Below are 55,062 nucleotides of genomic sequence, written 5' to 3'. Positions count from 1 at the left end.
TAACTCTTTGTTTATCAAGGAGTTTTCCGTTTCGACTGCGCCGGAAGTGGGGCGAATTATAGACACCTGAGATCTGCCGTCAAGCACTGATTTTGGTTTTCTATCAATAACCTGCAGAATGCAGCAAAACGCCCCAAAGGACGCCTATATAGAAGAGCCCAAACGCCCTTCTATATAGAAGGACCTCCTCATAGGCAGCAACAGCCCATGACAGAGCCAAAAAACGAGACCACCGCGTACAGACGATTAGCCTGCCGCCAAAAAACAAAAAAGCACCCAAGGTGCTTTTTTGTTATCTCTATCAGCTGTACAACGCCGCCACTCTGGCTCGCGCCGTGTGCAGCTTCTTGTAGCTGTCGATCAGCCGAAGGTGCCTGTCGAGCCCTTCCAGTTTCATGCTCGTCGGCGTAAGACCATAGAAACGTACACTGCCATCCACCGACCCTATTGCCGCGTCCATCCGTTCGTCGCCGAACATCCGGCGGAAGTTGACCTCGTAGTCGCTCAGTTCCAGATCATCGTCCAGTTGCATTTCCAGCACGACGTTCACGGCTTGATAAAACAACCCGCGCTCCACGGTGTTGTCGTTGTATTGCAAGAAGGCTTCCACCAGATCTTTCGCCTGATCAAACTTCTGCAAGGCGAGATAAATCAGCAGCCGCAGCTCCAGGATCGTCAATTTGCCCCAAGGTGTGTTGTCGTCGAACTCGATGCCGATCAAGGTGGTGATGTCGGTGTAATCATCCAGCTCACTGCTTTCCAAACCCTTGGCCAGCGTTCTCAGGCCGACTTTGCTCAAGCTGTGCAGGTTGAGGATGTCGGCGCGGAACTGCAGCGCTTTGTTGGTGTTATCCCAGATCAAATCTTCTACCGGATAGATCTCTGAGTAATCCGGCACCAGAATGCGACAGGCCTTGGCGCCGATGTGCTCATAGACCGCCATGTACACTTCTTTGCCCATGTCTTCGAGAATGCCGAACAAAGTCGCGGCCTCTTCGACATTCGAGTTTTCTCCTTGACCGGAGAAATCCCACTCAACGAATTCGAAATCCGGCTTGGCGCTGAAGAAGCGCCACGAGACCACACCGCTGGAGTCGATAAAGTGCTCCACGAAGTTGTTCGGCTCAGTCACCGCCTGACCTTCGAACGTCGGCTGAGGCAAATCATTCAAACCTTCGAAACTGCGACCTTGCAGCAGTTCCGTCAGGCTGCGCTCCAGCGCCACTTCCAGGCTTGGGTGCGCGCCGAACGAGGCAAATACGCCACCGGTACGCGGGTTCATCAAGGTGACACACATCACCGGGAATTCCCCGCCCAGCGACGCGTCCTTGACCAGCACCGGGAAGCCCTGCTCTTCCAGGCCTTGGATACCGGCCAGAATCCCCGGGTACTTCGCCAACACTTCCTGCGGCACATCCGGCAGGGCCATTTCGCCTTCGAGGATTTCGCGCTTGACCGCGCGCTCGAAGATTTCCGACAGACACTGCACCTGCGCTTCGGCCAGCGTATTGCCTGCGCTCATGCCATTACTCAGGAACAGGTTTTCGATCAGGTTGGACGGGAAGTACACCACCTCATTGTCCGACTGACGCACAAACGGTAGCGAACAAATGCCGCGCTGGGTGTTGCCGGAGTTGGTGTCGTACAGATGCGAACCACGCAACTCGCCATCCCGGTCGTAAATCTTCAGGCAGTACTCGTCGAGGATTTCAGATGGCAGTTCGTCCTTCGGGCCCGGCTTGAACCAGCGCTCGTCCGGGTAATGCACAAACGCCGCGTTGGCGATGTCCTCCCCCCAGAACTGATCGTTATAGAAGAAGTTGCAGTTGAGCCGCTCGATAAACTCGCCCAACGCCGATGCCAGCGCGCCTTCTTTGGTCGCGCCCTTGCCATTGGTAAAACACATCGGCGAGTGCGCATCGCGAATATGCAGCGACCACACATTGGGAACGATATTGCGCCACGAAGCGATTTCAATCTTCATGCCCAGGTCGGCCAGGATGCCCGACATGTTGGCGATGGTTTGCTCCAGCGGCAGGTCCTTGCCCACAATGTAGGTGCCCGCTTCGCTGGTCGAGTGCGGCATCAGCAACGCCTGGGCATCGGCGTCGAGGTTTTCGACCTCTTCAATCACAAACTCAGGCCCGGTTTGCACCACCTTCTTTACCGTACAACGGTCGATGGAGCGCAAGATCCCCTGACGGTCCTTGGCGGAAATGTCGGCCGGCAATTCAACCTGAATCTTGAAAATCTGGTTGTAGCGGTTTTCCGGGTCAACAATATTGTTCTGCGACAGGCGAATATTTTCGGTGGGGATATTGCGAGTTTCGCAATATAACTTCACGAAGTACGCCGCACACAACGCCGACGAAGCCAGGAAGTAATCGAACGGCCCCGGCGCCGAACCATCGCCCTTGTAGCGAATGGGTTGATCGGCAATCACCGTGAAGTCGTCGAACTTGGCCTCAAGTCGAAGGTTGTCGAGAAAGTTGACCTTGATTTCCATGTGCGATTACCAGAATAACGAGCTAAACGATTTGGCCGCCATTATCCGGTTTTTCAGCGCAGACCGTTAACTTTCCACTATTTTTCGATCAACACGACCCCACGCTCCTCCAGCAAACGCACAAACATCGTGAGGCTCTGCGACACCGTCCCCCTGCGCCATACCAGCCAGGTGCGTAAATAGCGGAAAGACTCCGACAGCGGCCAGACGCTGACCGTCGAACATCCAGGCATGCTTTCGAGCATGCTGCGGGGCATCAGCGCCAGGCCGGCACCAGCGCTGACGCAGGCCAGCATGCCGTGATAGGACTCCATTTCGAAAATCTTGCCGGGTACCGCCGCGCCATTGGCGAACCAGCTTTCGAAGTGATGGCGATAGGAGCAGTTGGAGCGGAAGGCATAGATGTTTTCGCCATTCACATCCTTCGCCCGATGAATCGGTTCATGGTTGAGCGGTGCGATCAAGACCATTTCCTCCTCGAATGCCGGTACGCCCTCCAGCGCCGGATGCAACACCGGACCATCGACAAATGCAGCGGCCAGCCGCCCCGACAGCACCCCATCGATCATGGTCCCGGAGGGGCCGGTGGACAGGTCCAGTTCGACCTTGGCGTGTTTCTGGTTATAGGCTGCCAATAGCTCGGGAATACGTACCGCGGCGGTGCTCTCCAGCGAACCCAACGCGAATGCACCTTGCGGTTCTTCACCCGCCACTGTGGCGCGCGCCTCCTGAACCAGATCGAGAATACGTCGCGCGTAATCCAGAAAACTCCAGCCGGCTGGTGACAAGCGCAGACGACTCTTCTCGCGGATAAACAGGTCCACACCCAAGTCCATCTCAAGCTGCTTGATTCTGGTCGTCAGATTTGATGGCACCCGGTGAATATGCTGGGCGGCAACGCTAATGCTGCCGTGCTCGGCGACAGCCTTGAAAATTTCGAGCTGAACCAGATCCAAGTCATTCTCCAAACGTGAACGTTACGCTCAGTATTATTCAGTTTCCAGAAAACATATACCCCCATAACCTGAGCACATTCCTACCTCGCAGGACGGTGCCATGACCAATGTTTCCAGCCTTACCCATGCCATTTCGATCAACCCGACTACTGGCGAACAGATCGGCCATTACCCTTTCGAGTCCGATTCAGCATTACAGGCCGCGCTGACGCGGGCCTCTACCGGGTTTCGTGCCTGGCGCAGCAAACCGCTTGAACAACGCACGCAGCTTTTGATCAACCTCGGCCAGGCCTTGCGCAACAATTCAGGGGCCATGGCGAACATGATCACCCTGGAAATGGGTAAGCCGATTGCCCAGGCTCGCGGTGAAATTGAAAAATGTGCACAGCTCTGCGAGTGGTACGCCGAACACGGCCCCGCCATGCTTAGCTCGGAACCAACCCTGGTTGAAGGCGGCAAAGCACGCATTGAGTATCGCCCGCTCGGCCCGATTCTCGCCGTCATGCCGTGGAACTTCCCCATCTGGCAAGTCCTGCGCGGCGCGGTCCCCACGTTGCTCGCAGGCAATACCTACGTGCTCAAGCACGCGCCAAACGTTATGGGCAGCGCCTATCTGCTACTGGAAGCCTTCAGGCAAGCGGGATTTCCTGAAGGTGTGTTCGAGATCATCAATGTCACGCCAGAGGGCGTATCCAAGGCGATCGCCGATCCACGCATTGCGGCGGTCACCCTCACCGGTAGCGTGCGTGCCGGCATGGCCATCGGCGCTCAGGCTGGAGCCGCGCTGAAGAAGTGCGTATTGGAATTGGGCGGCTCCGACCCATTTATTGTGCTCGACGACGCCGACCTTGATGAGGCGGTGAAAGCCGCCGTGATCGGGCGCTATCAAAACTCCGGACAAGTTTGCGCCGCAGCCAAACGCCTGATTGTCGAGCAAGGCATTGCCCGGGAATTTACCCGCAAGTTCGTCGAGGCCACCCAACAACTGGTCGTCGGTGATCCACTAGCCACCACCACCTACATCGGCCCGATGGCTCGCTTCGATCTACGCGATGAACTGGATCAACAGGTGCGCGACACATTGGAAGAAGGCGCGACGTTGCTAATGGGTGGCAAGAAGGCTGAAGGCCCCGGCAATTACTATGAGCCCACTGTGCTCGGCAACGTGACCGATCAGATGACCTCATTCAAACAGGAATTGTTTGGTCCTGTGGCTTCAATCATCACGGCCCGAGACGCAGCCCATGCGCTGGAGTTGGCCAACGACAGTGAGTTCGGACTCACCGCCACCCTCTACACGCGCAATGTCGAACTCGCCCGCCAGATGGCCGGCGAACTTGAAACCGGCGGCGTGTTCATCAACGGCTATAGCGCCAGCGATCCGCGCGTCACATTTGGTGGCGTGAAGAAGAGTGGCTTTGGCCGGGAGCTCTCGCATTTCGGGGTGCGCGAGTTCTGTAATGCACAAACGGTTTGGCTGGATCGACGCTAAGGTTAGCGTAGCGTTCCGAACTGGCTCAGCTTGCCAACGCCTCGAACGTTACAAACTCAATGGCCGTGAAATCCACTTGTTGTGCCAGCAAATCGAAGGCTTCGGGTGCCGCGACAAAACGACAAATCCAGTTGGCCAACCGGTCTGCCGGCAATAAACCTATGTGCCCGTAACCCGCGGGCACCTGTCGCCTGCACCCTGTCTGAATTGGTGCCCACCCTGACCAGTTGCTGGCCATTCAGTAATCCATCTGAAACACACCAGGCCGGGCAAGCGCTTAGGACTTTACCCAGTGCAGTGTCGGGTGTCCCGAACACAACCCTGAACAAAATTAACATTGAACCTGTCAGTGAACGTCGAATAGTCACCGGCACCACTGCGTCTCACAAGGTATCCCGTCGTGGTCTCCGTCCATCTCCATTCCTGGACAATTTTGCAGAAAACTCTTGGCCTCTGCGCACGAGGTCATCTGCGAACAACGTTTGCGCCCATCACATTTGACAGGAGCCGAAACAGGTTTCAGCACAGTCACGACCGAAGCAGTTCCTTTGGGATTCGACAGCTGAGCCTCAGCCCAAGACTGCAACTCAGGGGAAAGCTTCCACACCAACAGACCAACAACAAGCACAACCAAAATCAGCTTCATTTTGATTCATCCATGATGAGAGACCGTTTGCACGCTTACGTTGCCTGCTTTCCAGCTTAACCCACTAATCCACAGACAGCCCGCCGGTGAATGGTGGGCGAGGGATCACTGGACGAAGGTTGAAGAGCGGTATTTGACGCGAGCATTCAAGGATGCCAGATGGAAGGAAGAAGAGATGCCGGGCTTCCACGAAGTGCGAGCGCTGACCGCTAATGATGCCGGCCGAATCCTCAGGGAGGATGGCAATCTGGTCGGTCTAATCTCAGTCCGCAAGGACGGCGTATCGGTCAGCTTTTTCTATCGCTATCGGTGGGGCGACCAGAACAAAGAGCACTCCTGCGGTTCCTGGCCGCGCAAATCCCTGATGGACATCCGCAAGGCCCGCAACCAGGCTCGCACGCTCATTGATGAGCAGATCAATCCCAACGAGCACAAGAAAATCGCCAAGGCACATTTGGGGGGTTAGCCTGGACGTTATCGATCGCTGTCAAAATCATATACTGGCCGGCTCCCGGGTCAGGCGCCATTACCTGCATCACGATGATGTCGAGGAAAAGAAGCGTGCGTGGCATCTGCTGGGCGATCGACTCAGTGCCGTGTTGTCCTCAACCTACGAGCATTCACCAACCGAGTCGTTGATGTCTTTTCCAGCGTATACCACGGATCGTCGCAAGTTCACCCTGCCCCTCCGGGATTAGCTATCAGGTGGGCAACGACGCCCTGGGAGAGCGCTCGTTCACCACCAGCGGTGCGAAGGTGTTCGTCATGGAATATGCCAGGGCAATAGCGATGCAATCAGTGCGATCCGAATCGGATTGCCCTCTTTGGCTGTGAATTCTCAATACTGGTATCCAGCTTTTCTTCATACGCTGGATCGGGATGGGATAAGGACGACTAAATCTGTATCACCTATGTCGACACCAACCTGTGAAAGCAGCGTAGTAACCTGGCCACGGTGATGGGTCTGATGGTTGAAGAAATGCATCACCAGGCCGTAAAAATCCTTGTCGGACACTACACCCTTCAAGCTGGCGTAATTGAGGGTGTGGTCTAGATCGGACTCTGTAATAGAGTTAGCCCATTCGACGATTATCTGATCAAGCCTCTCTCGATATGCTAAGAGTTCTCCAATAGTAGAGAACAACGCCTGGCCAAGGTTTTTCGGATCAGAAAGTCGCCTCACCGGCTCCAATGCCGAGTGGTTCGCTGGATGTTTGGCGAATCGCTTTAGCCACACAGTGTCTCCGGCTGCCACGTGGTTTAGCGTCCCGAGAATCGACCTGAAGAACGCTTTTCTATCAGCTGAGAGCTCATCATCGGACAAGCACCTGGCCGCTCCATAGATCTTTATATTCATCCATTTGTTATAGGTCGCCATCAGGCAGATATGGCCGGTGCGGCTCATGTGCTCATCCTTTGAGTGGGTATTTGATAAGCGCTCCACGCTCATCGCAAAACCAAGTCTAGCGCAGGGCATATTAATTGGTGCCATCCAGGTTTTGATGCTGCTCATCCACGAAACAAGTTGGATAAAATGCGTCCTCCTTCGAATTGCCATAGATGCCCGAGCACGGTGACCCGTACGCAGTAGAGATCGTTATTGTTCCGATACTCTCGGGGCGCGCCCTAAGAGGTAACCTTCGACATTTTCTATGGATAGGGCTTCGAGCAGCACCTGCTCCAGGATGGTAAAAAAACATTTGATGTGGGCCTGCTTTAATGCCTGGGGCCGGGTCACCAGATAGACCTCCATATCTGGAAGGTGGAGATCCGGGAACAACCCGATCAGATCCTTCGCCAATATACGGGGCAGTACGGCCACCCCCATACCTCGCCTCACCGATTCGAGCTGTACGGCGAACGAATTCACGCTGATCTGCGCGCGGTCCAGACCACCGGCCTTTGCCGCACGCATTTGCGGCAACATGTCCAGCGGGGGAAGCAAGGCAACATTGACCGCAGTGGCCGGGGTCACCCCTGGAAACCGCTTCAGATAACCTGCATCAGCGAAGACACCGTAGGAGAGCCGGCCTATTGGTCGATAAATCAGTGACGGCTCACCCAGATGAGTTGTACGTACAGCAATGTCTGCCACGCCGCGGACGATCTTGTGAAAGTCGGCTGTTACCATCAGCTCCACCGAGCAACGCGGGTGCAGAGAGGTGAAGCGACTCGCGGCCTCCAGCACACAAGACGAGAACCCCTCTCCTGCGCTGACCAGGACACTGCCAGATAGCTCTGTGTGTAGCCCGGATGTGCCAGCAGCGGTTTGACGCCTCAAGCCAGCTTCCGCAGCCAGTGCAACTTCCACGAGGGATTGGCCCCGCGAGGTCAACCAGCATCCTTCAACGCCCCGCTCGACGAGTGGCTCGCCCAGTGCGACCTCAAGTTGGGTCAGGCGACGGGACACGGTAGACGCCGCGATACCCAGCAACTGGCCAGCTTGAAGGAAGCTGCCACGCCGCGAGACTGCCAACAGCAGACGAAGATCGTCCCAATTTTCTTGCAACGCCATGCGTCCTGTCCTCCCTGGTCTGCATATGTGCAAATCCATTATGCAGTAGTCGCTGTTTTTCGGGAGAGGCCTCAAAGGTATATCTACAGGCCCTCGAAATGAATGGAATGGATTGTATGACTACTGGCCCCAACGACTATGCGGAACGCGCCGCAAGAGCCTTCAATCGCCGTGATGTGGAGGCGATGCTTGCGTTGGTTTGCGAAGACTTCATCTACCTCGACGGTATGGGGATTCAAACCGGTCGCGAATCCATGCGCAAACGAGAGACTGCGCTGTTCGAAGCGTTCCCTGACGCCCAGGTGACCTTCACCCCATTCATGGTCGCTGACGATCTTTTAGCGCTGACTGCCTTATTGACCGGCACCTTCGCCGCACCCTTGGTGTTGCCAGGCCGGGTAATTGCACCCCATGGACGCCATATTACCGTGCACTACGCCGCACACTTCACCTTCAGAAACGGGCTGGCCATCCGTGAAGAGGCCTTCTTCGACAGTGCGGTGTTGATGCCGTTAGCCGAACAGGGTGAGGGTTGAGCCATGCGCAGCGCATTTGTTACTGGCGCAACTGGCTTGCTGGGCAACAACCTGGTGCGTGAATTGGTCGCTCGTGGCTACGCGGTCAAAGGCCTGGTCCGCTCAAGAACCAAAGGTGAACAGCAGTTCAACAATCTGCCGGGGGTGGAGCTGGTCGTTGGTGACATGGCCGATGTCGACGCATTCGCAGCATCGCTGCAAGGTTGCGATACGGTGTTTCACACCGCGGCGTTCTTTCGCGATAACTACAAGGGTGGCAAGCACTGGGAGGAACTCGAAAAGATCAATGTCGCCGGTACGCGGGACCTGATTCACCAGGCCTACCGCGCCGGTATACGACGGTTCATCCATACGTCTTCCATTGCCGTGCTCGACGGCGCACCAGGCTCGTCCATCGATGAGACATGTCTGCGGGCCGACGCCGACGCGGATGACTACTACCGCAGCAAGATCCTAGCCGACCGTGTCGTCTTGTCGTTCCTGGAAGCACATCCCGAGATGCATGCCTGCATGGTCCTGCCCGGTTGGATGTGGGGTCCTGCCGACATTGGCCCGACCTCCTCGGGACAGTTGGTTAACGATGTCGTGCACGGCAAATTACCCGGACTGATCCCCGGTAGCTTCTCCGTTGTTGATGCCCGCGATGTGGCATTAGCGCAGATTGCCGCTGCCAAACATGGGCGTCGAGGTGAGCGCTATCTCTCGGCGGGCCGGCATATGACGATGCGTCAGCTGGTCCCTGTTCTAGGACGTATAGCGGGCGTCAAGACACCCGTTCGACAACTACCGCTGCCCTTTCTATACACCTTGGCGGTTGTGCAGGAGATCTATGCGCGCCTCACTGGCAAGCCCATTCTGCTGAGCATGGCCACGTTGCGCCTGTTGATACGAGAAAAGGACCGCACCTGTTTCAACCACAGCAAGAGTGAACAAGAGCTTGACCTGAATTTCCGGGCACTGGAGCAAACAATTACCGACACCGTGGCGTGGTACCGCGATCACGGCTGGTTTGAAACACACCAGAACAAGGACGTAAAATTGTGAACAGGGAAATAATCCTGATGCGTCACGGCCAGCCAAAACTGGCCGCAACCGAAAAAATCTCAGCGCTCGAGATGAAAGACTGGATCGAGCAATACAACCGATCCGAAATTACCCACCACCCGGTCCCGCATGCCAGTATGCGACTCGCCGCAACCGCCACGGTGATTGTTTCAAGCAGCGCACCTCGTGCGCTGACCTCCGTCCAAGCGCTCGGCCTGAAGCCTGCACTGGTCGACGCACTTTTCGGCGAAGCACAACTACCTTGTGGTCATTGGAAACTGCTACGGCTATCGCCGTTTACCTGGGCATTTATCCTTCGAGTCTTATGGTTGTGCGGTTACTCACGCAGCGTCGAATCCGCCGGAGCTGCGAAGATGCGCGCCAGCACGGCAGCTCGACGACTTCAGTCCCTTTCCAACGAAGGACCGGTTCTGCTGCTCGGTCATGGCTTTATGAATCGAATGATCGCCAAACAACTGGTGGCCGATGGATGGGTTCGCCAAAAACGTAACGGCAGCCAGTATTGGAGTGCGACGGTGTATCAATATAGCGGTGTTTAAAAGTGCCATCTGGCGCGGAGATTAAACGAAGGGAACGTTCAGGTTGGTCGTTCATTTGTAGAGACCTCTTTGGGACGCGAAAACCACGTTTTTCTACTCGCTCGGCCCCGTACAAAGGCGGGGGCTTGGAGTATAGGTTGGCGATTTGTCTCGCTGGACAGATACCTATTGCTGTTGGTGGCGACAGGCAGAAAACGGCTGTGGATTCAACCGGTCGATGCAGATAACGAAAACTATGCATGTCAGTCGGAGTATCGGCTTTAATGTCGATGCGGATTCACCTGCACACGGCGCTGGATTTCTATAATTTGCGAGATGTGATGCACGCTATCGGTGGGTTTCAGGATCTGAACCCCTATCTAAATCAAGGAAGACAACCCCATTGAAACCAGCTCTCGGCGCCCTGCTTTTAACCTGTCTGACGACCAGCGCTCTCGCTGACGTCAACTCTGTCGGCTTCCAATCCTCCACCCTGCCGGACCCACACAATGAGCGTCCGCTGGAGATGGTCGTCTGGTATCCCAGTACAACGACCATCACCCCACAGTTGATCGGCGACGATGTGGTGTTTGTCGGTGTTTCTGCGGTTCGCAACGCGCCACCCTCTGCTGGCGAGCACCCATTGGTGGTGCTCTCCCATGGATTCAGAGGCAATTGGAACAATCAGAACTGGTTGGCGAGTGCATTGGCCCAAAAGGGTTACATTGTCGCTGCGGTCAACCACCCCGGCACCACGACCCATGATCGCAGCCCGCAAGCGGCGGCGCAGTTATGGCAGCGGCCCATTGACCTGCATCGGGCCATTGAGGCGGTCACCACTCAACCTGAAAAATTTGGCGTAGTCGCAAAGCGTCAAATTGCTGTAGTGGGCCATTCACTCGGCGGCTGGACTGCAATGGAGATCGCCGGTGCTCGTTTCGACCCGGCCCTGTTTGCCCGTGACTGCAAACTCCATCCGCAGTTATCCAGTTGCACCAATTATCAAAAGATCAACCCTGAGAGTACTCCGGCATTAAGGGCTGGTCTGGCCGGCGATTTGCGCGATCAACGCGTCACCGCTGTGGTTTCTTTGGACCTGGGACTCTCGCGCGGGATGACCGATGAGAGCCTTGCCGCACTGCCGGTGCCGGTGCTAGTTATCGCTGCCGGCACACCGTCGGTGGAACTGCCTGCTCAGTTGGAGTCCGCCAACCTGGCCACACGCCTGCCCCAAGCGTCCAGCCGCTATGTCGAGATCAGTGACGCCAGCCATTTCAGCTTCTTGCCGATTTGCAAACCAGGTGCAGTGGCATTGCTCGAAGAGGACATTCCTGGCGATGGCATCATTTGCGGGGATGGCGACAATGCTCGTCCGCGCGAGGTAATCCAACAGCAGGTTACGTCACTGATCAGCGAGTTTTTGACGCAGTCCGCGAACAACAAAGTGGACCTCTAGGATTGCTGGCACTCGGCAACTCAGCAGACCTGAAATTTGCGTAGGAGCGCTATTTTTGTGTCGAATCCAGCCACCTATTACGATCAAAAACGTTTTTACACAGCCTCGGCCGATATCTGCCCATCACGAAAGGCAGATGTCGGCCAGAAGCGGTCACCTCTACGCCTCACAAGCGTGACTCTCAGGCGCGTTTGGGGAGCTTCCAGTTCGGGCGGATGAAGTGGCATGTGTAGCCATTCGGTATACGTTCGAGGTAGTCCTGGTGCTCCGGTTCAGCTTCCCAAAAGGGCCCCGCCGGTTCGATTTCGGTGACTACCCGGCCTGGCCACAGGTGTGAAGCATCGACATCGGCAGCGGTGTCCTCGGCGATGTCGCGTTGCTGTTCGCTGAGGTAGTAGATCGCCGAACGATAGCTGGGGCCTAGGTCATTACCCTGACGGTTGGGCGTGCAGGGGTCGTGTATCTGGAAGAAGAACTCAAGGATCTGCCGGTAGCTGATCACGGTAGGGTCGAAGACGATCTCGATGGCTTCGGCGTGGTTGCCATGGTTGCGGTAGGTGGCATTCGGCACATCGCCGCCGGTGTAACCGACCCGCGTGCGCAGCACACCGGGATAGCGCCGCAGCAGATCCTGCATGCCCCAGAAGCAGCCGCCAGCGAGAATGGCAGTTTCAGTTTGTCTGGTCATGGTCTGTCCTTCCTCTCGGGGACGTTGGGTATAGCCATTGTTATGAGGGCGTGTTGGCCAATTCCAAGGTTTCGCGCAAACAGAACTGGAATGACCGTATTTGTCCGATTTTTGCCTGTCGTCACCGTCAGCTTTGGGTTGATTGCTACCCTTCGCAACAGGCAGCAACCTACCCATAGCCGTCATTCGCCCACCGCCTCAGTGCTTCGTTATTCTTCATCCGTATTGCTCGAATTGAACCCTTGGGTGCCTTCGATTACTTCGTAATCGTGAAACGAAACGCCTGTTCTTGCAGGCTCGTTTTGATCAATTCGGCCAATTGTTGGGTGGCTGGTGTTGGGTCGTCGCCACCGCTTTGAAGCACATAGCCAAGGTTTGGTACGGGGGGTAAGCCAGAAACAATGGTGAGATGGCTTGGCAGCCCGATGCGGGTTCGCAGCGTCAGACCCAATCCGGCGGCGACGGCCGCCCAGATACCACCGACGCTGGGACTGGTCAGGGCGATCCGCCAAGGTATTTGCGCGGCATCCAGCGCTTGGGTGGCGGCGCTGCGCAATACGCAAGGCGCGTCGAACATGATCAATGGCAACGGTGAGTCATCAAGGGCAGTCAGCAGTGGCGTATCGCGGGCTCCGATCCAGTGCATCTGTGTTGCGCCCAGACGCGTGGCATAGGGCGACATGTGCCCGGTGTCCCAGGTCAGGGCCAGGTCCAGATCTGCGCTTTCGACCATAGCAAGCAGTTCGGCATTACGGGCGATCCTGACTTCGAGATTCACCCTCGGGTAAGTCTGGACGAAGCGTCGCAGGATATCGCTCAGGAAATGTTCCCCAAAGTCCTCTTGAAGCCCGAGGCGTATGGACCCGGCAGTCTGGCTTTCATGCAGGGTCTGGAAAATGCCATCGTTCAGCTCCAGCAACCGGCGGGCATGGCTGAGCAGTGTTTCTCCTGTTGGGGTCAAGACCAGTCCGCGACCGGATTTAGCCAGCACCGGCGTACCGATCTGCTCCTCGAGTTTCTTCAATTGAGCGCTTACGGCAGATGTCGACCGACCGAGACGATCCGCCGCTTTGGCAAAGCTGTTGAACTCCACGCCGGTGACGAAGGTGCGCAATACTTCAAGATCGAAGGTTGGGCGGCGCATTCAATAGTCCACTAATTCAGGATTATTGGTGCAATTAAATCTGATATTCGGAATTGTTGCGACTTGATAGTTTTCCTCCATCAAATTGGGACATCAGAGGAAAAAACATCATGAATGTATCGATGGTCACGGGGCGAGAACACCAAAGCAACTACCCGCAGAAGTTTGCCGAGCTGACCGACAAAGTATTGTTTGGCGACATGTGGACGCGTACGCAATTGAAGCCCCGTGAACGCAGTCTGGCGACGGTGGCCGCGCTGGTGGCGATGTACCGTCTGGAGCAACTGCCATTTCATTTGAAACGTGCACTGGATAACGGCTTGTGTGTCGACGAACTGGCCGAAGTCATAACCCATCTGGCGTTTTATTCAGGTTGGCCGACAGCCACATCGGCGCTGAATTTGCTCAGTGAGCTGCAGGCTTGCCTTCCAAAATATCAGGAGTAATCGTTGATGCCGTTTGCACGGATTTCACTGCACCGCGGGAAGTCGGCCGAGTATTTACAGGCATTATCTGAGGGTTTGCATGACGCCTTGGTCGAGAGCTTCGAGGTGCCGAAGACTGATCGCTTCCAGGCCATTCACCAACATGAGATCGGCGAGCTGATATTTGATCCCCACTATCTGGGCGGGCCGCGTAGCCATGACTTTGTGCTAATCGCGATTACCGCAGGCCGTCCTCGAAGCGTTGAGACCAAACAGCGTTTTTACCGCGATCTGGTCGATAAATTGGGGCGGGCGACGGGACTGAACGCGGAGGATGTCATGGTGGTGATCACCACTACGGCCAGCGATGAGTGGTCGTTTGGTGGAGGGCGGGGCAACTAGCCTTCGGGTTGTGCAGCGCCTGTATCCCATAAATGCGGGCCGTCTGTGTCTATCGGCACCATCGCCAGATTGATACGGTCTGCATTTGTTGTATTTCGATGAGGCAACCATGGATCTTACTGCAATCCCATTCGGTACCACCGATTGGTCAACGATAGAGCCGGTGGCGCATGCCGGTCAGACAGGCACAGCCTATTGGCGTACCTGCCAGTTTGGTTCAGCGCGTGTGCGGATGGTCGAGTACAGCCCTGGATATTTGGCCGATCATTGGTGTTGGAGGGGGCACATCCTTTTGTGCCTGGAGGGTCAGTTGCATACTGAACTGGAAGATGGTCGTCAGTTCACACTGACGCCGGGAATGAGTTATCAGGTGGGTAATAATGCTGAGGGACATCGGTCATTCACCACCACCGGGGCGAAGTTGTTCATTGTGGATTAGTCGTGGGGGCGGACCTGCATAACGCGCCCATACAATCCGTTTGCGGCCAATGCAGCCGCAATCATGGGGTCTGAAATATTTTGCTGCCTGTCGCAAAGGGCTGCAATCCACAATCCAAAGCGGACAGATCGACCCAATCTTGAGCCGATCTATCAACGCTGGTTAGAAATGCCAGTCCTCAGCGCGAACGACACGACAGAATGGGCCCGCCAGGGTTGCATTGTGATGAGCGACGATACTTTCGGCCTTCAACGCAGGGGTGTCGGTGCAGGTATGACCATCGGCGATCAGCACTGCATCGAATCCAAGATCTCGTGCGGCGCGGCAGGTGCTGTCGACACAATACTGGGTCTTCATTCCGGCAATAACCACGCCTTGAGATCCACAAGCTTTTAGCCGATCGGCCAGGTCAGTCATGGCGAAAGCGTTAGGTCGGCTTTTTTTGAAAATCACTTCGTCGCCTTGTAGCAACAGTTCCTGCACCAGTTGCGTCAACGGGCTTCCAGGTTCGATAGGCGAGCCAGGCGGCCCCACGTGGCGAGCAAGAAAAATTGGCGCGCCGGCCCTGCGGGCTTTATTCAACAGGCTATTCAACGTGTTCAGCAGCGCCTCGCCAGCCCATGGTTTTTCCGGGCCATGAAACAATCCAACCTGCATATCGAGAATCAACAGTGCATACATAGTGCTTTTCCTTGCGTTTTGACCAGCGACACAAGGGCAAAAGAAAAGGCCCTATCCATCGCTGGCGGGCCTTTGAAGTTCGTGCGTTATTGGCTCACGACACCTCTCACGACCCGCTTCGGGCGATCGTGGTAGTGGTGGTCGAGGCAATGCGTAGCTGATTCATAAGCTGACAGTATCTGCACGGTGCCTGGTTGGCAAGGGGACAAAATCTGCGCGACGGCTACTTCTTGTATTGCTCGTTGAGGTCCGCTTTTGGCCGAACTCTACCGTTGCTGACGGGCAGCTATGTGGTTGAAATCAGTCGCCTTAAAACAGTCCTCCAAGTGCTGCTGGTTCCCAGTTCATGATCACCCTGCCCTTACAGCGCCTCATGGCCAAAATTACCATCAAAGAACTCGAGTCGCTGACTACAGGCCCAACTCGCTACGAGGCCGGGTCAGGGTGTCGATCAGTGCGTACATGATTTTCCTGGCGCACGGTAGCAGATCCGGGATGTAGGTCGCGCCCATGCCCCAAGCCCCTCGGCGACCGGCAGCGGTGCACCTTCGGCCGGCCATGGCCAGCCGATGCGCGCAGTGGGGATGCCGAGGCGACGCAGCGCGGCACCGTCGGTTTGCCCACCGAGCAGGTCGACCTCGCCATGGGGACGCCGCTCGATATGCTCCCAGCCACGCTTTGGACGAAAAAAATGGACCTCTTTTCAGAGATCCATTTTTTAATGGCCCGCGCTTGCGTCAGGCGAAGTCGATAAGCGGATCAGTGCTTCATGCAGTTATCGAGGCTCCAGCCGTACAGCCACTGTATGGCGTCGTAGAACTGCTCCTGCGTACGTCCTTCCCATAGCTGGTTGCGCACCTGACGCTCGACGCCTTTGGCGTGGTAGAGGCGTCCCATCTCCCGGGCTGACCAGAGTATGCGAGCGGTGCGTGGGATACGGATGGTTTCGTACAGACGGAAAGCAGCTTGCAGGTCGAAGTTGCATTGCTTGACGGCCTGCCCCAGTACCACGGCGTCCTCCAGTGCACTGCAGGCGCCTTGGGCCAGGTATTGGGTCATGGGATGCGCGGCGTCGCCGAGGATGGTCACACGACCTTTGCCCCAGTTTTCCACCGGGTCGCGGTCAGCCGTGGCCCAGCGCCGCCAGGAGGTCGGACGGTCAAGCATTTGCCGTGGACGCGGGTGAATACCCTCGAAGTAGCTCAGTACTTCCTCTTTGCTGCCTTCGGTAACGCCCCACTCTTCCTGTTCCTTGCTGTGGAAGGTGACGACCAGGTTGTATTGCTTGCCACCACGCAGCGGGTAATGCACCAGGTGGCAACGCGGGCCTGCCCAGAGCATCGGCGCGTTGACGCGCAAGTCCTCAGGCATATCTTTTTCCTCGACCACCGCGCGGTACACCACGTGCCCGGTCACACGCGGCGGCTCGCCATGCAGCGCATCGCGAACCACCGAGCGCACTCCGTCGCAGCCGATAACGGCATCGGCGCGGTAGGTATTGCCGTGACTGTCGGTCAGCGTTACGCCATCGACGTCCTGCTCAAGGTTTTTAATGCAGACCGAGGTTTTGAACTGAATCAGCGGGTTGTTTTGCACCACTTCAAGAATCGACAGATGAATGTCGACACGGTGGATCACTCCATAGGGGTTGCCAAAGCGCTTGCGGAACGCTTCACCGACATCGATGCGAGCGACTTCGTGGGCATCGATTGCATCCATCATGATCAGATGATCAGTGAACACCGAGCGACTCCGTGCGGCCTCGCCCGCTCCCAGAGCGTCGAGCGCCGCATAGGCATTCGGGCCAAGCTGGATGCCGGCACCGATCTCGCCAATATGGTCAGCCTGCTCCAGTAGCAGTACCGCAATACCCTGCTGGGTCAATGCCTGGGCAGCGGCGAGGCCACCGATGCCTCCACCGACGACGATAACCGACTGTTTTTTATCTTGTGCAGTCATGATTCCGGTCTCCAAATATGTTGCTGAGCAGGCTGCTTGAATGGGCAGCGAAGCCTGCCGATTAGTTATGCAATGAAGTCGGGCTGCCGAGCAGGTGCAGCAGCCAGAAATGCAGGCAGCTCCAGGCAATGGCGATACACCGCCATCACCCGCGGGTAAGAGGAAAGGTCGCAGCCCATACGCTCGGCATTGGCCACTTGCGGTATCAGGCAGCAGTCGGCCAGGCCAGGCTCGTCACCCATGCAGTAGTTGCCGCTGCCATGGCGTTGCAGCAGTGCTTCGACGGCGGCCAGGCCTTCGGCCACCCAATGTTTGTACCAGGCAGCCTTTTGTTCAGCGGTGACGGCCAATACGTTCTGCAGGTAATTGAGCACCCGTACGTTGTTGATCGGATGGATATCGCAGCCGATCAGGTTGGCGATTTCCAGCACGAGGGCACGCTGCAGAGCATCGGCCGGGATCAGCCGTGGGCCGGGGTACTGGCTGTCGAGGTAGTCGATGATGGCCAGGGATTGGGTCAACAGAGCGCCATCGGCATCGAGCACCGGCACACCGCCAATCGGACTGCGCTCGCGATGTTCGCAACTGTACTGTTGACCGACCCGCAGGTTGATGCCCTGGTAGTCGTAGGGCAGCTCCTTCAACGCAAGCGCGATACGCACCCGGTAAGAGGTGGAGCTATTGAAGAAACTGTAGAGCTTCATAGTGACTGTACCTATGGCAGATCAATGAACGACGATTGAGGTCTGCTGCAGCGAGCGGCTGTAGCGTAGGCCCATCAGAAATATCGCCGCGCTGGCCAGCACGGCGGGCACCATCAGGAGGGTGAAGACGCCGCTAAAACCCATGCCCATGCCTAGCATCCAGCCACCGCCGAGGGTGCCGAGAACCGCGCCGATGCGGCCGACACCGTGGGCCCAGCTGACCCCGGTGGCACGCATAGTGGTCGGGTAGAAGCCGGCAGCCAGCGCATTGGCCCCAACTTGCGATCCACTGATGCAAAAGCCCATGCCGAACACTCCGAGAACCAACAGGATGTACTGATCATGGAAGAGACCGATCGACATCAGGCAGAAGGCGCCTGCGATGTAGGCGCAGACCAACACCCAGAATGGGTTGCAGCGATCCATGGCCCCACCCAGGACAATAGCGCCCACGGTGCCGCCAACCTGAAACATGGCGCTGATCAGCGCCGCCTGGCTGAGCTGCAGGCCGGTATCCTTGATCAGGATCGGCAGCCAACTGGTCATCATGTAAATGATCAGCAAGCTCATGGAGAATGAACTCCACAGCAGCAGGGTTCCCATGCGATGGCTACCGCTGAGAATCTGGTGGATCGGCGACTGGCGAGTGTTGGATTCACCGATACCATCGTGAATCTCATAGCTGAGGTTGCTTGCCAGCGGTTGTGCCGAGATGCGTTGCAAAATGGCGCTGATCCGCGCCGCAGGCGCCGAGCGCTGCACCAGGAATCGCACCGACTCAGGCAACAGTACAAACAGAAATGGCAGACACAACAGCGGTAACAGTCCGCCAAGAAACAGCACGCTGCGCCAACCGAACACTGGGACCATCTGAGCGGCTACTACTCCCCCGAGCGCTGACCCCAGGGTGAAGCCGCAGAACATGGTGGTGACCATCAACGAGCGACGGCGTTGCGGGCAGTATTCGGAGGTCAGGGTGATCGCATTGGGCATGGCGCCACCCAAGCCAAGTCCGGTAAAAAAACGCATGGCGGTCAGGCTCAGGACATCTTGTGATGCACAAGCGGCCAGGCTCCACCCACCGAAGAATAAAACGGAAACCAACAATATGGTTTTGCGACCGAAACGGTCAGCCAAGGGGCCTGCGATGAAAGCCCCCAGCATCAGGCCGAGCAAAGAAGCGCCCAGTACCGGGTTGAGTTGCGCAGGCGTCAAACCCCATTCGTCGCGCAAGGCCGGGGCGATGAAACCGACGGCGGCAGTGTCCAGACCATCAATGGCCGTCACCAGAAAGCACAAGCCCAGAACCAACCACTGAAAGGGGCTGACCGGCCTGGTGTCGATGAAGTCTTGTACATCCACACTATTATTTTTATCCGTGGAAGACATAAGCGAATCCTCCGGGCCCGCGCAATGCGGGCCACGTATTGGCCTTCAATCCGGGGCCGGCGGCGTGGAGCCGGCCCCGGAGCGGGTTAAACGACGTCGACCTGGATCTCGCCCAAGCCTTCTACGCCACCGGTCATGCGTTCGCCGACCACTACCGGGCCCACACCTTCGGGTGTACCCGTCATGATCAAGTCGCCAGGTTGCAGTTCGAAGAAGCGCGAGAGATAGCTAATGGTTTCCGGGACAGACCAGATCAGCTTGTCGATATCGCTGCGTTGCTTGTCAGTTCCATTGACCTGCAGCCACAGACCGGCCTTGCTCGGGTGGCCAATCTGGCTGGCCGGGTGCAATGGACCGATCGGAGCCGAGGCATCGAACGCCTTGCCGATTTCCCAAGGGCGGCCCATTTCGCGCATTTTCATCTGCAGGTCACGGCGGGTCATGTCCAGGCCAACGGCGTAGCCATAGACATAGTCGTTGGCCTGCTCCAGCGGAATATCGCGACCTGCCTTGCCAATGGCCACGACGAGCTCGATTTCGTAGTGATAGTTGCTGGTTTCAGCCGGATAAGGCAGTTCCAAGGGCTGGTAATAAGCCACCGGCACCACGGAGTCGGCCGGTTTGCAGAAAAAGAACGGCGGCTCGCGGTCGGGATCAAAACCCATTTCCCGCGCATGAGCGGCGTAGTTACGGCCGACGCAATACACCCGGCGCACCGGAAAAGTGTCAGTGCTGCCATTGATCGACAGTGCAGTAACCGTTTGAGGCTCGACAACGTAAGTCATGCTCGACTCCTGATAGAAACGAATTAGGGATTAACGGGATTCACGGGATTCGCGAAGAATGCCCAGCGCTTCCTGGACCGGTCGGTCAGAGAAGCTGAACAGCACGCAGTCTTCATCGGTCTGAAAATTCACCGCCGCCCAACTCGGCACAACGAAGATGTCGCGGGCTTCGAACTCATGGCGCTGTCCGGCGATATTGACGCTGCCCCGGCCTTCCACGACCGAAAAAACCGTGGCATCGGTATTGCGGTAAGTCTGACCGCGGAAACCTCGCGGCAGAATTTGCATGAAGGTCGCGATGGTCGGCATCGGCCAGCCGCCGGTAAGCGGATTCACGTAGCGCAGCTTCACCCCATCCCACGGATCGACCTGATCCTGACGCAGCAGGATGTCGAGCGCCTCGCGAGTACGGGCATAGGGGTAGTTGAATACAGGCGAAGTTCGCGAGCTGGGTTCATGGCGCATCGGCAGTAAATTCATGCCATAGCGCGCGTAGCTGTTACCTTCGGGGCGGGTCAGTGGCTGAACCGGCTCCTCGTAGTTTTCAGCGAATCCAGCGCCAAAAAAACGCACCATGGGAATGTCCAGACCGTCGAGCCAGATCACCGGCTCGCCGCCTTCGGCTTCAGTCGGGTTGCCATGGTCATGCCAGGTCCAGGAGGGTGTGATGATGAAGTCGCCGGGCTCCATGGTCGTGCGTTCGCCGTCGACTGCCGTAAACGCCCCGCGACCTTCGACGACAAAGCGCAGCGCTGATTGACTGTGGCGGTGACTTGGGGCGATCTCACCCGGCAGGATCAATTGCAGTCCGGCGTACAGGCTCGAGGTAATCGAAGCCGAGCCACGGATGGCAGGATTCTCCAGGACCAGAACGCGACGAACCGCTTCTTCTGCCGAGATCAAACGACCCGCTTCAGTCAGATATGGACGCAATTCCCGATAACGCCATAACGCACCGACACAGGCATCGGCAGGCTCTTTGGGAACCAGATTGTGCAGTTGCTCCCAAAGCGGGAAGAGATGATGCTTGTCGATGCGCTGGTAAAAATCGGCACGCACATCGTTGATTTTGTTATTCATCAGGACACCCTGGCGAGTTAGCCGAAGGTCAAACCCTTTAGTCGGGTAAACGCTTCGAAGAGCGGTTTCCATGCGAGGTAGAAACCGTTGCCCGATGAATTATCCTGCAGCATCACATATCCTAATAATGCTATTTCACGATCAATCCATGCCAATAAATGTATAGGTAAAAAGATGGACTGGACCCGCCGACTACGACTCAGTCACCTGCAATTGCTGATCAGCCTGGCTGAGACCGGAAGTATCAGTGAGGCTGCACGGGTGACTTTCACGACTCAGCCGGCCCTTTCGAAATGGCTGAAGGAACTGGAGGATAGTGTTGGCGCGCCCTTATTCGAACGCCATGCCCGCGGGCTCAAACCGACCTCTCAAGGGCACATGTTGTTGGGTCATGCACGGCGGGTCTTGAGTGAAATGGACCGGGCCCAGCAGAATCTGGCCGCCATGCAGGAAGGCAGTTCGTATCGTGTTGCCATCGGCACATCGCCCGCTTCTGCGCCTAACCTGGTGCCAGCGGCGATCATCCAGTTTCTGCGTTTACATCCCAATGCACAGGTGGAGCTTCAGGAAAACACCATGAATGTGCTGCTCGAGCGACTGGAGCAAGGGCAACTGGACCTGGTGGTTGGCCGCTTCGACAATTTCGCCCCTCGTCACAGTCTGTGCAGCGAACTGCTGTATGAAGAGACCATGCGGGTGATCAGCAGGCCGGGGCACCCGTTGACCAGCCAACCTTCACTGGACTGGGAGGCATTGCATGCCTTCGACTGGATTATGTGGCCAGTGGGCACGCCGATTCGCAGCAAGCTGGACATCACCCTGACCAACGCCGGTCAACGGCCTTTGCCCTATCGGGTGGAGTCATCCTCGCTGATTGCAAACCTGTGGCTGCTGCAATTGAGCGACATGCTCTCGATCGCCTCGGACCGCGTGGCCGACCACTTCACCCAGCGCGGCCTGATCGTCCCGCTGGAATTTGAACTCGATGCACTGGGCACATTAGGAATGTGCTGGCGCAAAGGTACAGAGAGCGACCAGGGGATCGCCGACCTGCTCGATAGCCTGCGCTACGCGTCAGCCAATCAGATCGAGTTTCCGGATGCTCGCTGAATAAGGCGCTGTAGTGTCCTGTTAGCCACCACGTCATAGCTCGAGTTGCAGACACAAGCGTCGCGCTTGCGTGCGTACTGAGCAAAAAGTCCTTGAACCGCTGCGCCAGGCTTTCCAGGATTCCGGGGCTGTAATGCTGACGATCCCACGCACCGTGCAGGGTAACCTCATGTTCAACTCCGGAGCGGGTGGCGAGGCCTGGATCAACACGCCGTACAGACTGTAGCGCGGCAAATCGGTGACGACGCCCACTCCCCGACTGTTGGCCGCGAGAGCCTGGATGATCTGCGATTTCGCGCAAGGATCCCCATGAACCACCATGCCCTACTAGTACAATGTTGACTCTCAGTATCTGCCTGATCACCTTGTTCGGTGCGCTCGGCTAGTCGCTATAAGCTAACCCCCAGTAGACAATAGTTGGAGAAGACTGCCTGACGAGCCGTCAACCAGGTCCATCCCTGCCCTCCATCGGCAAACTTCCTGCGGGGGACATTGGCACCCAGAAATCTTGCGTCCATCTCCTCCGGAATCTGTGGATTCAGCTCGCAGTATCGGTTGAAGATCTGCCGGGCCTGAACAGTTTCATATCATTAGCCGTTAAAAAAACTAAACCAACTCACCCGCCAACCGTTCCAAAAACGGCTCAAATTCCGAAAGCGTAACCATCAGTTCCTGATACTGGGTCAGACCCAGTCGCTGACGGCTCGATTCACGCAAGTTCACATCCGAAGGGTCAGTAAACAAGACCCTCTTCGAAGTGTCGGCCGCCAGGATGCCAGCAATCAGCATCGATTCGCAGTCCGCACGCTCCGATATCTGCGCGACAAAGTCACAGTGATCGACGACGCTGACCGACATGCCTAAGCGATTGGCGCAATGGGTCACCAACGCCTCGAACGTTACAAACTCAATGGCCGTGACATCCACTTGTTGTGCCAGCAAATCGAAGGCTTCGGGCGCCGCGACAAAATGACAAATCCAGTTGGCCAAACGGTCTGCCGGCAATAAACCAATGTACCCGTAACCTGCGGGCACCTGTCCGAGTCGCAGGCATAATTTCAGCAACAGGTAAACCAGGGATTTTTTATTGCTGAAGCCCATGCTAACCGACGGCAAGACATCATCGATCTGATAGATTTTCGCTCGCATCCCTTGCGCCTGGGCGTCCCGAATCAATCGGTCCGCCAGGTATTTCGTATAGCCGTAGCCATTGATCCCGTTCGACCGGGCATGCTCATCCAACTCGGCTCCCGTCACCCCGACCTGACCATCGAGCGAGCATCTGGCCGCCAACGAGGAAACATGGTGCAGGCGCTTGAAGGTCGACTCGTTGCAAAACCGGATCAACTCGGCAGTCCCCTGCACGTTAGCGGCATACAGATGGGAAGGCTCGGACAAGAAATTCACTTCAGCGGCACTATGAATGACCTCGTCCACGCTCTCGGTCAGTTGTATCCACTCTTGCGGATCGAGGCCGATGCAGGGTGATCTCAGATCCCCGAGGACAACCTTGAGTCTGGTGGTATCCAATACTCTTCCGGTGAAGGCATTGGCGTAGATGGACATCAACCGCGCCTGGGCTGACTCAAGGGTGTCACCGCGCAAAAGTACCGTCACCCTCAACGCGGTAGAGGTCAGCAGACGCTCCAGAATATGGATACCGACAAAACCGGTCGCTCCAGTGAGCAGAATTTCCTGGATGCGCCTCTGCGACTGCCCCCAAGGTCGCAAGGTGTGGCTGTACAAAGGCGCCATTTCAATGGCTTTGATGCTGGCGTTACCATCGAACAATGCCGCTCCAAGGCTCAGCGGTGTCGGGTGACGGTAGAGGGTCTGTAAGGCCAAAGTCCGGTTGAAGCGCGCGCCTATCAAGACCTTGAGTGAAACAGCAGCCAATGAATCTCCGCCCCACTCAAAAAAATTCGAGTCCTGACAAAAACAATCGCTCAACAGCACCTGACGAAAGCACTCAAGCAACTGATCCTGCGCCGAGACGGCCGGGGTGGGCGCCTGGAAAAACTGCCAGCTCCCGATGAATGCGGCTGCAATGGCGGTGTAATCCAGTTTGCCATTCGGACTGACCGGCAACGTTTGCAGGTGCAGAAAGTATTGTGGGATGTGCGTCAGGGGCATAAGCCGACCGAGTTCTTTTCGCAGTTCACAGACATCGATCGCACGCTCTGCGGTGTAGGCCAATGCCAGCGTGGCGTCGCCCTGTGCAGCGTTGACGACGACTGCCGCGGCATCGCGCACTTGGACAAAAGCTTCGCGAAAACGCGCGTTCACCTCATCGAGTTCGATTCTGACGCCCCGCACTTTCACTTGATGATCGTGGCGTCCATGAAACTCCAGCAACCCGTCTTCACGCACCCGCGCCCGGTCGCCTGTTCGATAAACGAAAGCCCCCGGCACATCGGGAAACAGGTTTGGCACAAAGGATTTTTCCGTCAGCTCGGGCTCGTTAAGATAACCGTTGCCCACACAGATTCCCCCCACCACCACCTCGCCGACGATGCCGTCTGGCAGCACCTCCAGTTGCGGCCCGACGATTCGCACGTAGGTATTGTCGATCGGGCGTCCCAGGGGAATAGCTCCGGCATCAGTATCACGCACCTGGTGAAACACCATGCCGATAGAGGCTTCCGTATGCCCATAGGTGTTGATGATGTGCACACCGGGCAGGATCCGGCGAAAGGAATGGACGGAAACCGGGTCAATGGCCTCACCTCCGATCAGCAGATACTGCAGGCTCCGCAAGTGAGATGGGCAGATTGCCCCTTGCTCCAACGCCCGCACAAGAACCTTGAAAAGCGATGGTACAAAATCCGTCATCGTGACCTGGTGACGACGAATATGCTCGACAACGCAGTCCAGATCCCACAGCTCACGCCGGTACGGAATAATCGTTGTGCCGCCACTGGTCAGAGGCCATAGCAGTTGCCAGATCGAGGAATCGAACAGCGGCGCACTATTTTGGTAAACCACATGCCCATCGCCAAAGTAGCGACTCATGTAGCGGAATCGATTGGCCACCCCGGCGTGATGATTCAAGGCACATTTGGGCATCCCGGTCGTGCCTGATGTAAAGAAACCATAGAGGTTAGTGTTGGCACTGCTGCGCGATGTCCGTGGTGACAGCGTCGCACCGTCACAGTCAGTGCTGACCTCCAGACAAGTGAGGCCGCAAAGCTCGGGTCTGGGCGCTTCACCTCCGGGCACATAAACAAACCGGGCACGGGTACTGGCCAATACGGCGGCCATGCGATTGGCTGGCCAGGACAAGTCGATCGGTATGAGCACGGCATCGACCATCATCGCGCTTAACCAGACCACCGGTAACTCGACACCTGCATCGACTCCGCACAACAAGCACTCCCCCGCCTGCAATCCAGCCTCCTCCAGAGACGCTGCGTTATGGCTGGCCATAAGCATCAGGTGACGGTAGCTGACACGCTCGGTGCCGCTCACAACGGCAATGTGATCCGGCGTTGTCGAGTGACTCTGCAAAACCATTTCCAGGACGTCGCAAGACAACTCGACATCAAAACCAAAGGCAGTACTCAGGGGAGCGCCAGACATAAATAAATCCCTTTATTTGCAAACTATCCCAGGCTTGCTGATACACGGATCACAAGCTGACGGTGGTGGCCAAACGTATGCTCAGTCCAATCAAAACTGCGCCCATGACTCGATCCAGCCACTGTCCAGCATTGGGGTGGGTGCGAAGCCTTTCGGTGGCTTTGGCTGCCACCAGGACGAACGAAACTTCAACGACGATGGCAACCAGGATTACCAGGCTGCCTAATAAAAAGATCTGTAGCGCGGGAGCCCCCATGGACGGCTGAACGAACTGAGGCAGGAACGCCAGAAAGAACAAAGCGACTTTCGGGTTAAACACGTCGATAAGAATGCCCTGCTTGTAGGCTTGCCATACACCGTATTGCTTGACCTGCGCGTTGTCCTGATCATGAACGGACCCCGTGGAGGGCATGAAACTTTTCACGCCCAAGTAGAGCAAATAAGCCGCGCCGGCATACTTGAGTGCATCGAAGGCATTTTCCGAAGCGGCAATTAGAGCGCTGACACCGCAGGCCGCCAGAACCACATGGACAAAGGCACCGCTACAGACCCCCAGCGCCGAGGCGATACCGACTTTTTTTCCTGAGGATATCGTCCTCGACAAGATGTAAAGCAGGTCGGGCCCTGGGGAAATATTCAACAAGAGTGCCGAAAATAAAAAAACAAGCCAAAACGTTTCATTGTCCACAGTCACTTCCAGCCGCCTTAATCAAACAACAGAGGATTACTTAACCAGCTTCAAACTTTTAGGATCAGACTTGACTGTTTCAATGCCGTCCATTTCCCTGGCAACGAGATCCTCGTAGCGCTCTCTCTGGCGCACGACTTGATAGTGCTCGCCCATGACCACCACTTCAGCCGGACGAACTTTCGAGTTGTACTGGCTGGCCATGCTCATCGCGTAGGCACCCGCCGAAAAAATGGCCAGGGTGTCATGTTCCGAAAGCGTCGGCAGCGGACGCGACAACGCGAGAAAATCCCCTGTTTCACAAATCGGCCCAACCACATCCACCGGCGACAATGCCCCGTCTGGCCGGGGTTGCGAAGGATTGGTCGCGTGCGTCCAGTGCCCGTTGAAATCGCCATATCGGATCGGCCACATGGCATGGTGGGCACCGTAAAGCGTGGGTCTGAGCAAGATGTTCATGCCGGCATCGACAATGACGATCTGACGGTCCCAGCCATCCTTGATGTATTCGACGCCGGTCAACAGCACGCCGGCATTGGCGCTGATAGAGCGACCGGGTTCGATCACGAACCGCAGGCCGCGCGCCTTGAGCCCCAGCAATCGGTGAGAAATGACGCTGCCCATTTCCTGCAACGAAATGCTATTGGAATGGGAGGCTTCGTATATGGCTGGAAAACCACCACCGATATTGATCGTATCGACGGTGCCGCCCGCCTGTTCCACCTCATCCAACAGCGTCTCGATGACGTCAATGCAAGCCAGATAGGAAGCGCTGTCATGGATAGGCGAGCCAATGTGCGCATGGATTCCGACAACATCGACGTTGCTGTACAAACCCTCTGCGTAAAGCCGCGCCGAACGCGTCACCGGAATGCCGAATTTGGTCTGACGTCCTCCCGTAGATGTTTTTTGCGGGGTATCACGGTCAGCAACGTCGGGATTGATCCGAATAGAAACCCTGGCCCTGCAGCCGCACTGACCCGCAATAGCATCAATCCTTGCCAGTTCCCCCTCAGACTCAACATTGAACTGGTAGACGCCTGACTCCAGTGCATATTTGATTTCTTCCGCAGACTTGCCCACCCCGGCAAACACAATGGTTTCGGGGCGAGCACCGGCCAGCAGGGCTCGATAGATTTCGCCACCACTGACGACGTCCAGACCCGCGCCGCGCTCCACCAGAAACTTCAGGATGCTCAAGTTGCTGCAGCTTTTGACTGAGAAACAAATCAGCGGGTCAATCAGAAAAAAAGCATCGCGCATGTTTTGCAAGTGCGACGCCAAGGTACTCAATGAGTAAACAAACAAGGGTGTACCCAACTTTTCAGCCAGGCTGTCCAGGTTCACCCCTTCGGCATGCAGAACACCTTGTTTGTAGCTGAAACCGTCCATTCGAACCTCTCTGAAAACCCGGCAGTTAAAAAGTCATTGCATGTTTTTTAATGTCAGTCGTACGGCGACGCGTCGACAAATCAATTCAACCTGCCGCTCTCGTGCAAATAAGCAATAACGCTGTCGGCACTGCTCTCAGGGCTCTGCGATGTCCCTCCGATCAGGATATCGGGGGCCACGGGGCGTTCGTATGGCGAGTCTATGCCGGTGAAATTCGTGATTTCACCCTTCCTGGCCTTGCTATACAGCCCTTTGGGATCACGCCGTTCACACACCGCCAACGGGGTGTCGACGAAGACTTCGATGAAGTCCGTTCCCAGCAACGTCCGAACCGTACTGCGGTCCTGTTCGAAGGGCGATATCAGCGCCGCGAGGACAATGATTCCACTGTCCAGAAACAGCTTGGTGACTTCCCCCACGCGCCGGATATTTTCAATACGGTCATCGGCGCTGAACCCCAGGTCACGGCACAAGCCATGGCGAATGTTGTCGCCATCGAGCACCACCGTGACGTACCCCAACTCGAACAACTTCACCTCCACCAGCCTCGCTACTGTGCTCTTGCCGGCCCCGCTGAGGCCCGTGAACCACAAGGCGCAAGGCTGCTGACGTAATTGCCGCGAACGCATGTGCGGCAGGATCGCTCCAGCGTGCCAGCCAAGATTTTTCGACATACAGCGCCTCACTCAAAACGAAACAGCGTCTCGACTCAGTTTGAACATCACAGGTAAGACAGGAACTTCTTGTAGACAACCAGGTTGTCGTCATAGAAGGACTTCAAGCGCGGGTCGTTATCGACACGTACCGCATAGTGCTTGCTGACCGGTCTTATGGAGGTGCTCTGGGCCGCATCTTCATGCCAGTGCCGAGTGCGCTCCCACACTCGGCGATGACCGGGTTCCCACTGCAAGGATTCGGGTTTTTGTTCAATGCCTACTTTGCGGCAAAAGTCCGCGATAACGTTTTGTGGAGCCAGCACTAACTGGTTGGCATCGACAATGACCGGATCATGTACGCCTCTCGCTCTGGCGGCGCAGTACAACGCATCAAGGTGCTGGTAGCCGACTTGTTGTGAGGTCAACTGCGGGTTCATTGCATAGTGCGAGTTGATGACTTGCTCGGGGTTTCTGATCATGAACACATGGTGCGCGTCGTCCGGATAAGCACCTTCATCGATAAACCCTGCATAAGAAAATTCGCAGGTGTCTTTAATGAACACATTGCCCTTGTCCAATAACGTTCTGACGTGCGCGAACAACCTGTCCGGCGAATCTATCCGGTGCGTTTCACCCTGTACTTCATGGGTAAAAACATGACCGGCAGCCAAATCGCACAACGGCTCATGCAGTACCGTGAAATCGCCCCTGGCTTCAATCATTCGCACGAACGCCGTTGACAGCGAGCGCGGCGGCGCCCACAAGATCACTAACTTGTTTGTCATTCCCTTGATCGCTCAGCTCGGGTAACTGAAAGAGCACAGCAAAGGTATCCCTGCGCTCATGTGAATCGTCAGTCGGATCAGGCAGATTCAAGGATGTTTTCGGTGATCCAGCGTTGCCCGCCATGGGCAAAGCGATACTGCTGCGCCGTGAATCGATTCCGGCTGTAGTTGTAAACACGGTCAACCAGATAGCTGCCCTTGTATAACTTCACGTCCACATAACCATCGGCCCATTGCACTAACTCATTCACCGCTTTGAAGGCCGCCTGAGTGGCCGGATCGTACAAACGACCGGCATACGTCTGCCGGGCAATGAACGTCGAACTGAAACGCAAGACTTCCCAGGAGTCTTTATCGACAGTCGCCTGATAAAGGCTCTTCAATGCCGTGGCGATCAAATCCAGACCGGGTGACTCATACGTGCCCCGCCCTTTCGTGCCATTCATTCGATTCTCGAGCACTGCCTTGATCACGACACCATTGCGCCCGGCGATTTCGTTGGCCAACGCCACCACTTCATAATGGGACAGGACCTTGCCGTTGATTTCCACCGGGTAACCTTTTTCGAACCGGATGGTGCAACGTTCTACCTGTGCGGGCGCCTGCTCCGGGCGCACCCCCATGATTGGCTGGACGCTGTCCGGGGAGTTGGCAATGGACTCAAGCTCAACACTCTCATGGGACACGCCGCCGAGATTGGCATCGATCGAATGGGCTGCCTTGTCACGCAACAACTGTTCGTTCTTGTCTATTACCGCCCGGCCCATATCGCTACGGGTCTTGAAGCGTTCAGCCGTCGCACTGTCCTGCCACGGCGAATAGGGCATGATCTGCGGGGCAAACATATTCAGGTAATAGGTGAAGCGAAATTCGTCGTTGCCACCGTGTACGGCTCCGTGGGCCAGGACGTTGCATCCCTTGGCGCCAAGCGCCGCGACCAGCCCCTTGACGGTGACGGCACGGGCAATGCCGGTGGTGTTCCAGTAGCCACCATCGTAATGCGCCTGCGCCCTGACAGCGTTCAGGCATTCAGTCGCCATATCTTCCTTCAAGTCGACAACATGGGCGGCATTGAGCAGATCGATATTACGGGTACAGAATTGATGGGCCTCTTCATTGGGCTGGCCGATATCAACAATGAACTGCTCGAAATCAATTTGCTCATTCTCGAGTAGCTGGCTGATGAACAGACTGACCAGGCCACCCGATGAGCACACGCCTACTTTGCGGTTCTTCAACTCTGAAATTTTCATGACATTCCCTTGATCAAGATAGAAGACACTTCGTAAGAAATGTTATTGCGACCACTCTGTCGGCGTTCGGTCCCAGCGATGACCTGCAAGACGCTGCAGAAGTTCGGCGTCCAATGGACCTTTGGATGAACACGCCAGGTTCTGCGAAAGGTTCCTTATCGCCCGCATGCCGGGGATAACCGTATGAATGTCCGGATTCGAAAGGATGAAGCGCAATGCACACTCAGCCAGTGACACTCCCTCGGGAATGTCTTTTTTCAACACCTCGACTCTATCGACGGTGGCGTGCAGGTTCTCCGGAACAAAGTAACTGTTACGCCAATCGCCTTCCGGCCACACGGTTTCTTTCGTCAATACCCCCGTCAAGGACCCCTCGTCGAACGGCACCCTGGCGATCACGCCCACATTGTGTTTTTTGCAGGCAGGAATAAGGTGGTCCGTGGGGGCCTGGTCAAAGATGTTGTAAATAACCTGAACGCTGTCAATCAATCCCGTCTCCAGTGTCTTGATGACATTGTCAGGCTCCCACCGATTAACACTGATGCCGATGCCTTGAATAACCTTCTGAGACTTCAGGTCATCAATCACCCGCATCCAGCTTTCATCTTGTGCCCAGTCGTCTTCCCAGACATGAAACTGCATCAAGTCAATAGAGTGCATTCCCAGATTGTTCAGACTCTTATCAACAAACTCTCGAATATGATCGGAGGGGAAAACATCATTGAGCCGATCGCCTCGTTTGGAAGGCCACTCCCTGTTCTTTGGTGGAATCTTTGTGGCAACGACAATCTTTTTATCGGGATTGCTCTTGAGCACTCGGCCCAGCATGTGTTCGCTGTGCCCACGGCCATATATCCATGCGGTATCGAAAAAGTTGCAGCCTTTATCGACAGCCAGTTGCAGAGCCTGCATGCCTTGTTCATCGGCAGAGCCGGTCCAGCCTCCTTCGCCGCCAGCAATGCCCCACATGCCATAACCCACTTCACTGACTTTCCAGCCAAGCCTGCCAAACGTTCTGTAATTCATCGTGTTATCCATAACCACCAATAATCCAGAGCACTTGCTTAAGTACTGAACTTGCTTGCTGGCTATTATCTGCAACGTACAGTCAGATTAAAAATATCAATTTACTCAGTATCGATTCATATCTGATATGGTTAAACCCTCCCCATCACTGAGGCAAGGATCGCCATGGCAACGTTGAACTTCAGGCATATCGAGATCTTCTGGGCGGTCATGACGACAGGTAGCGCGACAGCCGCCGCAGCCCTGCTGCGCACCTCACAGCCGACAATCAGCCGAGAGCTGGGCAGGCTTGAGTCGGTGACCCAGTTGACGTTGTTCAAACGCGCCAATGCCAAACTGATCCCGACCGAACAAGCGCTGATGCTCTTCGACGAAGTCAAAAGGGCTTATTTTGGCCTTGAGCGGATAGCCAAAGCGGCTGACGCCATTCGCCAGTACAAGCACGGGCAAATCACCATCGTTTGCCTGCCTGCTTTCTCCCAGGCCGTGGCGCCCACTGTCTGCAAACATTTCCTCGATCAATACCCCGGAGTGGGAGTCAGCATCACTCCCCAGGACTCTCCCCTGCTCAACGAGTGGCTTTCTTCACAGCGCTTTGATCTGGGGCTTATCGAGGACACTGCTGCCCCCCGTGGCACAGACCTGGAGACCATCTTCACGTCGGACATTGTCTGCATCTTGCCCACCGACCACCGACTGTGTGAAAAAGCCGTCCTGTTCCCCGAGGACTTTGAAGGCGAACACTTTATTTCTCTGGCGACCAACGACCCCTATCGCAACAAGATCGACAGTTTTTTCGACAGCCTCGGAATCAAAAGACAGTTGGTCGTTGAAACGCACAGCGCAGCGGCAGTCTGCGCGACGGTGGCCCTAGGGGTCGGCATCGCAATCATCAACCCGCTCACAGCACTGGCCTACGCCAAACTTGGGCTGACCATTCGCGGGCTGTCACTTTCCATTCCGTACACCGTCAGTGTTGTTCGCCCGCAGCATCGCCCCTATTCGCCGCTGGTCGACAATTTCATCAGCTCGTTGAGGCATTGCTGCCAGGTGCTGACCAGTCAGCTCCAATCAATCACTGACAGCAAAAACAGACCGCACCCAGACCAGTGACAGCTCACCCGGCCTTATCGAAGCGAGCTTTGGAGAAAGCCGGGGCAATGTGCTGCAGCGACTCGCCAAGAACCGCCCAGGACAGCCACTCCCCCAACCCCGTTGCGAATTTAAAACCGTGCCCCGAACATGCAGACACATAGAGCACACCCGGCAGTTGAGTCGACTCCCCCAGGATAAACGACTCATCCGGGCTCATGGTGTAGACGCATTTTTTAGCGGCATAGGGCGTTGGGTCCAGGGACGGAAAAAGCGCTGCCACACACTCGGCGATTTCCTCCCTTGCCGAGCGGCTGACGGGCTCCAGTTGGGTAGCCATATCCAGATCCGTTTGCTGACTGTTATGAAAACCTATCTTGATCCCGGGCTCGGTCTCAGTGATCTGCGGGGTACCGTACAGCAAGCGGCCATCGGAGAGTTCATACAGGAAAGCCGGAAAATTCTTGAAGCTGTCGGCGCTGCCCGGCCTGGGACTGAACCAATAAATCGGAACGCTTTTAGGGCGCAACAATCCGGCCAAGTCGGGGATCAAACTATCGGTCAAGGTGCAGCCGGTCGCTAGCACGACCCGCTCCGTCTCGATGACCTCGCCATCAGACAATCGAATCAAAAGCCTGCCTTCGCTGCGATGTATTTCAAGAACATGGCTTCCGAAACGAATCTGGGCACCACTACGCACGGCAAGATTGAGCATGTGCAGCCTGCTGGCGTCGGCTGCAATCGTGTAAGCGCCTTCCTCGACAATACCTTCCATGTCTGGCTGCACCCGAAAGGCCGGAAACATCTGCGTAATCTGTTGTGCATTCAGTTGCTGATGGTCAATCCCGCCTGCCCGGCACGCGCCAAGCCCTTGTTGAGCTGATGGACTGGAGCGGAATCGATGAACAGGGCGAAGCGATCACGCTGATGATTCATCATCTTCATACGTTAGGGCCTCAAAAGTCCGCCCCGCTGTTGAGCCCGCCGCGACACGAATACGTAATCCCGGAAAACGTGTCGCGGATTTTCCATCACAAAAGCATGTTGATGATTCAACAAGACCCGGGGGATGAAGTCATTCATCCAAGAGTTGCAAGTTGATGACCACACCTTGGATGATCAGCGCAGCAGCGTTTATCTGCTCCTTGGCCTCCATGGCAGACGCGTTGTCCATCAAGTTGACCGTTTCCTCTGCTTTATGCAGAGCGTACTCAAGCATCCCTCTAAGCTGGATCACGTAATCAACCATATTTTTGTTGGGTAGCGTTAACACGTCAATGCCCATGAGGGTTCGGTGCATGCTCTGTACCTGTTCAACATGCCACTGGCTCCTATTATTAGGCGAAACCGCGTGATAGAGCCGCTCAACGTAAAGCCTCGATAGAACTGCAATTTGAGATAGTGCAGCCAGAGCCACTTCATCCGTTGACCTGCTTTTATTTATATCGCGCCGCATCTGCGAGTTAGCTATGAAAATCGCTGCTCCTACTCCGGTTAGCGAAGCAGCTGCCTGCACCCAATCGCCGCCCTTAAGCTCCATTCCGTAATACTTGCAAACCCCTACTACCGCCCATAACAGCGATGTCCCGAGCGCAAAAATCCAAACGCTCAAGAGTGTTAGGAGTGCAAGGGTGGCTCCTCGTTTTTTTACGACCTTCACCGGCAATCCCTCCGATAAACAAAGCTGCCATCAAACACTACTCCCCCGCCTTTACCACTGTCGCATCCGGTCACGGAGGGCGGCGCCAGATTGCTGAGTTGTGGCTGACAAGTACTGGGCGAGCGCCACGACTTCGAGGAATGGCGGGAGACGGTGTCCACGTTCCTGATCAACCTAGCCTTCGCGCCCGCTGAAGAATCCACCCGCTTCGCCATCATGTCGCGACCTGAAATCGTTGTTAATGAAAAGTGGTCGAGACAGCTTGAGAAGTTTGCAAAGACCGGTAGCGAGATCTGATCAACCCTGCCAATTTCATCGAGTATTGATGTGACCTTTCAAAGGTCCCGTGGGCGCTGCCATTCGTCAATGAGAGGCATCAGGTTCTCCTTTGCCTCTTTGTAGGCCCGAATGATATGTCTTTTAAGGTAAATACCCTGGCCGCCAAAAGTGAAGTAGATGTCATCTTCGTATATCGACTCTTGCCTGAAATCGCCTATTTGCATTAAGCAGCCCTTCCCAAAAATCACATTGAAAGTAGCAATGCTTCCGCCTTCGATCTTGTGATTGTCCGAATCAGGGTGGCAGACGGCGTCACGAACGTATTTGATCAAATCGGTTACATCTTTGACCTTGTCCGCGACCAAGACATCGTCATTAAAAGAAATGCGTTTTGCGTAACGCTCAGATTTGTACATGAGCGCACGAAGAGATATTAGCGAGTCAATGAAAGCTGATCTGAAAAACACGTGGCCGGCGTTCTGAGGATGAAATATCCCACTGCTTAAAAGTCCGTGGACGACCCGAAGGGACTGTGACACTTCACTCTGTTCCGCAAAGTCCATACCGCTCTCCTTGATCCGGCTCCATGCCGGGCAATCAACCAATAGCCTACAAACACACTTCACGCCACCGCATCCGGTAACGGAGGGCGGCGCCTACCCGAGGTTACCGCTATGCCAATTGCAACAGATACTGCCGAGTTCCTCGAAGAACTCAACGGCGGCGCTTTCGCCAGCCAGATCGGCCACGCCCTTTCCGAAGTAGCTGCTGGGGTCGTTGACCACGGCAAGACCGGCAAGTTGGTGATCACCCTGGACTTCAGCCAGATCGGCGAATCGAGCCAGGTGAAGATCAAGCACAAGCTTGACTACAAAGTGCCGACCAAGCGCGGTACCCGCAGCGAGAACACCAGTTTGGACACACCGATGCACGTCGGTTCTGGCGGCAAGATTTCGCTGTTTGCCGAGAAACACGACCAACTGTTCACCCGCGAACAAGCTCCAATCGTTCCCCGCACCTAACCCCCTACCCCCAAAGGAACTAGCGAATGTCCCTCACCAAAGAAGCTATCCAGCTCATTACTGATACCGCACTCGAAGCCGCTGGCAAGTCGCTTCCGACCCAAACAATAACGGTGGTTCTGCCCGACGGCGCCCAGGTCGTAAACCTCGAAAAGTACCAGGCAGGCCGCTCTCGCTTCAGGGGCACCCTTTCGACCAGCTCCCTTGCTGACTTAGGCGCACACGTAGCCGACCGCAACGTACAGGGTGCAAAAGGATTCATTGATCAAGACGAAATGACCTGCGTGCTGATGTTTAATATCGGCACAGATGTGGCGCCGGGCCACGCCGACGACCGCGCCGTGCTGAAGCTCAAGCCAACAGCAGGCTATAAAGCCGTTCAGGCAATCGACGGACGCGCCATGTCACAGAAAGATCTGAGCGACTGGATCGAGGACTGGAACACTGTTCTCAGCGCGACCAGCGAAGCCGGCGAGATCATGAGCATCGTGAAAGCAATCGCCGCTGTTCGAACCATCACGATCAAAGCGTCTTCGGAAAATGAGCACGCTGTAGGCGAGACCAGCGCCTGCCGCAGCTCGATGGATCAGATCGAAGCCCGAAGCAAAGAGACCTTGCCGGCGAACTTGGTGTTCTTGGCGGTTCCCTTCGAAGGCCTACAGTCTCGCGACTTCATTTTCCGCGTGTCGGTCATTACCAGCGGCGCACAGCCGGTGCTAAAACTGCGTTGGGTTGGCGAGGAGGTTCAGCGTGAAGAGATCGCGCAAGAGTTCAAGTCTGTTCTGGACGCTGCCGTCGGTGCCCACGCCAAGCTGACACTCGGCACCTTCGATCCGAAGTAACGATTTCTTTGCATGCCATCGTCACGTGCGGTGTTCGACCAGACTATATGGGCTATCCCCCAAAATAAAGCCGCTTGATTGGCATAGAATGAATAGGGTTTAGCACTCATTGCCACGGCAGAGAGCATCATAAAAAACAAGTTGAACTGTAGGAATTTGCACGACTTAAAATTTAAGTGCATTGCAAGGCAACCTAAAAAATTAACAGGCTGGCTCGCATTAAAAAACTTTACCCAGCACAAAAAACAAGGAAAACAAGGAAAACAATCAAACCTGGTTTGTTGGCCGAATTACTATCCAGCCAACTCAGAAAAACTCAACCAGCAACGCTCTTGCTATGCTGATAAGCGACAAGTTCACCGACAATATCATTATGGGAGAACTCAGCCGACCAATCATTGTAAGCCTTTGATTCTACGATGAAATGTTCTTCACCACGATCTTCTACTGCAAGCAAAGACTCAACCTCCATTGCGACTGTGTACAACAACAACAGCCCCTCATGAATAGACGTTTCCTCAAAATGGGAAATACTTAAAGAGTTTAGGTTCACAATTTCTCGATCATGGCGGGCAATCATTGCGCGTAAGGGATGTATATGCCGAACTAACCCAGCCGTCTCAAACCTCTTGGGCAACCCTTTAAGAAAGGTCTTTCTAAGATAATCAAAATGCGCCGTAGCCCCTTCATAATAACATTGAATAGCCTTATTATTATCAATACTGCGAGCTAGCGGTTGAATGCAAACCACACCTTTCTTTATTCGTGACTTCAGGCCAACTGCAGCTTTCTTAGAAGACTTACTCGGCTTTCTTACCTCTGATGACGATATGACAACCACAGCGTCATTTTCAGTTTTCAGAAAAGTCGACATTTCCTCGGCGCTTTCAAAGCTAATACCTTCATGAGGCTCGATGCGCTCTCCCTTATCCACTTTGAGGGCTAGCGCTTCGATACGGTCAAAAAAATCGCTCTCGGTCTCATGCCTTACGATTTTCATTCTGCTTTCCTCATGGTTCGGTACTTCGTCCATTCTGCTTTGAAAAGATCACTAATCTGTTTCAATGAGACAAATTTCACAGGAGTAATGTTCCCCATGAAGTGCTTATGATCCTGACCGTGTTTATTGTCATACCCTAAAACGCGGCCGTTATCTTCAGAACAGATACTTCTGTTGATATAAGCATAGCTGTACGAACACACAGTACCATCATCATACTGAGTAACCAAAATCCTTAGCTGCCCATTTCCTTCGTCATCCGGAATTTTTAGGCGTTCATTGATGACGATGGTGGTTTTTCGCTTTTCAGCACCCGGCTTCTTGTCTTGCGCCATTGTTACGATACCACCCTCGTTGACGCCCCATGTCGCTCCGCGACGGACTGCTGACTCAGGCGCGGAATGATAGCCGAACGCCACCCAAAAAATAACCTGCACCTATCATATCTGAGATTCAAACTTAAGCAGACATCTCATGGAAATATCTCGAGCGGCACCGAAACCAAGGCCGTGATTAGACGTCATTTCAACAAGATGCTTCTGCGTCAAAAGTATTAAGCCATTCCGCCGCCAGTTTAGCTCCCAGCTCCCGACCAGCCACCTGCGCCAGCCCACGGTCAGAGTAAGTCTGGTCACCAGCCCCTACCGGAATCACCACCTCATCAACACGCTTCACCTCGACGTTGATCCGCCAGACCTCCTGGCCGCTCTCCAGCGTTTCGCACTCCATGTAGTTCCAGAGCCGAAAGCCTTCGTGCTCGTCATAAATATCGTGCTTGGTCATGTGGTGATCCTATTGAGGAGGCCGCATCGTAGCTCAAAGCCAGCCAGTACGACTAATCGCGTAGATCAGGCGTATCACGGCTGCGATCAGGTTTATCCACTCAGTCAGTCTTTTCATGCGGTACCGCTCCGGCTTGGTTGATAGCCGAATTTTTGCAGGCCGCGAACTGCAGTTCCTCTTGGGTTTTATCCACGAATCCACCCTCTCCACCGCCCGGGCATGACCCGGCATAGGTCGCCCCATGCCCACAGAAAACCAAGCCATCGATCCTAAGTTTGACCTTTCAACCTCAGCAGGCGGCCGCGGTTACATCGCCCACTTGTTCAAAGCGGTGCTCAAGCGTCACGACTACACCACCTACATCAACGAGCGCCTGGCTGATGCCAGCGTCGACATGGTGCTGGCCGATCTTCCCTATGGCACAACCCAGTGCGCATGGGATGTAGTCATCCCTTTCGAACCGCTCTGGCGTGAGTACTTGCGGATTGCCGATGCACATGACCACTACCCATGCCGACGGCAGTCAGACACTGACCGCAATCATCTGATCCCTTCCTTTTGCCGCCACGCGCGGCATAAACCATCTACGCCCTACCAGGGCAGAGGTAATCAATGAAGCGAGAACTGATAAAGATCAGCGAGTTTCAGCGCCGGCGCTGGGGAGAGAACGGAACCCCGCCCTGCCCTCAGGCTATTCGCAATCACATCCGCAACGGCATGGTGCCCGGCGAGCAGATCGGGAAACTCTGGTACGTTGACTGGACTGCATTCAACCGGTCAGGCGGTAACGACCTGGTGGCAATGGTATTGAAAGGAGCTGCATGATGGCGCCAAGGCCGCGCAACACTGCGAACAAGAGCCTTCCGCAGAACCTTTACTTCGATGCGCGGCGATCGACCTATCGCTACCGGCGGCCTACCGACGGGAAGTGGTTTCAGTTCGGCACCGACCGCATCAAGGCGATCGACGCAGCGAAGCAGTTGAACCTAGAGTTTATGCGCGGCGCTGACCTTGTCGGCTCCGTGTTGACCGCTTCATCCCAATCGTTCGCCACCTTCCTCGATAGGTACGAAGCTGATGTATTGCCGCCGCGCGAGCTGGCCAAGGGCACGCTCAATCTGTACGCGGTGCACTTCCGGCGCTTCCGCAAGCAATTCGAGGGCAAGGCCGTCGACCAAATATCGATACGCATGGTCGCGGAAATGCTCGACGCTCTCACCCCACGCACGGCCAACCAGTGCCGCGCTCTGCTGACTGACATCTTCAACCACGCGGCGGCCAAAGGCCTGTGCCCGGACAACCCCGCGGCGAGCACGATCAATCGCATCGAGAAGAAGCTGCGCAAGCGGCATACCGTCGAGGGACTGAAAGCCATACGAGAGAAGTCTCCAACCTGGCTGCAGAACGCAATCGACTTGGCCCTGATTACCGCCCAGCGCCGAACCGACATCCTCGACATGCGCTTCGATGGCGTTCGGGAGGGTTACCTGTACGTAGTGCAGAAGAAAACGGCCAAGGCCAGCGATGCAGCGTGGATTCGCTTTCGGGTGACCGCGGAGTTGCAGGCAGTCATCAGTCGATGCCGGGACGATATTGCTTCCCCATACCTGGTTCACCGCAAGCCTGATCGCCTGAAACAAAAGCAGGCGCAGACCAAGGACCATTGGACAAAGATTGAAGAGAGGTATTTGACTCGAGCGTTCAAGGACGCCCGGGAAGCGGCGGAATGCTACAAGGGGTGGAAGGAAGAGGAGATGCCAGGCTTCCATGAAGTGCGGGCGCTGTCGCTGCACCTGTACAAGAAAGCCGGAAAGGATGGGCAGAAAATCGCAGGCCATTCGAGCGAAAGCATGACCAAAAACTACCAGCGGGACCACGAGGAAATCGTCTGGTCCGAGGCAATTCCGGACCTAAATATCAGCGAAATCACCGGGTAGTTTTGCGCCAGTTTTGCGCGGGTTTTGCGCAGACCTGAAACGAGAAAGAGGATCAAGCCGCTAAGTGCTTGATCCCCTTACGAAATATGGTCGGGACGGAGTGATTCGAACACTCGACCCCTAGCACCCCATCTCCTTTTTCATACTTCTTGAAAGATTCCAAAATTTTACTCTGGATTTTTTCAAGCTAGTATTTACTTGAGCTCCAGCGGTGTTCTGCTCTACGAGAGTCCAGGAACGTCCATCAAGAGCCGACGTTTTTGTGGGGGTAAAAGTAGGGGGAACCCATTTTATGGCCAAAATCACCATCAAGGAACTCGAGTCGCTGACCGCCAATGATGCCGGCCGGATCCTCAGGGAGGATGGCAATCTCGCCGGTCGAATCTCCGTCCGTAAGGACGGTGTGTCGGTCAGCTTTTTTTATCGCTATCGGTGGGGCGACCAGAACAAAGAGTACTCCTGCGGCTCATGGCCGCGCAAATCCCTGACGGACATCCGTAAGGCGCGTAACCAGGCCAGGGCACTCATTGATGAGCAGATCAATCCCAACGAACACAAGAAAACCGCCAAGGCACAGGCATACGCCGCTGCTAACGTAGAGGCTGAACAAGTAAAAACGACGAAGGTCCAAACGCTGACCGTCCAGGATCTGGCCAAGGCTTGGCTGCTGGATGGCGTCGCGCGCAAAGACGGCAATGCCGAGTTGCAACGACGCTTTAATAAGGACCTTTACCCAGCACTCGGCAAGACAGCGGTCAGCAGTGTGTCCGAGCATGATGTTCGGGCGCTGATCCGGGCCGTGGTCAACCGCGGCGCTCACCGGCAAGCCATCAGCTTCTTCGCCGACCTCACCCAGATGTTCAGCTGGGCTAGAAAGCGCCAACCTTGGCGGGCGCTACTGGTTGAGGGTGATCCGACTGAACTGGTCGACATCTCCCCGTTGATCCCTGCCGACTACGAAGCGGAAAGAAGCCGCATCCTTTCCCCGGCTGAGCTGTTGGAACTGCACGACCGCTTCCAGCAAATGACCGCCGATTACAACGCCCTCCCCGCTGGTCAAAAGTACGACGGCATTCGACCGTTAAAAAAAGAAACTCAACTCGCGCTTTGGATCAGCCTGGGCACCCTGTGCCGGATTGGCGAGTTGCTGCAGGCCGAATGGAAAAATGTCGATCTGGACCAGCAGACCTGGTTCCTCCCCAGCGAGAACGTCAAAGGCACCCGGGGCAAGAAACAGGACCACCATGTCTTCCTCTCCCCCTTCGCCCTGCATTTCTTTCAGGAACTCAAGACCCTGACGGGAGACTCCCAGTGGTGCTTTCCGAACAAGCAGGATGATGGGCATGTGGACGTAAAGGTGGTGAGTAAACAGGTCGGCGATCGCCAAGCCCGGTTCAAAAACCGCAAGGCCCTCTCAAGACGGCGTCACGACGACACGCTGGTCCTTGCCGACGGCCAAAACGGCGACTGGACGCCGCATGATCTGCGCCGCACGGGCGCGACCATGATGCAGGCTTTGGGGGTCAACCTGGACGTCATCGACCGCTGCCAAAACCATGTGCTGGCGGGCTCGCGGGTGAGGCGCCATTACCTGCATCACGACTATGCCGAAGAGAAGAAGTGTGCCTGGAACCTGTTGGGCGATCGACTCAGTGCCGTGCTGTCCTCAACTTACGAGCACACGCCAAACGAGTCGATGTTGTCTTTTCCAGCGTACGCGGCGACAGAGACGCTGACACCCTCATAGGGCTGTTGCACCCAGAGCTCTCCGGAATTTAACATCCGCGACAACCCGTGTTGTGACCTTAAATTCGCGATAAGCAAAGGTGACAGACTGCATGTACACATTCGTGAGCTTCACCGTTGCGGAACTGTTCGAAAAAGTATGGCAAACGCCCATGGTCAAATTGGCCCACGACATTGGTGTTTCCGACGTCGCCGTCGCCAAAGCTTGCCGCAAAGCCGGCATCCCTCTCCCTGGCCGTGGCCACTGGGCAAAATCGGAAAAGCAGCGACAACGCAAACCCAAGCCTCCTCAGATCGAAGGCAAGGTCCGATTCCAGGTTCTCGACCGTGACACTCTGCCCGGCAAGACTGGCACTGATTCGAACTCACCAGTAACCCGGCGAACGATTGCAGCCCCCTCTCAATTGACTGAGCCTCACGCGCTAATGAGCCAATGGCTAAAGACTGCAGAAGCGTCGAAGCTCAAGGAGGGTTACCTCGATTACGCGGGCAAGCGTGTCTTGAATGTGATGGTCTCGTCGACATTGATCGAACGCTGCGCAATCCTTTTTGATGCACTGATCAAAGAGGGTGAGGCTGAAGGTTATTCATGGAAGATCAACGCTGAAGGAAAAACAATCGTCACGGTCAACGATGAGCCCATAGCCGTGCGACTCATGGAGCGATTAGACAAACACCCGATACCACCACCGCCCCCAAAACGCCGCCCTGGTGCTCCATGGGAGCCTAATTTCATGTCCCTGCGAAGCCCGCAGTTTGAATGGACCTCAACGGGTGAACTGACGTTTCAGATCGAAGCGCGGATGGATTACGGAGAACGGAAAAACTGGAAGGACACCAAGACCGCACCGCTAGAGAAAAAACTATCTAGCATCCTGGCGGGCTTGAGTTCCGCATCATTTTCTATCAAGGACCTCCGAGAGAAAGAGGAGGCAAGAGATCGTGAATGGGCTGAAGATGAAAGACGACGTCTTGAACGAGCCCGTACCACAGAAACTCAACGTCGCCTCAGACTAAGCCTCGTTAAACATACAGAGCGATGGGAGCGCGCCGAGCGCTTACGAGCCTTCATAAAAGCGGTAGAAGATCGGCTGAAAATTGCCCCATCAGCAGACCCAGAGATGGCACAACCCTGGATCGATTGGGCTCGCAAGCAGGCTGATCTCCTGGATCCTCTGCAGGAGAATGTGCCATTAATCACCACCTTGGACGTACAGATAGAAAGCTGGTTCAGTGGTTCACACTACGGACAAGTAGAGAAAGGTTGGTGGTCTGAGTAATTGACGATCAGTAGCGCAATCCCTAGTTAATGCTGAACGGACTTTCACAGCCGACGATGTAAAACTCAGGTAACGCGCCTTTGAATGGGCTCTGATCGTAATGTATAGACAATTGGTCGCCTCAAATTTTCCTGCTGCTACGCTGTCCTCTCATGGAGGAAAACTAATGCCTAATTCAGACCTGCTCCCTTCCCTGCTTTTCAAGATCAATCAAAACCAACTCGCCCTCGAGGCTGCCATCATGGAGCTAACACTCTGGGTCGAGCAGCGCGGATCCGCAGAAGTCGCCGATAACGTTCGCGGCGCCTTAGAAGCAATCAGTAGGAACGAAGAGTTTATCAATATGACACTCGCGGTGCTGATGGCGCCGGAGTGACTTCGTCTGCGGGTCACAAGGCGCGCTGCTTAATTCGTCCGTTGACGGCATACACAGACTGCCTTCAGCCATTGACAACGGGCAACAATCGCCAAAAGCGGTCATTTGGAGGCTGCACAATGCGGGTTTGCTAACGGCTGAATCAAGGCCGCTGCCCGTCAGGGCTGTCGTGCCAGCGGTGAGTTGTTAGCTGCGAATTAGTAGCGATTTCAGCTCTTCAATGCTAAGGGGCGGACGCTTTTGATGGAGCATGGCGTGACAGTTTGGGCAAACAGGGCGCAGATCCTTTACCGGGTCAACTTCATATTTTCTGCCAACGTCTGCAATCTGCGTTAAGTGGTGGATGTGGATATACCCTCTTCCAATTTCGCCATACACCTTCCCAAAATCAAACCCGCAAACGAAGCAAGTTGCGCCATAGTGTATTTTGCATGCAGCTATTGCCTTTGCGCTTCGCTCATAGGCATTAACCGAAATCTGTTTTACCGCCCCCTCTGAATAAACACCAGGATTTATGATTTCCTCGGGGAATTGTGTCTCTCCTCCTTCAAGGGGCTCTGATGCACAAACACCCTGGCTGTCAGACTGAACAGATGAGAAAGGCTTATTTGATTCCTGAAACCCCCATGTTATTTGGACGGGGATGGTATTTTTATACGCTACTGCAGTAGCCGCACCCACATAATTAAATGGGCTTCTATCATCGGTACGGTAGAAGACATGTATCTTGCCAGGTGGTCTTAGCATACTCCGAATGGTGCTTTGACCGAGGTGTGATCTAGTCTTTCCGTACCAGTGCAATTGGCTGTCTTCGAATCGGTTATTGTAGTCGTGACCGGTTCGCCCGGCGGCTCCTATGTTGCAGAATATGAACCAATCTCCTTGCCAGTTGGTATATCCGGTGTTCCAGTTTCCCTTCTGTTTTTCGACTGGAACCCTACAAATACGATAGATATCGTCCTTCGTGTATCGCCTGTCAACGACAAAATTGTACCCAGTCACTGATCCACTCCCTTACCTGCATTAGGAACTAATGATAAAGATGGCTAGATACCAAAAGCGCAGATAAGTGACACGCCGAATGACATCCATTAATTCTTAGCTTCATTTCCGGCAAAGTGCACTTGTCCACTCTTGATTAATCGCTCCTACCTAGGCGCCTAGCGGTTTCTACCGGCTGACAGTGTGCTCACACCACCGTCTGCTCCGAGCACTCTAGAGCGTCATCAATCATCCCGTGAGAAGATAACTCGGTTAGTTTTGAACATTCGCTAATTCGCCTAATGAGCCAGGAGGATCTTCATACTCCTCAGACTCCGAGTTCCACCAAGCCTGGTCCCACTCACCATCGCCAGCGGTGGGCTCAATATATTCCGCAGCAACCCATTGCTTGGTCGAGACATTAGTCGAGACACTGGTGGATAGCCTGAAAAAGCACTTGACCTGGTACATCAATTTTCCATTCATAACTGTCGGCCGAATGATTTCAACTTCCGACCCCATTTTTCCGTTCTCACGATAGCTAACGCGTGATTCTGGGGAGAATACGCGGATGTGCTTACCTATCATGCCAGCGGCCTCGAGCAAGGACTCGCTGGATGCAGTTGCGAATGAGTCAAAGATGTCGCGGACCTTTCGGACATCACAGAGAAAATCTTCGTCGCCGGACTCAGCTTCGACCGACGCCGCGCGTTCCAAACGATTTAGCAGGAGGTCGAAGTGAAGGTAAAGACGCTCAGTGAGTCGCAAGCTGCCGTAGACCTGGTCAAATACCACAATGCAGTCGCTACGCAGTCCTCCGCCATTAATGGATCTCACCGAAATGTTAGTTGCTGCGCAGCCGACATCCTGCGGAAGGATACTGTACTCGCGGGCAAATACAGCGTTCAGACGCTCTACGAATCGACTCTTTGCCTCACCGTTACTGAACCAAGATTCAGCGATACATAATAGTACGCCACTGGTCCGGAAGTTCCGAATACGGGCGCGCATATTTGGATTACCCTGTCGTAACTCGCTGTACGGGCGATAGACACCGGCACTCACGTCATCGTAGCCCTCTACTTTTTGTGTCACCTGCATCTGACATTCGGCAATAAACCCAAGCTCTCCTCGAAGATAATGTCCCTCCAGAAGATCGACCGAAGTAACTCCTGCGTTGATCCAGGTTCGAATCCTTGGGCGCGTCGATCGGTTCGGAGCCCCCAGCTTTACGCGAATAAGTGGGCCGGTAAAACCGCTCGTCTGCCACGCCTGGACTTCATAGGCTCGGCCTAAGTGCCAGTATGTTGCCCCCGGATAGCACTCTCGCAGTGCCTGTAGCTCATTGACCTCACCTATGGCAACGGCAGATGCACCATCTCCCTGCGCGATACGAAAATTAAGCTCGCCGACATTTCGCAGTGGATAACTGTAATGCGGAGCGTCCCCTCCAATCTGTGCGATTGCGTCAAACGCTGGAGGGCGATTACCGCCTGGCTTGGCCCAGTCGTATATTTCTTGAAAGCCTTCTGGCCAACTTGCCTTGAGTGGTAGGGTTAATCCGGAGCCAAGCGCCTCGAGTTCGTCCACTAGGCAGCGGGCATGTGCGAACTGCATGAACCGGTTGTCGAGATACAGATAGGAATCTTCAACCGAATGATCGTGATACTCTCGAAAGGACATCCCGTAGCTTGTAAAGGCATTCGGTCCGGCCACTATAATAAACGCACCGGGTGATGCCCGCCCAGCACGGCCGAGTCGCTGACGATAGCCTTTACGCGTGGCAGGAACACCGACGTTAATCCCCACAGTTAGGTGTGGCAGATCGATGCCCACTTCCAGCGCCGACGTTGATACCACGCCACGCAATTTACCTGCCTGCAGGCGCTCCTCAATCTTCTCGCGGTCCTCTGCAGCGTACCCCGCCCGGTAGGGCAACACGTCTGCCGATCCCAAGAGATTCTCGATTTCTGTAGTGTTGTAGCGTGCGAGCATTTCGACTCCCTTGCGGGAGTCCATGAAGGTTATGAACCCGCCAACTCCCTTTCCGTTCAGGAGCATATTGTGTAGTTCCCTAGCAAGTTCCATCTCTTCGCCTGGCGGGGCTGCAACGTGCGCACAAATACGCTCTGATCGTGGTGATCCATCAAGTGTCTCTGGCACGACGTCAAACTGAACCCCCGTCAATGAAGCTAAATGCTCATCCGGATGTAGGATCGTTGCCGTAGCGGCTATGAACTGCAGATCCTGAGGAGTCTCGACCTGCTTCTGCAAAAGATGTCTTGCGACCTGCAACCGGCGAATCAAATAGGCAAAATTGCTGCCAAAAACACCTTCCAGTGTGTGCGCCTCATCCATTACCACTATGGCGAGTTGGGAGAGAAAGAGCTTTACCACCGGCATAGCCAGCCGGGACATTAACCAGGCATGGCACACGTCCGGTGTCATCACCACAATCCGAGCCTTCTGCAGGATGTTGTCGCGCTGTGCTACCAATACAGAGCCGTCGATCCGGCCAATGGTTTCGTCTGGCATACCAAGGGCCCGCGCCATGGCCCGCCATCCGCGCATTTGATCACTCGCCAATGCCTTGAGCGGGTAGAACACCAACACCCGACAGTTTGGGTTACTCAAAATACGATGGAATGCGATAGACCTGAAGATCAGGCTCTTGCCAGATGCAGTACCCGTTGGAATGACTACATTCCGCTGGTGGCCCAACGCTTCAAGAGCCGCTGCCTGATGCTGCCAAAGACCTTCGGGAGCAGTGAGTGCAAGGTATGCGCCGACAGCGGTGGTGGCTAATAGCGGAGGTACCGGCGCATAAGCCGCCGGGCGTGATGGCAACACAAATCGCTCGACGACCGTCAGCCCCTCAGCGTCCAGAGTCTGTTTCAGTGTGTCGTACATAGCCCCCTCCTTGGCAAGCATGCACATCGGCGTGCAGTTGCACTCCTGACTCTAGCAGATGGCACGAAGCCATGAATTATCCGTATTTGATCGTTCTTGGATGCCCGCCTCGTTCGTTTTCTGCTGGTCGCGCGATAGGCCGGCTTGGTTCGGTTGCAGCCCTTCGTGACAGTCAACAATCAGCCGATTCTATTGAAAAAGGAGGCCATGGTTTCCGCAGCTGAAAAGTACGCGCTTGAGATTGAAATCTTTACTTTGAACAGAGGACTCTGGACTCTGGACTCAGATTTCACGTAGCTGCGCGCTAGCAAGGCGTTTTCAGCAGTCAGTATGCGGGCAGTCTGGAAGGACCGACTTTTTCAACAGAATCAGCCAAAAGCGGCCACTTATCCGTTGGATAAAACGCTCACTTGGAGTACGCGCTGCCCCGCCCCTGTCCTGCATCAAGAGTTGGTTTCGGCTTGTGCAAAACCCCGCGATGGTGAAATATCACTGATTATCACGGTTTATCAATAAACGATCAGTGGTGGCGTTTTTTCCAATTGGTAGGCTGAGCTCTCTACTCACAGAGGGAAGGAACACCAACATGACCAAGCAGAACAATGACAAGGCAAACGCCCACAATCGTAACCCTGGTACCAATGGCACCAACAAGACCTGGGACAAAAACCACGGTCATACTTGCTGGCAAAAGAACCCTGAGAACCCGCTGAATCAGGTGAAAAAGTCATAACGTGTTAGGGGGAGCTTTGCCCCCCTTATTTTTTTGAGGGGGGGCAGCAAAGAATGTCTAATCGGCTAGCGATAAAGCCTACAGAGGCTGCAGGGATTCACATTCTGATAGGAAGCTCTCAAGACGCATCAAGTTAAGCCGCTGGCACTCGTTTTCAGCCTCTACTCGGGTCTGATAGGTAGTCCGCAGGCGCCCCTTTTCCTCATTGTCATATAGGTTAAAACCTATGGGTGCGGTTTGACAGTAGAAGCTCGACCCGTTGCAGAACAACCTCCTAAAGCGGTTGCTGCTCGTGGCATACCTGAGCATCGATGCGCGGAAGTTCGGTTTCGGCGTGAAACGCCATCCCCGCAACGCAAGCGCGAGATGGTCCGACCCATGGTAATAGTCTGACGAGGGCTGCCCTTGTCGTAGCGCACATGGATGGCACCAAGGTCCAACTCGTCCATCATGTCGAAAATGAAGTGTGGAAGATGCCCTTCGGGCAGCCATTCCTGCAACGTCTCGCGCAACAACATCATCTGTGGCTGCTCATAGGGAGATAGCTTGCGGCCATGGTTACATGGCTTACCTCAACTTTCAGAAGTCGCCAGTCACTCGCCTTCCGCCGCTCCTAGCTCTACCGCTTTGAGGAGGACGCGTTCCACACCATCAGTAGGGACAGGCAGGGGCCTCGTACACCCTTTCTCGCGCACCGGCATATTTCACTTCAAGGTCGATCGGGCGGCCATACGCCGCAAGCGCGACGAAAAATGCGTTCTCCTCCACGCTATCATTTAGCTCGATGCAGCCCTTCGTTCCTTTCACATCGCCGCCGTGAATGTACATCCCGGTTCGGATGAGCTTGAAGCAGTCCCGCATGCGAGTGACGGTTTCGGCTACCGGTTGTAGGCGAACTCTATGCGCCCCCCAGTCGGGTCCCTCTTCGAGGTACTGGATATCGGCCGGATCAATGGTGAAATGTCCTTGCGGTGTCGGTCCGATATCCTGTTCGGACTCTCGCGCACTTTCATCTGCGACACCCGAGAATGCGACCCACTCTTTGGTTTGGGCAGCAACCCACCGAAGTTTGTATCCATCGAAGGTGAGTCGAACCACGAGTGCCGCGTCGAGCGCAGATGTGTCAACAGGCTCACCGATGACGAGGTCTTCACCTGTTGCTGGTGGCGGCGCCGGTATTCGGTTTGTTTGTGAATTCATCTTGGACGGATCAAACTCTGATCTTACGTGCATAATCTTTTCCTCCTGAAGCTTCCTCTGCAAATATCAGATTGCGTTGGCTAAGTTGAAATTTGATCGACTGATAAAGTCGCGTGGATCCTATTTCGGATCAATTCGTGGATAAACGAGCGGCTGCATGCATGAAAAAGTCAGGCGCTCTCCATCCACCTCCGTAAAGATAGCCTCACCATCCTCAAATTGACCGGTAGGTTCATCAAGTGGAAGGCGCTCATATTCTTCCACCACGAGCATGAACCTTTGTCGGTTATTTCCAACTAACGGCAGCTTGAATTCTTGCTTCCACCGGTAGCCATACGAAACCGCATTAGTTTCCGGTTCCAATCGCTCTTTAATGAGGCGACTTTCTCGCCACTCATGCGTCGTCTCGTTCCAGCTCAGAATCGCTAGACGGAGCGCATTTGGCTTGTGTGACGGTTGGCCAAGGTTGGGAACCTCGAAACCGGGACCTTCGACCACGACAGTACGTTCGCCGATACCATTTGGGTTGAAATCTACCCACAGCCGCCTCTCCGGCAGCAATTGGACGTCGAAGGCGATGGGGTGCGACAAGCGCAGATGATCCACCGCATGTTCCTGGTAGCGGACGAGGCCGAGGCGGAGAAATGGGAAATAGGAATCTCCGATATCAAATTCCAAGTCGCAGAAGAGGCCGTCTTCCTCAGTGAAGCGCGGCGAGAACGGCAGCACGGTAACGGGCAGTGGTGAGATGGCCTCTGCACTGCGCCCATTGCCAAGCGACGGACCGTCACCGCCCCCAAGATAAAGCATGGCTTGGACCGGCGCCGGAGCATTCCTGAAGTGTCGCGGCTCAATGCGGAGGGGGACTGGCGATGTTTCTCGAACTGGATCCGAACCTGCTTGGCTGATGAACCGCTGATAGGCTTCCAAGCGTCCAGTCTGGTAATCGCAGACAGTTTTTGGATCGTCGTCGCCTAGCAGGACGATGCCGAGCCGCTCGTCGGCACCAGAGGCATACCAGCCCTCGCCAAGATATATGCGGAGATGTGCCATCCGGCGGCAGCTTTCCGGCTGATCCGGCAGCTTATCCCAAGCTAACAGGGGCAGTACACGATCGATTTGAGGCGGCGGTGGGCGAAAGGTGCAATCGGTCCAAACTCTTGGTGCTGTCGAAAAGCGGCTCGACTCGACGTCATAGCGGCCGATCCATTCCCCTGGAGATGGCGCTTCCGCATCGTCAGGATAGAAGGCAGTGAAAGCGGACGTTGCCACGATCTTGACCTCCAACTGTCTCGCACGGCCATCGCGAAAAGCGTGAGAAAGAGTCCGAAGCTCGCCGGGCACGCCAGTCACCCTCGCGTGCCTCTCAGCCGCGGCACTTACCGAGTTCAACGGCGGGGCCACTCGAAGCAAGTCTACCCTGCCCTCCCCTCCCCGCCGTTCGACTTCGAACTGAAAGAGCTGGGCGGTTTCCGAGGCGATGTTCCGAATCCAACGGCCATCAGCCGCTCGGCTCACCGTGCCCTCGTCGAACTCTTTCCAAATCACCTCGCAGCGCAATACACCGGTCGATTTCCGATCGATGTCGACGCGACCGGTGAAGACTGTCGTGGTGCCTCCCTCCTCGCTTGGCCAACAACGCATGTCGACACCGCTTGCTTCGTATCGGCGCACCTTTTCCGCCCACGTCTCAAGCCCCGCAAGAGGGATCACTTTTGGGTCATCGTTCCGCACGGTCACCGTCACTGCACGCAACCCAATACCATCAGTTGAACAAATTTCGTCCGGCGCCTCTTTAGGACGGAAATCTGGCGCGAGAAGCGGCTTTTCCACCGCGTGGACTAGCATCAAAACGACTTCTGCCTCGTCGCCTCGCCTGCTGTCTCCTTTGAGCCGCAGGCGATAGGTTTCGCCCTTCGGCACTGAGAACTGAAGGTACGGTAGGTTAACTTTGTGGTCATCAATATCAACAATGATGATGTCGCGAGCTGTTCCCAATGATGCCGGATCTGGTGTCGGCAGCAAATCAACAACGATCGGCACGGCGTCAGCGGGACGCAGCGGTGCTTTCCAGAAATCCCGATCAGTGGATAACGGCGGCGTCGTTGCCCCCTCCAAAGAGGAACGATGAAGTGAAGCCCTGAGGCGGCCGCCGTTGCTATCTGGATGAAACGGCGCGTTCGGCACTGCAGGGTTGCGACGTCGGCCCAGGATGACAACCGTTCCCCGCGATTGTCGGTACTTGATCGCCTGGTATTCGGGGCTGCCAATTTTGATCCCGTCGCGCTTGCGACCATCTAGAGGGATCGGCATCAAGACATCCCCATCGAGGTAGCGGACGCTGCCAAGCCGCGCACCAAATCGCGCCTCCGGAAACTTACCATCGGCTCCAAAAAGCCACACGCCTTTGGGTCCCGAAAGCGCCCCATGAGGACTATCATCCTTAAGCGCTGGGTCGTCGAGCTGGCGCTGTTGTTCCGCACTGTCGAAGCTGCCCCGTGGAGGTGTCATAAAGCGGCGAGCGCTTCCTTCACCATCACGGATCACAAGAGTTTCGCTCGTCTCCCCAGCAACCTCTCGCTCAAGGTCGTTTGCGCCAACCAGGGGATCCTCCCACCCAAGGTGGACGTCAGGAGGTGGCAACGGTGCTGGCGGAAAGACATAAGGCTTCCCAGCAGCATTGCCGATTACGAAGGTGGGGGCCGCCGAATAAATTGCGGCCGCTGCATCAAAATCCAGACCCGCGCCGTTGACGTAAACTAAGCGGCAACCGCAGGCGTATCCAACACCTTCACGGAGGGGGGGCATACCCAGCGCGGAGCCAGGCGCGGGAAGCGCGTAGGTCAGCCGAAGCGCAAGATCCCGCTCGGGATCAACGATCGGCTCCTTACCCCGTTTTGCATGGACAGCGAGGCTCTCTCCCGCCCACGCAAACATTTCGTCCTCACGGCTAAGCGCCCCGTCTTTCTCTTCCACAAGCGCGGCCGTGTACCCGTGATCGCGGGACGCAATCCGGATGATGAGTGGGTCATTGTAGAAAGCCGGATCGAGCTCGTCATGTTTGCAGACGATCGACCGGAACGTCACTGGACGCCAACGCTCTTTGACAACCTTGAGGTTGTCGGCTCCGCGCGTCGCAAGAGCAAAATCGGGTCTGAAGCCAGCCAAGAGATCGTTCAGATAATTGATCTGGACCGCTCCATTGATCGCACGATCCTCATCTTCCTTCAGGCGTTCAAGGTTTGCAAAGTCGTATAAAACCAACCCACGCCGATACCGTTTGAGATTGGGGTCGTCCTGATTGTTTACCGCCTGCACCAAATCAAGCAGTGCATTGACCACATCGTCTGAGCGCAACGCGAAGCGTGGTCTCCGACCATCAATTTGCACGCCAAGATTGAGAAGCCCTCGACTGAATGCGTCTACGCTGGACGGTGTTGCGGGATCAGGGGCCGGCCCAAAGTGGTCGCCGGCAAGCTCGAATGCTGTCCACGCTGTTTCGCCCCCGATGCGTATACCATCGGCAGCAACGAACTCAGCGGAAATAACTCCGGCGGAAAGCCCACCGAGGCTCTCCCGTGGAATCTCAAGCTGAACGCCCAATCCCAAATAATGCGACAGCGTTGGCAGAGCCAGCAGAGCGCTAAGCTTACGACTTGCCGCCTTGACTCTATCCTTACCCCAGTCGTCAGTTGGCGGCTCCTCTTTCGGCGGGGATGGATCGCCTACGCCGAAGAGGCGGATCCAGTGCTCGCGGAACATGGTTCCAACTTCTGCTTCGAATGCCGCCGCGAACCGTAGGGCATTCTCGTTTCCAGCTGTATCTTGCTGAAGCAAGAGCTCGAAACCCTGCGTCAGCACTTCCAATTGATCTGCGCGCTCGCGCATTGGATCTTGCCAAAGTCGGGCCTGTAGGCGCGGAGCATGCGGGCTGGGTCCGGCGCTCACCCAAGTAGCCATGCGTCGCGCCAACCCTTTTAGATCCTCGGTCAGCATAGCGCGCCCACTGGGCATTCTCGCTTCGTGCCAGGTTAAGAGCGTGTCGAGAAAGAGTTGAAGATCGGCGATCCGGGTCGAAGCGATTTTCAAGGTCGCGGGGGCTTGCTCCGCCCCCATCTCGCCAATCGCCTCAATTAGTGATTGGAAGCCTACCGGTTGGAAAATATCCTGCCACATCGCACTAGCGGCGTCGCGGCGAGGTTTGCCACTCCATGCGTTCGCTGGATCAAAGAAGTCGGCCAGGTCTGATCGCGTGATAACCGATCCAACTTCTGTTATCTGACCGCCTGCAATGGTGCCAAAGCGGATGCGGACGCTTTCCGCCAGCCGAGCAATCTCTGCCGGCCATCGATCTAGCGGGATGTCGCCGGCAACGTTCAACGTCGGTGTGACTTGGATGCCGATGCGAAGCTCACTGGCACCAGCGCCATCAGGGATGACCAGCAGGTCGGCTCCCACCATTGGACTCTGCTCCGTCATGCTGCCTCCAGCAGTTCAAGGTCAAAGTGGAGGCGGTACGCCTGCCACTCGGTTTCCTTGTTAGGGACGATCGATTGAATGAAGCCCACGCCAAGGGCCGTGGATCCGCTCAAAGCTTCCAGTGCCTGAGGATCACTGCCGTTGGACAAACGATAGCGGGCCGAAACACTGTATGTCAGGCGGAGGAAGCCCACTTTGAATGAGAACCGATAGGTGGTTTCACCGTAAAGAGCTCCCCCCGGGGACGTCTGCGTCAGAGTTATTCGGATACTCACGCAGATCGAGAAGCAGGCGATGTTTCCTTCCCCCACGGCCTCGAAGATCGCCGTGATGACATGGGCTCGCTTTCCATTAACAGCGGCTAGGCTCTGGACACGAATGCCAGCGACAATGCGTCCTTGAGCATCGAGCGGCCCGAACTTGATAGCCGCGACACCACCGAACACGAACGCGAGGTCGAGTGACTCAACCTGTTCCGAAGTACAAGTGATCGTGACCCAGCCCCCCCCTCCATAAGGCGGGCTCGAGATCAGGAAGGGCCGTTCCCTGCTGGCGAGAGCAAAGACGAATCTGGCTTGTCCTCCCGAAACGCTGTCAGTGGAGAATGGGAGAATAGCGGCGATACGGAAGGCAACATTGATAAATTGGAGCGTACCGATCTGGATGATGCCAGCATCGTAAATATAGCCGACCTCAACGCCAGGATATTGTTCAGTGGGCTTTAGGTAGAAACCGCTACCTTGAGGAGCGAGCCACTCCTGCAGCGTTTTAACAAACTCCAGATACGGCCCGATCTTTACATCTTTTACCTTCACCGCGAAGTCAGGGGCAGCACCATTTTTGGAGGTGAAGCGCGTCTCGTCGAAC

General features: G+C 55.5%; 52 protein-coding genes and 1 pseudogene (1 of these 53 running past the window's edge). 21 read left to right on the top strand and 32 right to left on the bottom strand.

Features of this window, described 5'->3' with window-relative positions:
• Nucleotides 1-301: 301 nt before the first annotated feature.
• Nucleotides 302-2,506, bottom strand: a complete 2,205-nt coding sequence (locus PMI28_RS01120) for an OsmC domain/YcaO domain-containing protein (protein ID WP_007992604.1) — start codon at nt 2,504-2,506, stop codon at nt 302-304.
• Nucleotides 2,507-2,583: 77 nt separating this feature from the next.
• Nucleotides 2,584-3,462, bottom strand: coding sequence for a putrescine utilization regulator PtrR (ptrR, locus tag PMI28_RS01125; protein ID WP_007992603.1), 879 nt, complete (start codon nt 3,460-3,462; stop codon nt 2,584-2,586).
• Between the two features lie 100 nt (nt 3,463-3,562).
• Here ptrR and PMI28_RS01130 point away from each other — a divergent pair, with 100 nt between their 5' ends.
• The gene (locus tag PMI28_RS01130) at nt 3,563-4,954 is read left to right on the top strand and encodes an aldehyde dehydrogenase family protein (RefSeq protein WP_007992600.1); all 1,392 of its coding nucleotides are present in this window, start codon (nt 3,563-3,565) and stop codon (nt 4,952-4,954) included.
• Nucleotides 4,955-4,979: 25 nt separating this feature from the next.
• Here the strand turns inward: PMI28_RS01130 and PMI28_RS0129030 are convergent, their stop codons facing one another.
• Both PMI28_RS0129030 and PMI28_RS0129025 read right to left on the bottom strand, forming a co-directional pair.
• The gene (locus PMI28_RS0129030) at nt 4,980-5,192 is read right to left on the bottom strand and encodes a hypothetical protein (protein ID WP_033063624.1); all 213 of its coding nucleotides are present in this window, start codon (nt 5,190-5,192) and stop codon (nt 4,980-4,982) included.
• 126 nt (nt 5,193-5,318) lie between these two features.
• On the bottom strand, nt 5,319-5,600 hold the full coding sequence (locus PMI28_RS0129025; protein ID WP_033063623.1) for an excalibur calcium-binding domain-containing protein: 282 nt from the start codon (nt 5,598-5,600) through the stop codon (nt 5,319-5,321).
• 175 nt (nt 5,601-5,775) lie between these two features.
• Here PMI28_RS0129025 and PMI28_RS01135 point away from each other — a divergent pair.
• Nucleotides 5,776-6,051: pseudogene (locus PMI28_RS01135) on the top strand (Arm DNA-binding domain-containing protein); the annotation flags it as partial.
• Nucleotides 6,052-6,462: 411 nt separating this feature from the next.
• Here the strand turns inward: PMI28_RS01135 and PMI28_RS01140 are convergent.
• Together PMI28_RS01140 and PMI28_RS01145 are read right to left on the bottom strand one after the other, a co-directional pair.
• Nucleotides 6,463-7,005 carry a DinB family protein gene (locus PMI28_RS01140; protein ID WP_007992597.1) on the bottom strand — a complete coding sequence of 181 codons (543 nt, stop codon included), beginning with the start codon at nt 7,003-7,005 and terminating at the stop codon, nt 6,463-6,465.
• A 192-nt stretch (nt 7,006-7,197) separates the two neighbouring features.
• The gene (locus tag PMI28_RS01145) at nt 7,198-8,115 is read right to left on the bottom strand and encodes a LysR family transcriptional regulator (protein ID WP_007992595.1); all 918 of its coding nucleotides are present in this window, start codon (nt 8,113-8,115) and stop codon (nt 7,198-7,200) included.
• 116 nt (nt 8,116-8,231) lie between these two features.
• Between PMI28_RS01145 and PMI28_RS01150 the strand changes: the two genes are divergently transcribed.
• The 4 genes from PMI28_RS01150 (at nt 8,232) to PMI28_RS01165 (ending at nt 11,690) form a co-directional block, all read left to right on the top strand.
• A complete protein-coding gene (locus PMI28_RS01150; RefSeq protein WP_033063622.1) occupies nt 8,232-8,651 on the top strand; it encodes a nuclear transport factor 2 family protein in 420 nt (139 codons plus the stop codon).
• Between the two features lie 3 nt (nt 8,652-8,654).
• Nucleotides 8,655-9,695 (top strand): SDR family oxidoreductase, encoded by a 1,041-nt coding sequence (locus tag PMI28_RS01155; RefSeq protein ID WP_007992589.1) that lies wholly within the window; start codon nt 8,655-8,657, stop codon nt 9,693-9,695.
• A 17-nt stretch (nt 9,696-9,712) separates the two neighbouring features.
• A complete protein-coding gene (locus PMI28_RS01160) occupies nt 9,713-10,255 on the top strand; it encodes a hypothetical protein (RefSeq protein WP_007992588.1) in 543 nt (180 codons plus the stop codon).
• A 382-nt stretch (nt 10,256-10,637) separates the two neighbouring features.
• The gene (locus PMI28_RS01165; RefSeq protein WP_007992586.1) at nt 10,638-11,690 is read left to right on the top strand and encodes an alpha/beta hydrolase family protein; all 1,053 of its coding nucleotides are present in this window, start codon (nt 10,638-10,640) and stop codon (nt 11,688-11,690) included.
• Between the two features lie 181 nt (nt 11,691-11,871).
• Here the strand turns inward: PMI28_RS01165 and msrA are convergent, their stop codons facing one another.
• A complete protein-coding gene (gene msrA, locus PMI28_RS01170) occupies nt 11,872-12,378 on the bottom strand; it encodes a peptide-methionine (S)-S-oxide reductase MsrA (protein ID WP_007992584.1) in 507 nt (168 codons plus the stop codon).
• 256 nt (nt 12,379-12,634) lie between these two features.
• On the bottom strand, nt 12,635-13,522 hold the full coding sequence (locus PMI28_RS01175; protein ID WP_007992582.1) for a LysR substrate-binding domain-containing protein: 888 nt from the start codon (nt 13,520-13,522) through the stop codon (nt 12,635-12,637).
• A gap of 110 nt (nt 13,523-13,632) precedes the next feature.
• Here PMI28_RS01175 and PMI28_RS01180 point away from each other — a divergent pair, with 110 nt between their 5' ends.
• The 3 genes from PMI28_RS01180 (at nt 13,633) to PMI28_RS01190 (ending at nt 14,788) form a co-directional block, all read left to right on the top strand.
• The gene (locus tag PMI28_RS01180; protein ID WP_007992581.1) at nt 13,633-13,968 is read left to right on the top strand and encodes a carboxymuconolactone decarboxylase family protein; all 336 of its coding nucleotides are present in this window, start codon (nt 13,633-13,635) and stop codon (nt 13,966-13,968) included.
• A 6-nt stretch (nt 13,969-13,974) separates the two neighbouring features.
• Nucleotides 13,975-14,349 (top strand): tautomerase family protein, encoded by a 375-nt coding sequence (locus tag PMI28_RS01185; RefSeq protein WP_007992578.1) that lies wholly within the window; start codon nt 13,975-13,977, stop codon nt 14,347-14,349.
• Nucleotides 14,350-14,458: 109 nt separating this feature from the next.
• Nucleotides 14,459-14,788, top strand: a complete 330-nt coding sequence (locus PMI28_RS01190; RefSeq protein WP_007992577.1) for a DHCW motif cupin fold protein — start codon at nt 14,459-14,461, stop codon at nt 14,786-14,788.
• A 162-nt stretch (nt 14,789-14,950) separates the two neighbouring features.
• Here the strand turns inward: PMI28_RS01190 and PMI28_RS01195 are convergent, their stop codons facing one another.
• The 6 genes from PMI28_RS01195 to gtdA form a co-directional block, all read right to left on the bottom strand.
• Complete coding sequence (locus PMI28_RS01195) at nt 14,951-15,469, bottom strand: isochorismatase family protein (protein ID WP_007992575.1); 519 nt, start codon at nt 15,467-15,469, stop codon at nt 14,951-14,953.
• Nucleotides 15,470-16,228: 759 nt separating this feature from the next.
• A complete protein-coding gene (locus PMI28_RS01200) occupies nt 16,229-17,428 on the bottom strand; it encodes a 3-hydroxybenzoate 6-monooxygenase (RefSeq protein ID WP_007992572.1) in 1,200 nt (399 codons plus the stop codon).
• A gap of 65 nt (nt 17,429-17,493) precedes the next feature.
• On the bottom strand, nt 17,494-18,132 hold the full coding sequence (gene maiA / locus PMI28_RS01205; RefSeq protein WP_007992570.1) for a maleylacetoacetate isomerase: 639 nt from the start codon (nt 18,130-18,132) through the stop codon (nt 17,494-17,496).
• Between the two features lie 21 nt (nt 18,133-18,153).
• Nucleotides 18,154-19,521: an MFS transporter gene (locus PMI28_RS01210; protein ID WP_007992567.1), complete on the bottom strand. Its 1,368-nt coding sequence runs from the start codon at nt 19,519-19,521 to the stop codon at nt 18,154-18,156.
• An 86-nt stretch (nt 19,522-19,607) separates the two neighbouring features.
• Nucleotides 19,608-20,306, bottom strand: a complete 699-nt coding sequence (locus PMI28_RS01215) for a fumarylacetoacetate hydrolase family protein (RefSeq protein WP_007992564.1) — start codon at nt 20,304-20,306, stop codon at nt 19,608-19,610.
• Nucleotides 20,307-20,336: 30 nt separating this feature from the next.
• Complete coding sequence (gene gtdA, locus PMI28_RS01220) at nt 20,337-21,386, bottom strand: gentisate 1,2-dioxygenase (protein ID WP_007992562.1); 1,050 nt, start codon at nt 21,384-21,386, stop codon at nt 20,337-20,339.
• Nucleotides 21,387-21,560: 174 nt separating this feature from the next.
• Between gtdA and PMI28_RS01225 the strand changes: the two genes are divergently transcribed.
• On the top strand, nt 21,561-22,496 hold the full coding sequence (locus PMI28_RS01225; protein WP_007992557.1) for a LysR substrate-binding domain-containing protein: 936 nt from the start codon (nt 21,561-21,563) through the stop codon (nt 22,494-22,496).
• A gap of 606 nt (nt 22,497-23,102) precedes the next feature.
• Here PMI28_RS01225 and PMI28_RS01230 read toward each other — a convergent pair.
• The 7 genes from PMI28_RS01230 to PMI28_RS01255 all read right to left on the bottom strand — a co-directional run bounded on the left by PMI28_RS01230 (nt 23,103) and on the right by PMI28_RS01255 (nt 31,875).
• On the bottom strand, nt 23,103-26,075 hold the full coding sequence (locus PMI28_RS01230) for a non-ribosomal peptide synthetase (RefSeq protein WP_007992556.1): 2,973 nt from the start codon (nt 26,073-26,075) through the stop codon (nt 23,103-23,105).
• Nucleotides 26,076-26,124: 49 nt separating this feature from the next.
• Nucleotides 26,125-26,763 carry a LysE family translocator gene (locus PMI28_RS01235; RefSeq protein ID WP_033063621.1) on the bottom strand — a complete coding sequence of 213 codons (639 nt, stop codon included), beginning with the start codon at nt 26,761-26,763 and terminating at the stop codon, nt 26,125-26,127.
• A gap of 36 nt (nt 26,764-26,799) precedes the next feature.
• The gene (gene lysA / locus PMI28_RS01240; RefSeq protein ID WP_007992554.1) at nt 26,800-28,155 is read right to left on the bottom strand and encodes a diaminopimelate decarboxylase; all 1,356 of its coding nucleotides are present in this window, start codon (nt 28,153-28,155) and stop codon (nt 26,800-26,802) included.
• A gap of 80 nt (nt 28,156-28,235) precedes the next feature.
• Nucleotides 28,236-28,829, bottom strand: a complete 594-nt coding sequence (cysC, locus tag PMI28_RS01245) for an adenylyl-sulfate kinase (RefSeq protein WP_007992553.1) — start codon at nt 28,827-28,829, stop codon at nt 28,236-28,238.
• Between the two features lie 47 nt (nt 28,830-28,876).
• On the bottom strand, nt 28,877-29,596 hold the full coding sequence (locus tag PMI28_RS0129020) for a sulfotransferase family protein (RefSeq protein ID WP_007992552.1): 720 nt from the start codon (nt 29,594-29,596) through the stop codon (nt 28,877-28,879).
• Nucleotides 29,597-29,673: 77 nt separating this feature from the next.
• Nucleotides 29,674-30,849 carry an argininosuccinate synthase domain-containing protein gene (locus PMI28_RS01250; protein ID WP_007992551.1) on the bottom strand — a complete coding sequence of 392 codons (1,176 nt, stop codon included), beginning with the start codon at nt 30,847-30,849 and terminating at the stop codon, nt 29,674-29,676.
• 42 nt (nt 30,850-30,891) lie between these two features.
• Complete coding sequence (locus tag PMI28_RS01255) at nt 30,892-31,875, bottom strand: aldo/keto reductase (RefSeq protein ID WP_007992550.1); 984 nt, start codon at nt 31,873-31,875, stop codon at nt 30,892-30,894.
• A 165-nt stretch (nt 31,876-32,040) separates the two neighbouring features.
• Here PMI28_RS01255 and PMI28_RS01260 point away from each other — a divergent pair, with 165 nt between their 5' ends.
• On the top strand, nt 32,041-32,988 hold the full coding sequence (locus PMI28_RS01260; protein ID WP_007992549.1) for a LysR family transcriptional regulator: 948 nt from the start codon (nt 32,041-32,043) through the stop codon (nt 32,986-32,988).
• Nucleotides 32,989-32,992: 4 nt separating this feature from the next.
• Here PMI28_RS01260 and PMI28_RS01265 read toward each other — a convergent pair whose 3' ends face one another.
• Nucleotides 32,993-33,796 carry an FAD-dependent oxidoreductase gene (locus PMI28_RS01265; protein ID WP_338010083.1) on the bottom strand — a complete coding sequence of 268 codons (804 nt, stop codon included), beginning with the start codon at nt 33,794-33,796 and terminating at the stop codon, nt 32,993-32,995.
• Between the two features lie 246 nt (nt 33,797-34,042).
• The gene (locus tag PMI28_RS0129015; RefSeq protein ID WP_086805316.1) at nt 34,043-34,627 is read right to left on the bottom strand and encodes a hypothetical protein; all 585 of its coding nucleotides are present in this window, start codon (nt 34,625-34,627) and stop codon (nt 34,043-34,045) included.
• A 153-nt stretch (nt 34,628-34,780) separates the two neighbouring features.
• On the opposite strand from PMI28_RS0129015, the gene PMI28_RS30440 reads away from it, so the two are divergent.
• Nucleotides 34,781-34,924 (top strand): hypothetical protein, encoded by a 144-nt coding sequence (locus PMI28_RS30440; RefSeq protein ID WP_238540724.1) that lies wholly within the window; start codon nt 34,781-34,783, stop codon nt 34,922-34,924.
• 38 nt (nt 34,925-34,962) lie between these two features.
• On the opposite strand, the gene PMI28_RS01270 is transcribed toward PMI28_RS30440, so the two are convergent.
• Nucleotides 34,963-35,469 (bottom strand): hypothetical protein, encoded by a 507-nt coding sequence (locus tag PMI28_RS01270; RefSeq protein WP_007992540.1) that lies wholly within the window; start codon nt 35,467-35,469, stop codon nt 34,963-34,965.
• Nucleotides 35,470-35,580: 111 nt separating this feature from the next.
• Here PMI28_RS01270 and PMI28_RS01275 point away from each other — a divergent pair, with 111 nt between their 5' ends.
• Both PMI28_RS01275 and PMI28_RS01280 read left to right on the top strand, forming a co-directional pair.
• Nucleotides 35,581-35,928, top strand: coding sequence for a hypothetical protein (locus PMI28_RS01275; protein ID WP_007992538.1), 348 nt, complete (start codon nt 35,581-35,583; stop codon nt 35,926-35,928).
• 26 nt (nt 35,929-35,954) lie between these two features.
• Nucleotides 35,955-36,770 (top strand): DUF2303 family protein, encoded by an 816-nt coding sequence (locus PMI28_RS01280; RefSeq protein WP_007992536.1) that lies wholly within the window; start codon nt 35,955-35,957, stop codon nt 36,768-36,770.
• A gap of 316 nt (nt 36,771-37,086) precedes the next feature.
• Here PMI28_RS01280 and PMI28_RS01285 read toward each other — a convergent pair whose 3' ends face one another.
• From PMI28_RS01285 to PMI28_RS01290, 3 genes are all read right to left on the bottom strand, one after another.
• Nucleotides 37,087-37,770 (bottom strand): hypothetical protein, encoded by a 684-nt coding sequence (locus tag PMI28_RS01285; protein ID WP_007992534.1) that lies wholly within the window; start codon nt 37,768-37,770, stop codon nt 37,087-37,089.
• On the bottom strand, nt 37,767-38,207 hold the full coding sequence (locus tag PMI28_RS0129005) for a toxin-antitoxin system TumE family protein (protein WP_238540723.1): 441 nt from the start codon (nt 38,205-38,207) through the stop codon (nt 37,767-37,769). The genes PMI28_RS01285 and PMI28_RS0129005 overlap by 4 nt, the downstream gene beginning before the upstream one ends.
• Before the next feature lie 88 nt (nt 38,208-38,295).
• On the bottom strand, nt 38,296-38,553 hold the full coding sequence (locus PMI28_RS01290) for a hypothetical protein (RefSeq protein WP_007992531.1): 258 nt from the start codon (nt 38,551-38,553) through the stop codon (nt 38,296-38,298).
• A gap of 241 nt (nt 38,554-38,794) precedes the next feature.
• Here PMI28_RS01290 and PMI28_RS01295 point away from each other — a divergent pair, with 241 nt between their 5' ends.
• From PMI28_RS01295 to PMI28_RS01320, 6 genes are all read left to right on the top strand, one after another.
• A complete protein-coding gene (locus PMI28_RS01295) occupies nt 38,795-39,169 on the top strand; it encodes a hypothetical protein (protein WP_007992529.1) in 375 nt (124 codons plus the stop codon).
• Nucleotides 39,166-39,378 (top strand): hypothetical protein, encoded by a 213-nt coding sequence (locus PMI28_RS01300; protein WP_007992527.1) that lies wholly within the window; start codon nt 39,166-39,168, stop codon nt 39,376-39,378. The genes PMI28_RS01295 and PMI28_RS01300 overlap by 4 nt, the downstream gene beginning before the upstream one ends.
• Nucleotides 39,378-40,490 (top strand): phage integrase Arm DNA-binding domain-containing protein, encoded by a 1,113-nt coding sequence (locus PMI28_RS01305; RefSeq protein ID WP_007992525.1) that lies wholly within the window; start codon nt 39,378-39,380, stop codon nt 40,488-40,490. Before PMI28_RS01300 ends, PMI28_RS01305 begins: the two co-directional genes overlap by 1 nt.
• Nucleotides 40,491-40,782: 292 nt before the next feature.
• Nucleotides 40,783-42,237: a tyrosine-type recombinase/integrase gene (locus tag PMI28_RS01310; protein ID WP_007992523.1), complete on the top strand. Its 1,455-nt coding sequence runs from the start codon at nt 40,783-40,785 to the stop codon at nt 42,235-42,237.
• A gap of 91 nt (nt 42,238-42,328) precedes the next feature.
• Nucleotides 42,329-43,516: a hypothetical protein gene (locus tag PMI28_RS01315; RefSeq protein WP_007992520.1), complete on the top strand. Its 1,188-nt coding sequence runs from the start codon at nt 42,329-42,331 to the stop codon at nt 43,514-43,516.
• Between the two features lie 166 nt (nt 43,517-43,682).
• The gene (locus PMI28_RS01320) at nt 43,683-43,892 is read left to right on the top strand and encodes a hypothetical protein (RefSeq protein ID WP_007992519.1); all 210 of its coding nucleotides are present in this window, start codon (nt 43,683-43,685) and stop codon (nt 43,890-43,892) included.
• A 186-nt stretch (nt 43,893-44,078) separates the two neighbouring features.
• On the opposite strand, the gene PMI28_RS30200 is transcribed toward PMI28_RS01320, so the two are convergent.
• Both PMI28_RS30200 and PMI28_RS01325 read right to left on the bottom strand, forming a co-directional pair.
• A complete protein-coding gene (locus PMI28_RS30200) occupies nt 44,079-44,894 on the bottom strand; it encodes an HNH endonuclease (RefSeq protein ID WP_007992517.1) in 816 nt (271 codons plus the stop codon).
• A gap of 252 nt (nt 44,895-45,146) precedes the next feature.
• The gene (locus PMI28_RS01325; protein WP_007992516.1) at nt 45,147-47,783 is read right to left on the bottom strand and encodes a DEAD/DEAH box helicase; all 2,637 of its coding nucleotides are present in this window, start codon (nt 47,781-47,783) and stop codon (nt 45,147-45,149) included.
• A gap of 586 nt (nt 47,784-48,369) precedes the next feature.
• Here PMI28_RS01325 and PMI28_RS30845 point away from each other — a divergent pair.
• Nucleotides 48,370-48,516: a hypothetical protein gene (locus tag PMI28_RS30845; RefSeq protein WP_007992514.1), complete on the top strand. Its 147-nt coding sequence runs from the start codon at nt 48,370-48,372 to the stop codon at nt 48,514-48,516.
• 651 nt (nt 48,517-49,167) lie between these two features.
• Here PMI28_RS30845 and PMI28_RS01330 read toward each other — a convergent pair.
• From PMI28_RS01330 to PMI28_RS01340, 3 genes are all read right to left on the bottom strand, one after another.
• Nucleotides 49,168-49,749 (bottom strand): hypothetical protein, encoded by a 582-nt coding sequence (locus tag PMI28_RS01330; RefSeq protein ID WP_007992513.1) that lies wholly within the window; start codon nt 49,747-49,749, stop codon nt 49,168-49,170.
• A gap of 87 nt (nt 49,750-49,836) precedes the next feature.
• The gene (locus PMI28_RS01335; RefSeq protein WP_007992511.1) at nt 49,837-54,195 is read right to left on the bottom strand and encodes a hypothetical protein; all 4,359 of its coding nucleotides are present in this window, start codon (nt 54,193-54,195) and stop codon (nt 49,837-49,839) included.
• A protein-coding gene (locus PMI28_RS01340) for a hypothetical protein (RefSeq protein WP_157395797.1) crosses the window boundary here: on the bottom strand, nt 54,192-55,062 show its end. The gene runs 4,667 nt beyond the window's last position; 871 of the gene's 5,538 nt are visible here — the last part of the coding sequence; the start codon falls outside the window, past its right edge; its stop codon occupies nt 54,192-54,194. The genes PMI28_RS01335 and PMI28_RS01340 overlap by 4 nt, the downstream gene beginning before the upstream one ends.

It is taken from the genome of Pseudomonas sp. GM48 (genome assembly GCF_000282335.1).
Lineage (GTDB): Bacteria > Pseudomonadota > Gammaproteobacteria > Pseudomonadales > Pseudomonadaceae > Aquipseudomonas.
The sequence above is the reverse complement of the archived record's forward strand: the minus strand, read 5'-3'. Positions and strand labels throughout refer to the sequence as shown.

Excerpts from the sequence above, each read along its gene's own strand:
- PMI28_RS01120 (WP_007992604.1), bottom strand. The coding sequence starts at position 2,506 with ATGGAAATCAAGGTCAACTTTCTCGACAACCTTCGACTTGAGGCCAAG.
- PMI28_RS01130 (WP_007992600.1), top strand. The coding sequence starts at position 3,563 with ATGACCAATGTTTCCAGCCTTACCCATGCCATTTCGATCAACCCGACT.
- PMI28_RS0129030 (WP_033063624.1), bottom strand. The coding sequence starts at position 5,192 with ATGGCCAGCAACTGGTCAGGGTGGGCACCAATTCAGACAGGGTGCAGG.
- PMI28_RS0129025 (WP_033063623.1), bottom strand. The coding sequence starts at position 5,600 with ATGAAGCTGATTTTGGTTGTGCTTGTTGTTGGTCTGTTGGTGTGGAAG.
- PMI28_RS01140 (WP_007992597.1), bottom strand. The coding sequence starts at position 7,005 with ATGAGCCGCACCGGCCATATCTGCCTGATGGCGACCTATAACAAATGG.
- PMI28_RS01145 (WP_007992595.1), bottom strand. The coding sequence starts at position 8,115 with ATGGCGTTGCAAGAAAATTGGGACGATCTTCGTCTGCTGTTGGCAGTC.
- PMI28_RS01150 (WP_033063622.1), top strand. The coding sequence starts at position 8,232 with ATGACTACTGGCCCCAACGACTATGCGGAACGCGCCGCAAGAGCCTTC.
- PMI28_RS01155 (WP_007992589.1), top strand. The coding sequence starts at position 8,655 with ATGCGCAGCGCATTTGTTACTGGCGCAACTGGCTTGCTGGGCAACAAC.
- PMI28_RS01160 (WP_007992588.1), top strand. The coding sequence starts at position 9,713 with ATGCGTCACGGCCAGCCAAAACTGGCCGCAACCGAAAAAATCTCAGCG.
- msrA (WP_007992584.1), bottom strand. The coding sequence starts at position 12,378 with ATGACCAGACAAACTGAAACTGCCATTCTCGCTGGCGGCTGCTTCTGG.
- PMI28_RS01175 (WP_007992582.1), bottom strand. The coding sequence starts at position 13,522 with ATGCGCCGCCCAACCTTCGATCTTGAAGTATTGCGCACCTTCGTCACC.
- PMI28_RS01180 (WP_007992581.1), top strand. The coding sequence starts at position 13,633 with ATGAATGTATCGATGGTCACGGGGCGAGAACACCAAAGCAACTACCCG.
- PMI28_RS01185 (WP_007992578.1), top strand. The coding sequence starts at position 13,975 with ATGCCGTTTGCACGGATTTCACTGCACCGCGGGAAGTCGGCCGAGTAT.
- PMI28_RS01190 (WP_007992577.1), top strand. The coding sequence starts at position 14,459 with ATGGATCTTACTGCAATCCCATTCGGTACCACCGATTGGTCAACGATA.
- PMI28_RS01195 (WP_007992575.1), bottom strand. The coding sequence starts at position 15,469 with ATGTATGCACTGTTGATTCTCGATATGCAGGTTGGATTGTTTCATGGC.
- PMI28_RS01200 (WP_007992572.1), bottom strand. The coding sequence starts at position 17,428 with ATGACTGCACAAGATAAAAAACAGTCGGTTATCGTCGTCGGTGGAGGC.
- maiA (WP_007992570.1), bottom strand. The coding sequence starts at position 18,132 with ATGAAGCTCTACAGTTTCTTCAATAGCTCCACCTCTTACCGGGTGCGT.
- PMI28_RS01210 (WP_007992567.1), bottom strand. The coding sequence starts at position 19,521 with ATGTCTTCCACGGATAAAAATAATAGTGTGGATGTACAAGACTTCATC.
- PMI28_RS01215 (WP_007992564.1), bottom strand. The coding sequence starts at position 20,306 with ATGACTTACGTTGTCGAGCCTCAAACGGTTACTGCACTGTCGATCAAT.
- gtdA (WP_007992562.1), bottom strand. The coding sequence starts at position 21,386 with ATGAATAACAAAATCAACGATGTGCGTGCCGATTTTTACCAGCGCATC.
- PMI28_RS01225 (WP_007992557.1), top strand. The coding sequence starts at position 21,561 with ATGGACTGGACCCGCCGACTACGACTCAGTCACCTGCAATTGCTGATC.
- PMI28_RS01230 (WP_007992556.1), bottom strand. The coding sequence starts at position 26,075 with ATGTCTGGCGCTCCCCTGAGTACTGCCTTTGGTTTTGATGTCGAGTTG.
- lysA (WP_007992554.1), bottom strand. The coding sequence starts at position 28,155 with ATGGACGGTTTCAGCTACAAACAAGGTGTTCTGCATGCCGAAGGGGTG.
- cysC (WP_007992553.1), bottom strand. The coding sequence starts at position 28,829 with ATGTCGAAAAATCTTGGCTGGCACGCTGGAGCGATCCTGCCGCACATG.
- PMI28_RS0129020 (WP_007992552.1), bottom strand. The coding sequence starts at position 29,596 with ATGACAAACAAGTTAGTGATCTTGTGGGCGCCGCCGCGCTCGCTGTCA.
- PMI28_RS01250 (WP_007992551.1), bottom strand. The coding sequence starts at position 30,849 with ATGAAAATTTCAGAGTTGAAGAACCGCAAAGTAGGCGTGTGCTCATCG.
- PMI28_RS01255 (WP_007992550.1), bottom strand. The coding sequence starts at position 31,875 with ATGAATTACAGAACGTTTGGCAGGCTTGGCTGGAAAGTCAGTGAAGTG.
- PMI28_RS01260 (WP_007992549.1), top strand. The coding sequence starts at position 32,041 with ATGGCAACGTTGAACTTCAGGCATATCGAGATCTTCTGGGCGGTCATG.
- PMI28_RS01270 (WP_007992540.1), bottom strand. The coding sequence starts at position 35,469 with ATGGACTTTGCGGAACAGAGTGAAGTGTCACAGTCCCTTCGGGTCGTC.
- PMI28_RS01275 (WP_007992538.1), top strand. The coding sequence starts at position 35,581 with ATGCCAATTGCAACAGATACTGCCGAGTTCCTCGAAGAACTCAACGGC.
- PMI28_RS01280 (WP_007992536.1), top strand. The coding sequence starts at position 35,955 with ATGTCCCTCACCAAAGAAGCTATCCAGCTCATTACTGATACCGCACTC.
- PMI28_RS01285 (WP_007992534.1), bottom strand. The coding sequence starts at position 37,770 with ATGAAAATCGTAAGGCATGAGACCGAGAGCGATTTTTTTGACCGTATC.
- PMI28_RS01290 (WP_007992531.1), bottom strand. The coding sequence starts at position 38,553 with ATGACCAAGCACGATATTTATGACGAGCACGAAGGCTTTCGGCTCTGG.
- PMI28_RS01295 (WP_007992529.1), top strand. The coding sequence starts at position 38,795 with ATGCCCACAGAAAACCAAGCCATCGATCCTAAGTTTGACCTTTCAACC.
- PMI28_RS01300 (WP_007992527.1), top strand. The coding sequence starts at position 39,166 with ATGAAGCGAGAACTGATAAAGATCAGCGAGTTTCAGCGCCGGCGCTGG.
- PMI28_RS01305 (WP_007992525.1), top strand. The coding sequence starts at position 39,378 with ATGGCGCCAAGGCCGCGCAACACTGCGAACAAGAGCCTTCCGCAGAAC.
- PMI28_RS01310 (WP_007992523.1), top strand. The coding sequence starts at position 40,783 with ATGGCCAAAATCACCATCAAGGAACTCGAGTCGCTGACCGCCAATGAT.
- PMI28_RS01315 (WP_007992520.1), top strand. The coding sequence starts at position 42,329 with ATGTACACATTCGTGAGCTTCACCGTTGCGGAACTGTTCGAAAAAGTA.
- PMI28_RS01320 (WP_007992519.1), top strand. The coding sequence starts at position 43,683 with ATGCCTAATTCAGACCTGCTCCCTTCCCTGCTTTTCAAGATCAATCAA.
- PMI28_RS01325 (WP_007992516.1), bottom strand. The coding sequence starts at position 47,783 with ATGTACGACACACTGAAACAGACTCTGGACGCTGAGGGGCTGACGGTC.
- PMI28_RS30845 (WP_007992514.1), top strand. The coding sequence starts at position 48,370 with ATGACCAAGCAGAACAATGACAAGGCAAACGCCCACAATCGTAACCCT.
- PMI28_RS01330 (WP_007992513.1), bottom strand. The coding sequence starts at position 49,749 with ATGCACGTAAGATCAGAGTTTGATCCGTCCAAGATGAATTCACAAACA.
- PMI28_RS01335 (WP_007992511.1), bottom strand. The coding sequence starts at position 54,195 with ATGACGGAGCAGAGTCCAATGGTGGGAGCCGACCTGCTGGTCATCCCT.